Consider the following 57671-nt stretch of genomic DNA (forward strand, 5'->3'; position numbering starts at 1 on the left):
CAGTGCCGAACGCCTCCAGTCCGCCCAACCACGACCGGTCATAGCCACCTCCAGCGGCGCCTCGCCATCGATGGCGCCATCGGTGGCGGTGGCGGTGGCGACCAACCAGCAAGTCGCGCCCGGCCACGCGCCGGTCCGGTCGTCGCCGCCGATCATGGTTGGTAGTGACGCTTTCGGTGGCCCGGCGCAGCGGCGTCATGATTTATCGTGATAAAGCGGCCTTTAGCCCCGACCGGGTAAGCCGGCAGGCCGCTGAATGCCGCTCGCGGATGGCAGCGTCTCACTATTCGATGGCGAGCGCCCACATCGTGGACGATCATCCGAATAGGACGATCGAATTAGGCATATACGCACCGTTTGCCCCGGCAGCTCGCCTATTTATTTCGAGACCTTGGAGACTTGCGCCCACATACGAGCCATAACTCTCCAAGGTCTCGAAAGTTCGCACTGTGGGCGTTGGAACGGAGCGGCGGCGAACGGATTAATGGCACAAAACGGCACTTAGTGTTGCCTGTCGACACGGCTTTGGCGCGATGGGATCCGGGCTAGATCGGGGACGCGAGCGTCGCCGCCGAAAGCGCCGACTCTGACGTCGGGAGTGGCCGCACCGCCGCGACCAGCAAAGCGCCATGCCCGCGAGCGCCATGCCCGCGAGCGCCATGCCCGCGAGCGCCATGCCCGCGAGCGCCATGCGCGTGCCCACCACGACCAGCGAACGCCATCCCCACGACCACCACGACCAGCGAACGCCATCCCCACGACCACCACGACCAGCGAACGCCATCCCCGCGACCACCACGACCAGCAAAGCGCCACGAGCAGCGAACGCCACGAGCAGCAAAGCGCCACGAGCAGCGAACGCCACGAGCAGCAAGCGCCCCGACCCGCGAAGGGTCAGGGAAGCGAACGCCACGAGCAGCAAGCGCCTCGACCCGCGAAGGGTCAGGGAAGCGAACGCCACGAGCAGCAAGCGCCACGACCCGCGAAGGGTCGGGGAAGCGGGCCGGTGCGGAACGCGCGCTGCCTTCAGGGGTGGATGGGCAGGACAGCCCGGGCGGGTGCACGGAGGGTGGGCCGACGCCTGGCTGGACTGCGGCAGCGGGCGCCTTCGAAAATCCCGTAGGGGGGCGGAGGGTTAATGGACTCGGAGGCCGTCCAAGGCGAACGCCAGCACGCGGCTTCGCTGGTCGTCGTCGATGAAAGTCGCGGCGGTCAGGCCGGCCACCATGCGGAGCAAGTCGTCGAAGCTCACGTCGCGGCGGACCTCGCCGGCCTCCTGGGCGCGGGTCAGCAGCGGCTCGCCGGCCTGGTGCATCGTGATGCGGCAGGCCCGGAACATCTCCGACTCCTGGCTCAGCGCCTCCACAATCGCCCGCTTTGTGGCGATATAACCGACAAAGCGTTCCAGCCACGTCACCAAAGCATCCCACGGGGGCAGGTCGGTGGTGGCGGCGGCGGTGCGGCTCAGCTGGTTGACCTCCTCGACGTAGACGGCCTGGAAGAGGTCCTTGCGCGTCGGGAAGTTGCGGTAGAGCGTGCCGATGCCGACGCCCGCCCGTTTCGCGATGTCCTCGAGGGAGGCCTCGGTGCCCTTCTCGCCGAACGCCTCGCGGGCGGCGGCCAGCAAAGCGTCGAAATTGCGCGCGGCGTCGGCCCGCTGGGGGCGACGGACGGCGAGCTCGACCTCGGCCATGGAGATTCTCCTCACTTCTCGCAGGGTTGCGAACCGGAGGTACCCCTCCGCTAATCTGGAGGCATGCCTCGACTTTATCAGACCTCGCCGCGAGTGACCTTCGGTGTACTCGCGGCTGCCGCGGCGGTGTTCGCGCTGATGCAGTCGCTGGTGACGCCGGTGTTGCCGACTATCCAGCACGACCTGCACACGAGCACGACGACGGTCACCTGGGTGCTTACCGCCTGGTTGCTGGCCTCCTCCGTGGCGACGCCCATCATGGGGCGGATCGGCGACATGATCGGCAAGGATCGCACGTTGCTGGTCGCCCTCGCGGCAATCGCGGTCGGCTGCCTTGTCGCCGCGATCGCCCCTAACATCTCGATTCTTATTGTTGCTCGCGTTCTGCAGGGATTCGGTGTCGCTGTCTTCCCGGTCTCGTTCGGGATCATCCGCGACGAGTTCCCGGCGGAGAAGGTGACCTCCGCGGTCGGCATCATGGCCGCGGTCATCGCGACCGGCAGCGGCATGGGCATCGTGCTGGCCGGACCGATCGTGAGCGCGCTCGACTGGCGCTACCTGTTCTGGCTCCCGATGATCGCGACCGTGATCATCCTGGGGCTGGCCTGGCGGCTGATCCCGGCCTCGCCGGTACGCACTCCGGGCAAGATCAACTGGCTGTCCGCGACCCTGCTGTCCGGCTGGCTCGTCGCCCTGCTGCTGCCGCTGAGCGAGGGCAGCGCGTGGGGCTGGGGCGCCCCGAAGACGGTGATCCTCTTCGGCGCCGCCGTGGTGCTGTTCGCAGCGTGGTTCGTCAACGAAATAAAGTCCACCAACCCCCTGATCGACATGCGGATGATGCGCCTGCCCGCGGTCTGGACCACCAACCTGGTCTCACTGCTCTTCGGCGCCGCGATGTTCGGGGTCTTCGCCTTCCTGCCGCAGCTCATGCAGGTGCCGTCGGCTTCCGGGTACGGCTTCGGCGCCACCGTGTCCAAGGCCGGCCTGCTGATGCTCCCGATGATGGCCGCGATGGCCGTGTTCGGGTCGGTCAGCGGACCGCTCACCAAATGGGTCTCCGCCAAGGCGCAACTGCTCCTCGGCGCCGCCCTGGCAACGCTCGGCAGCCTGGCGATCGCGTTCCAGCACGACGCCGAATGGAAGGTCGCCGTCGCCGGCGGAGTCTTCGGCATCGGCCTCGGCCTGGTCTACTCCTCGATGATCAACCTGATCGTGCAGAGCGTCCCGCGGCACCAGACCGGCGTGGCGAGCGGCATGAACACCAACATCCGCACGATCGGCGCCTCCATCGGCACGGCCGTGGTCAGCTCGGTGGTGGCCGCGCACGTGCTGCCGAACGGGCTGCCCGCCGAGTCCGGCTACAGCGAGTCCTTCGTGATCACCGCGCTCGCCGGGGCGGCCGCCTTCGGGCTGGCCCTGCTGGTGCCGGCCGCGAAGCGGCTCCGCAAGACCCCGGAGCCCGAGGTCCTGCCCGAGCTGACCCCGGTAGAGGTCTAAACCGCGTGCGCCACCAACCGGTCGAGGATCGCCCCGGGATCCGACATCAGCGAAAGATGGCCTTCCCCGGGTAACAGATGGGCCTCGGCCCCGGCCACATGAGCCGCCAGCCAGCGCCCGTGCTCGAACGGCACCATCCGGTCCTGATCGCCCTGCCACACGGCGACCGGCACCCGGATGGTGCCGAGCGCGAATCCCCAGTCGGCCACGAACGCGAGGTCGTCCTCCCGCCAGCCGGCCACCCCCGCCGACACGGAGTACCGCGACGAGGCCGCCAGCCAGTCCGCGAAACCGCCGGTCAGGACCTTCACATCCACCCCGGACAACAGGCTCCCGTACGCCTCGACGATGTGCCCCGGCTGGACATGCGCGAGATCGCCGGCCACCGCGGTCAGAACCTTGTCGAGTTCGGTGACGCCCTGTGCCGCCGCGCCGAACTCGCTCACGTTGTCCGAGTCCATGCCGGCCATCCAGTCCAGGCCGGCCGCGTCGAAGGGAGCGACCCCGGCCACCGACGCGACCCCGAGGCACCGGGCGGGCAGCAGCGCCGCGCAGGCCAGCGCGTGCGGACCGCCGCCGGACCAGCCGAGCGTCACGAAGTGGGCGGCGCCCTCCTCGTCCAGAATCGCGTTCACATCCGCCGCGACGTCGGCGACCCGGCGCCCCGGGTGCGGTGTCGAACCCCCATAGCCGGGCCGGCTGTGCAGGATGACCCGCATGCCGTGCTTGACCGCGGCGTCGACCAGCGGCGGGAACGGGACCGCCCCGGAAGGGGTGCCGTGGTGCACGACCAAGGGAAGCCCGCCGGGCGGCCCCTCGACGAGATATTCCACGGTACGGCCGTCGGCTAACTCGATGCGCTCCACAATCGCAGGGTACAAATCGCGACGGGGAAAAGGGGCCCGCGCCACGCGCGGGCCCCGTCAATCAATTCCGGATGATCGTGAACGTGCTGGTCTGGTTCTCGATGTCCCGGAAGTTGTTGCTGAACTGCAGGTTGGTGAAGGTCGCCGAGCCCACCGCGGGGCCCTGACCCGACTCGGGAAGAGGGTTGGCCCAGATGCCGAAGCCGGACTTGGCGTCGAATTGATCACCGGAGCGGACGGCGCCACTGATCGTGACGTTGGTGAACACGGTGTCGGTCACCGGGTTCTGCGGCGCCCCACCCACGTAGTTCGTCTGGAACATGATTCCGGAGTAGGTCGGGTCGGCGATGTCGACGTTCGACACCCGGATGCCGCGGAACTCCTTCGAGGCGCTGAACATCCAGATCGCCGGGAAGACCTGCGCGCCCCAGAAGTGGCCGCCGGCCCGTACGACCGAAATGTTGTCGAAGGTGGTGGGCGGGCTGGACCCGAAGCCGATGAACGGGTATCCGAAGTCCAGCGAGCTGATCGTGATGCCGCTGTAGGTGAGCATGTCGGCGATGTAGATGTTGCGCGACACGTTGTCGTAGCCGCCGTAGATGGCCAGCCCGGCCGCCCGCCAGGTCAGCGTGGCGCTCAGGTTCTCGAACACGTTGCCGTGATTCGCCTCCCCGGAACCGGAGTCGATGGCCGAGAACAACGCGAAGCTGTCGTCGCCGGTGGTGCGGGCGTCGACGTTGCTGACCAGGTTGTTCGTGCTGCCGTTGGTCATGTTGATGCCGTCCGCGAAGGTGTCGCGGATGCGCGAGTTGGTGAACTTCAGGCCGCTCACGCTGACACCCCAGTAGGCGCAGACGGTGTGCTCGACCCACACGTCGTCGACCGTCATGTTGTCGACGTCGCGCAGTTCACCGAAGACCTTGCCGGGTCCGTCGATGCGGTTGGTGTAGTTGCCGAAGAACGCCAGGTGCCTGAACGACGAGCCGCTCGCGGTCGACTGCACCCCGAAGCCCGCGTCGGTGTTCTCCTGCGACTGCGGGGTCTCGAACCGGGTGTACCAGACGCCCGCGCCGACCACGTCGATGGCCCGGCCGTAGATGTTGAACTTGTTGGACGTGCTGTACGTGCCGGCCGGCAGGTAGACGCCCGTCTTGGTGGTGTCCTGGCGGGCGGTGTCCAGCGCGTTCTGCACGGACTGCTGGTCGAACCCGGTCGGCACGACGTACTTCGACGGGTCCGGGTTGGCGTACTGGACGGCTTGTTCCAGGTTGATGAAGTCGACGGTGATGGTGCCGGAGTTCGAGCCGTCCTTCTGCAGCTTGATCGTGCTGCCGGCCGGGAACGACCCGGTCAGCAGGATGTTCGCCTCGTCGTAGATGTGCCGCGCGCCGGTGCCGGAGTTCTGCGGCGCGGTCTCGTTGCCGTACAGCCAGGCGTACTTGGAAGCCAGCGGCAGCGTCTTGTTCAGCGTCCCGTTGACGTACACGTTGATCGAGCTGGTCGTGCCGTCCGGGATGGAGAACCGGGCGACCACGCTGTTCGAAGCGGCCCGCGAGGTCCACTGGACGAACGCACCGGTCTGGTTCAGGGTGACCGCCTTACGACCGGAGGCCTCACCCGCGAGGTCACCGATCGTACGGTTGGGTCCGACCACCGTCGCACCGCCGCCGACCTGGCCGTCCTCCGCCTCGTACATGTCGTAGGGCATGTTCGCTCCGCGACCCACGAAGAACGGCTTGTCGCTGGTGTTGTTGGCCTGTTTGACCGCCAGCTCGTTGCCGTCGACGGCCACCACGGTCCGCACGGTGTACTTGCCGTTGACCGCCGTCCAGGTGCCAAGGTTGATGGCCGGCGAGGAAGACCCAGGAGCCAAAGTTCCCGTGTACGCCCCGGAGAACGTCCGCACCGTCGTCGAACCGCTCAGGATCGTCACCGTGACCCCGTGCGAGCCCGAGGTCGAGGCGGCCGTGCCCTGGTTCTTGAGAGTCGCGCTGAAGGTGACGGTGTTACCCGCCGCCGGGTTGCCGGGACTCCAGCTCACCGCGGAGGCGACCAGGTCCGAGCTGCTGACCGGGGCCACGACCAGCGCGGCCGGGTTGGTGTAGGAGTTGTTCGCGTCGTTGGTCTCGATGACGTTGTTCGCCTCGTCCACCTTGGCCGACAGCGCGTAGGAGCCCGCGTCGCGCGCCCCGATGTTCGCCGTGACGGTCGTCGTGGCACCCGCGGCCAGAGCGGCCACGGAGGCGGTGCCGACCTTCGTCGTACCCAGGTAGAAGTTGGCGTCGGAGGCGGCGCTGCTGGCCGTGCCCGCGTTGCGCACGGTCGCGGAAAGTGTCACCGCGTCGGTCTCCACCGGCGAGCCCGGCGTGAACGACATGCCGGTGACGGTGAGGTCCGGGTTCGGCGCCGGGTTGCCGATCACCTGCAGTTCGGCCACCTGCCCGCTGGGCGCGCCGGTGTTAGCGGTGAAGGACAGCCGGACGTCGGCGGCGGTCGCGCTGACCGGGATGGTCACCGTGTTGCCGCCGGCCGGGTTGAACGTGTAGGTGGCCGAGCCGACGAGCGTGCTGAACGTGGACGAGCTCTGCTCCCGGCCGAGCACCGCGAAGGTCTGCTGCCGGGTGCCCCACGCGGAGTCCGGGTTGAGCTTGACCACGACGCTCTGCACGCTGGCGTTGGCGCCGAGCTTGACGGTGAGGTTCGCGGGATAGGCGCTGCCCTCCCAGTAGGTGGCGGTGTCGTTGTCGTTGGCGTTGGTGGCCACGAACGTGAAGACGGTGGAGGAAGCCTCGATCGGCTTTCCCACCGCCAGGTTGGTGCCATTACCAGGATTCCCGGTACGCGTCACCGTGTTGGACGCCGCGGATTCGTTCCCGGCAGCGTCTCGGGCCTTGACGTAGTACGAGACCGTCGCGGAGTCGGACTGTGAGTCGGTGTAGGTCAGACCGGTGACGGTGGTCTTCAGCGTGCCGTTGGCGTACACGTTGTAGCCGGTCACACCGACGTTGTCGGTCGAGGCGCCCCAGGCGAGCCGGATCTGCCCGGACGCCGGCTGGGTGTAGGACAGGGTCCCGGGGGTGGTGGGGGCCTGGGTGTCCCCGGATTGCCCGGTGCGGGTCACGGTGTTCGACTGTGCCGAGGTGTTACCGGCCGCATCCCTCGCCCGTACGAAATAAGCGACAGTGGCGGAATCCGGCCGACTGTCCAGATAATTCAGGACATTTCCGGAAACGGATGTGAGGAGTGTGCCGTTGGCGTAAATGTCGTAGGCGGTGACCCCGACATTGTCCGTCGAAGCCGACCACGCCAGCCGGATCTGGCCGGACGCGGGCTGGGTGAAGGCGAGGTTCGACGGTGCCGACGGCGCCGTCGTGTCGCTCGTCCCCGGCCCGTAAACCTCCAATTCGGACAGCTGACCCGCGGCCCACCCGGTGTTCCCGGTGAAATTGAGCCGCACGAAACGGGTGCTGACCGCACTCAGGTTGATGGTGACGGTGTTACCGGAGGCCGGATTGAACGTGTACCCGGCACTGTTGACCAGCGTGCTGAACGGTGTCGTACCGGTCGTACTGCCCTGCACCGAAAGCGTCTCGGTCCGGGTCGCCCACGCGGTCGCGGGCGGCAGTTTCAGCACGAGCTGGTTGATGCTGGTGGTCGAGCCGAGGTCGACCTGAAGCCATTGCGGGAAGGCGTTGTTGCTGCTCTCCCAATACGTGCTGGCGTTGCCGTCGCCGGCGTTCGCGGACGGGTAGACGTCGGTGAAGCTGCTGGCGCTGAACGCCTTGCCGGCAGCCAGGTTGGGCCCGGCGGCGGAGGCGAGGGTCGGGGATGAGAGGACGGCGGCCACGACTCCGGCGGCGGCGATGGCCGCGAGGAGTCGTCTTCTGAGTCTTGGCATTGCGGGAGCGCGCCTTTCTGACGAGAAAGCCCCCTGTTTCCTCCTGCTCTGTAAAGCCCCGGCGCCGGTGGTGGACTCCGGCGCCGGGAGCGTGTTTTTTACAGGCGCAGCCAGACGGCGGTGTCCGGGGGGATGCGGTCACCGTCGAGAGGGCCACTGGCGAGCAGGCAGGTCTGGTGGTCCGGCAGGGGTATCGGGGAGCCGGACATGTTGACGACGCAGGCGAAGTTCTCGCCGCGGGTGAAGGCGAGCACCTCCGGATGCAGTTCCAGCCACGCGAATTCCGGGCTGTTCTCGCGCCGGCGCAGCGCGATCGCCGAGCGGTACAACTCGAGCATCGAGCTCGGGTCACCGGTCTGCGCCTGGGCGGTGCGGTCCTTCCACTCGGCCGGCTGGGGAAGCCAGGGCGTGGCCGTCGAGAACCCGAACGGCTGCTCGTCGCCGCTCCACGGCAGCGGCACCCGGCACCCGTCCCGGCTGTGACCGCGACGGGCGTACATGGGGTCCTGGATCTGATCGGGTGGAATGTTCTCGTTCTCCCAGAGGCCGAGTTCCTCGCCCTGGTAGATGTAGGTCGCGCCGGGCAACGACAGGGACAGCAACGCGGCGGCACGGGCTCGGCGGGTGCCGAGTTCCAGGTCGACCGGGGTGTTGTCGAGGTTGTTGTCGAAGCTGAACGTGGTGTCCGCCCGGCCGTAGCGGGTCACGTGCCGGGTGACGTCGTGATTGGACAGAACCCACGTCGGCGGCGCCCCGACCGCAACGTGCGCGTGCAGCGTCCGGTCCACGCATTCGCGCATCAGCACCGGATCCCACGCGCAGCCCAGGAAATCGAAGTTGAACGCCGCGTGCAGCTCGTCCGGCCGCAGATAGTTCGCGAACCGCTCGACCTCCGGCATCCAGACTTCCCCGATAAGAGCCCGGTCTCCCCCGTACGCCTCGGCGACGCGCCGCCAAGCCCGGTACACGTCGTGCACCCCGTCCAGGTCGTGGAACGGGTGCTTTTCCGCGCTCACCTCGGGCAGCGACGGGTCCTTCATGAGCAGCGCGGCCGAGTCGATCCGGATGCCGTCCACCCCGCGGTCGAACCAGAACCGCAGGATGCTCTCGAACTCGGCTCGTACCACCGGGTGATCCCAGTTCAGATCGGGCTGCTCGGGAGTGAACAGGTGCAGGTACCAGTCGCCGTCCGGTGCCCGGGTCCAGGTGGTACCGCCGAACTCCCCTCGCCAGTCCGTCGGCATCTCGTCACCGTGCTCGCCGCGTCCGGGCCGGAACCAGAAGTAGTCCCGCTCCGGTGCCTCCGGATCGGCGATCGCGGCCTTGAACCACGGATGTTCGCTGGAGATGTGGTTCGGCACGATGTCGACGATCATGCGGATGCCGGCCGCGTGCGCCTCCTCGATCAGCGCCTCGGCCTCGGCGAGCGAGCCGAACACCGGGTCGATGTCGCGGAAGTCGGCCACGTCGTAGCCGGCGTCCGCCATCGGCGACGGGTACCAGGGGCTCATCCAGATCGCGTCGACCCCGAGCTCGCGCAGGTGCCCCAGGCGGGCGCGGATACCGTCGATGTCCCCGACGCCGTCGCCGTCGGAATCGGCGAAACTTCGCGGGTACACCTGATAGATCACCGCGCTACGCCACCACGGACCATTGTCTGTTGTGGACACAAGCACCTGCTTTCTGCATGGTTACATGGACGAACGAGCGTTCGTTCGCCGTGGGGATGTGTTCGGTTGGCCGGGCGCCGGCCTACGCCGGCGGCGCCGCGTCGCGCCGCCCGGCGCTCAGCCCTTGAGGCTGCCCGTGGTGAGGCCTGACATGATGTTGCGCTGGAAGATCAGGAAGATGACCACCGTGGGGATGGCGGCGATCACCGACGCGGCGACCACGATGTTCTGCGGGGTGCCGCCGGCGAAGGCGTAGATGCCGACGCTGAGCGTGCGCGTCTCCGGTGACGGCATCACCAGCTTCGGCCAGAGGAAGTCCTTCCAGACGTAGGTCACCGCGAAGATCGAGACGACGCCGAGGATCGGCCGGGACATCGGCAGGATGATCGACCACAGGATGCGCAGCGGCGACGCCCCGTCCACCATGGCCGCCGAGATCAGATCCTCCGGGATCGAGTCGAAGAACCGCTTCAGCAGGAAGATGTTGAACGCGTTGGCGACCAGCGGCAGCCAGATCGCCCACGGCGAGTCCAGCAGGCTGACGTGCACGAACGGCAGGTCGATCGCGGTCACGTACTGCGGGACGATCAGCACCATCGCCGGGATCATCAGCGTCGCGAGCATCAGGCCCAGGATCAGGTTGCCGAACATCGGGCGGAGCTTCGAGAGCGCGTACGCCGCGGCGGTGTCGAACACGAGCTGGAAGAAGACGGCGCCGGCCGCGTAGTAGAAGGTGTTGAACATCAGCTTCGCGAGGGCCAGATTGTTCCAGGCGTCGACGTAGTTCTGCGTCTGCGGGTCCTTCGGCCACAGCGTCGGCGGGGTCTGCGCGATCTCCAGGCCCGACTTGAACGCGCCGGTGACCATCCAGTACAGCGGCCCGAGGAAGACCAGGGTGAACCCGAGCACGACGACGGTCAGCACGGCCCAATAGATCACCCTGCCGCGCCCGCGCCGGAGCTGGGCATGCGAGATGAGGGTCCGGGTTTCCATCGGCTAGTCCTTCTTGGTGGTCAGCCGCACGTAGACGGCGGAGAACGCGGCCAGCACGATAAGCATGATCACGCCGAGCGCGGCGGCCCCGTTGAGGTCGTTCTGGAAGAAGCCGTGCTGGTAGATCAGGTAGGCGACGGAGGTTGCCGAGTCCTGCGTGCCGGCGCCGTTGGCGAGGATCAGCGGCTCGATGAACAGCTGCATGGTGGCGACGATCTGCAGCATCGCGAGCAGGGCCAGGATCAGCCGGGTCTGCGGGATCGTCACGTTCGTGATCCGCCGCCAGATTCCGGCGCCGTCGAGCTCGGCCGCCTCGTACAGCTCGCCGGGAATGTTCTGTAATGCCGCGAGATAGATGAGCACCGCGCCGCCCATGTTCATCCAGGTCGAGGCGATCACCATGGCCGGGATCGTCATGCCCGGCGACTGCATCCACTCCGAGGTGGGCAGGTGCAGGAACTTGAGGACGGCGTTGAACAGGCCGGCCTCGCTCGGGTCGTACGCGTAGTACTTGAACAGGAACAGCGCCGAGGCCGGCGGCAGCATCACCGGCAGGTACACCAGGACCCGCAGGTAGCCCTTCGCGTGGCGGAACTCGTTGAGCAGGATCGCCACGAAGAACGGCACCGCGTAGCCGACGATCAGCGCGAGGACCGTGAAGTAGAAGGTGTTCTTCCACGCGGTCCAGAAGCTGGGGTCGTGCACGATGCGGATGTAGTTGTCCCAGCCCACCCAGGTGGTCACGCCGCGACGGGTGCGCTGGAAGCTCATCACGATGCCGCGGATCATCGGGAACCAGGAGAAGAGGGCGAAACAGAAGACCGCCCCGGCGAGGAACGCGTAGCCGGTGAGGTTGTCCTGCAGTCGTCGGCTCCGCTTGCCGCGCGTCTTTTCCGGCGCGGCGTTTGTTCCCTTGATTTTGTTGAGCGAGTCGGGCGCGATGATCGCCAAGGAGGGCTCCCTTTGCTTCGGTGCGGGAGCCTCGCGGCTCCCGCACCCGTTACTCAGCTACCGGCGGCCAGCAACTGGTTGACCTTGGTGTCCGCGGTCTTCAGCAGCTCGTCGATGTTCGCGTCCGGCTTGGTCAGCACGCCGGACATCGCGCCGTCGAGCACCGCGTAGATGGCCTGCGCGTTCTTCGGCTCACCCCGGATCGGGATCGGGTTGTTCTCGAAGAGCGCGTAGTTCGAGGTGTCCACGTTCGCGTTGGCCTTGCGCAGGTCGAGCTCCTGCTTCTGCGCGGCGCTGCCGTTGGCGAACAGCAGCGGCTGCGGCAGGCCGACCGGGTAGTTCTGCGGCTTGGCCCGCACGTAGTCGAACTGGCCCTTGCCCGGGGTCAGCTTCTCGTACGCGATCCACTTCAGACCTGCCTTGACCTGGTCCTCGGTGAGACCCTTCTTGAAGAAGTAGCCCTCGCCGCCGCCGAGCGTGCCCTTCGCCGCGCCGTCCTGGCCGGGCAGCGGGCCCATCGCCCAGTCCTCGTACTTGCCCTGGAACTGGCTGACGATCGCCTGCGTGGTGTCCGGCGCGCCGATGAACATGCCGACCTTGCCGGCCGCCGCGTTGGTCAGCAGGTCACCCCACTGCAGCAGCTGACGGGTGCCCATGCTGTTGTCGCCGTACCGCATGTCCTTGAGGTTCTGCAGGACCTGCTTGCCCATCGGGTTGTTGAAGTCGGCCTTCTTGCCGTCCTCGCTCAGCACCCCGCCGCCCAGCGAATACATCTCGGCGGTGAAGTGCCAGCCGCCGGTGTTGCCGGCGCTGTAGTCCGCGTAGCCCGCGACGCCCGGGGCCGCCGTGGCGATCTTCTTGGCCGCGTCCCGCACCTCGGGCCAGGTCTTCGGCGGGTTGTTGACGTCGAGCCCGGCCTTCTGGAACAGGGTCTTGTTGTAGACAAGACCCATCGAGTAGTTCTTCACCGGTACGGCGTAGACCTTGCCGGCGTCGGTGAACACCTCTTTGAGCGCCGGGTCGACGCTGTCCCACGTCGGGATGGTGTCCTTGTTCAGGTACTGCGTGATGTCCATCGCCTGGCCCGAGTCCAGCACCTGCTGGAGGTCGGTCATGTAACCGTAGAAGACGTCGGTCATCGTGCCGCCGGCGAGCCGCGCCGTGAAGTCCGGCGGGTTGTTGCACTGCTCGCCGACGCTGACGCTCTTGATGGTGATGTCGGGGTTGTCCTTCTCGAACGCGGCGACGTCCGCGTTCCAGTTCTGCAGCAGCTCCTTCTGCGCGCCGACCGGCTGACAGTCGACGGTGATCGTGGTCTTGCCGGCGGCGTCCTTCCCCGAGTCGTCGCCCTTCGTCGAGCATGCCGCGAGGCTGAGCCCCAGGCCGGTCACGAGCGCTAAGGCCGCAACCTTCCGGTACTGCGGTACGGACATCTGTCCATCCCTTCGGGAACGGGTGTATCCATGGCTCTCGCTGATCTTCGGTGTGGTCACTCTGCTTTGTGGACCCGCGCGGAGTGAGTGACGTCACTGTAACGATGGGGACCCGTCACAGCAAGAGTTGAATCACGTCGTGAAAAGACGCGACTGAACGTTGCTCGTTTTTGGGCACACAAAAAGGGCGGACCGTTGTGGTCCGCCCTTCCGGGTGTGTCTAGCGCTTCGCGGGGGCGGTCGAGCCGCGCACCACCAGCTCCGGCTCGAAGAGCAGCTCGTCCGGGTCGACGCCGCTGCCCTCGATCTGGTTGACCAGCAGATCCACGGCCGCCTGGCCCATCATCTCGATCGGCTGGCGGACCGTGGTCAGCGGCGGATCGGTGCACGTCATCAGCACCGAGTCGTCGTAGCCCACGATGGACACGTCGTCCGGCACGTCCAGGCCGAGCCGCCGGGCCGCCCGGATCGAACCGAGCGCCAGCACGTCGCTCGCGCAGATCATGCCGGTGACGCCGCGCTCGATCAGCTTGCCGGCCGCGAGCCGCGCGCTCTCCATCGAGAAGTTGGTCCGCTCCACGAACCATTTGTCACCCTCGGGCCCGGCGATACGGGCCAGGGCGCTCAGCTTGCGCCGCGACGGCATGTGGTCCTCCGGACCCATCACCATGCCGATCTTCTCGTGCCCCAGCGAAACCAGGTGCCCGTACGCCTGCTCCACCGCCACGGCGTCGTCGGTGCTGATGTGCGGGAAGCCCAGGTCGTCCACGCCCGCGTTGACCATCACGACGGGCATGCCACGGTCGGTCAGCGCCCGATAATGCGAGTGCTCGGCCTCGGCCAGCGCGTACGAGCCGCCGGCGAAGACCACACCGGACACCTGGTGGTCGAGCAGCATCTCGATGTAGTCGCGCTCCGGCACGCCGCCGATCGTGCGCGCGCACAGGGCCGGCGTGAACCCGCGCTGCGCCAGCGACGCGGTGACCACCTCGGCCAGCGCCGGGAAGATCGGGTTCTGCAGCTCGGGCAGCACCAGCCCGACGAGCCGCCCGCGCTCCCCGCGCAGTTTCGTCGGCCGCTCGTAGCCCAGCACATCGAGCGCGGTCAGCACCGACGCGCGAGTGGACTCGGAGACGCCCGCGCGCCCGTTGAGCACCCGGCTGACCGTCGCCTCGCTGACGCCCGCTTTCTTGGCCACTTCGGCCAGACGCTTAGTCACGCGCAGATCCTACGACAGACCGTTGCAAAATCTGAACAGCGATTTGCGAGGACCACGACCGTCTTTGCAGATACCGCCGGTTGGCGCTTCCAAAATCCGGTAGGCGGCGCGTCGGCGACCAGGCATGCTCCCTGGACATGACACTCCCTGGCTCGGCCGCGTCGGAGGGCTGGCGCACCCTGCCGCCGGACGAGGTGCTGCGTGCCCTGCTCACCGCCCCCGACCTGCCGGCCGCCTTGGAGCGGCTGGGCGCGGCCCCGCGCGCGTTGTCCCGCTTGGACGAGTGGATGCGCGGCTACCACCGCCGCCCGCCGACCGTGACCGGCCTGGCCGCCACCGTCGTGGACTCGATGCACCGCGACGGGCGGGTACGCGAGAGCGCCGTGGCCGCCATGATCGCCCACGGGTCGCGGGCCACGGTTCCGTTCGTCGTGCTGCGCTCCGGCGACTGGGTGCCGCAGATCCGGATCCGCGCCCGCCGCGGCCTGGCCACGTTGCTGGCGTCCGACCCGGCCGGCTATCTCCCGGCCGCGCTGCCGATCGCGGCGTACCTCGAGCGGCGCTACCACGGCGGCTGGGCGATGGACCACATCCGGGCGGTGGCCCGCGCGTCGTTCGAGGTGGTGGCGCCCGAGTTGCTGCGCGCCCGCGGCGGGGTGGCGCGCCGCCTGGCGTACGAGTCGGGCACCTGGACGTATGAGGACCAGGTCCGGTTCGCCCTGCGCGAGAAGGACATGCTGGTCCGGATGCGGGCCGCCGATGCGGCGTGCGCGGAGGCGGAAAGCCGTGCCGACACGGACACGCTGCGGGTGCTGGCCGGATCGCGGTACACGACGGTGCACGTGTCGGCGGCGATCGCGCTGGTCCGGCTGGGGACGGATGTGCCGGCCGCGCTGGACGACCGGTCGCCGTTGGTACGGGCGTACGCGCGCACCAGATTTTCCGATCCGGTGGCGCACTATCGCGCGGTGGTGGCGTCGGCGCCTACGCCGGGAGGGGTGGCCGGCCTGGGCGAGACCGGCCGCTACGCCGACGAGCCGTTGCTGACGCCCCTGCTGACCCATCCCGACCCGGCCATCCGCGCGGCGGCGCTGACCGCGTTGGCGGCCCTGGACGTCGTGCCGGAGGCCGCGTTCACGCTGCTGCTCGATCCCGCCGCTGGGGTCGCCAGAACCGCGGCGACGGTCCTACGGCCGTACCGGAAACGCCTCCCGCACGCCATCGAGGCCGAGATCGCGGACAGCCCGCACCGGCAGGTGCGCCGCCTGGCCGCTACTTGACGGCGAGGATGTCGATGGTCTCGATCGTCGGGTCCTCGGCGAGCAGGTCGGGGCCTACCTCGCCGAGGGCCGCGGGGATCCGGCCGCCCAGGTGTGCGACCCGCGCGTCCTCGGCGACGAAAGTGTCGAAAATGCCGTACCGGTCGTCGTCGATCTTGAAGGCGTACCAGGTGACGGTGCCTTCCTCGGCCACCGCCAGGTCGCGGCCGGCCTGCAGGAAGGCTGCCAGTTCGGCGCCCTTGCCGGGCTTTGCGCGCAGTTGAGCGAGCACTCCGTAGCGCACGTCCATGTCCATCACCTTTCCGTGGGCTCACCATGAGCGGCACCGTTCTTACCCGTGCGCGCGGTCGCGAATCCTGCGCCGTTGTGTGATCAGCCGCGTGGTCGTTCGGCGTCGTCCCGGATGCCGGCGGCGCTCACCTCACTTGGGGCCTCGGCGCCGCTGGGAGCCTCGCTCACCTGGCTCGGGGCGGCCTCCCTGCTCTCTGACGCCGGAGTGATCGTCTCGGCTGCCGCCGCCTCGGCCGGTGCCTGGACCTGGGTCCCGGGCAGCAGCATCGCGGCCACCAGGCCGCCCACGCCGATCACCGCGAGCACGATCAGGGCGAGCGCGTACGACCGTTGCGGCGTCACCGTGAGCTGGGCGACGAGGATCGTGCCGGCCACCGCGGCGCCGAACGACGAGCCGAGGTTGGAGACGCTGCGGGAAAGGCCGGAGATCTCGCCCTGGAGGTGGTCCGGGAAGCTCGACTGCACCACGTTCACCGACGGCGTGAGCATCGCACCGATGCCCAGCCCGATCAGGAAGAGCCCGGGCAGGAACGCCCAGACCCCCTTGGAGAGCCCGACCAGGACGAGGAAAAGCACGATCCCGGCGATCGTGAGCAGGAAACCCTCCATGATCAGGGTGCGCTGGGCGTGCTTGCGTGCGAGGCGGCCGGCGGCGAGCGACGACAGCAGCAGGCCGACCGTCGAGGCGGTCAGGATCAGACCGGTCTGGATCGAGTTGTAGCCGCGGATGACCTGCAGGAACGCGGACACGACGAACGAGATGCCCATCAGCACGAGCCATTGGATGTTCTGCGTGACCAGGCCCAGGTTGGAGGTGCGGTTACGGAACAGCGACATCTCCAGCAACGGTTCCCGGCCCTTACGCTCCCGGGAGCGCACCCAGAGAATGAACAGCGCGAGGACGGCGATGCCGGCGAGGACCAGTCCGGTGAACAGCCAGACGTTGTCGTCGGCGGCCAGGATGCCCAGCACGACCAGCACCAGCCCGACCGCGGACAGCACCGCTCCGACGCCGTCGAAGGGGCTGTTCGGCTCGGCCGGCCGCGGGTCCCGGACGGCACGGCGGCTCAGCACCAGGATCACCACGATGACCAGCACCTGGAAGATGAACGCGGCCCGCCAGCTGATCGCCGTGGCGATGACCCCGCCGATCAGCGGGCCGGTGGCCGCGCCGACCCCGCCCATCCCGTTGATCGCGCCGAACGCCTTGGCCCGGCGGCTCACGTCGGTGAACAGCATCGTGGTGAGGATGTAGACGGGCGGGATCAGCAGCGCGGTCCCGACGCCCTCGAAGATCGAGTTGCCGACGATGAGCAGCGGCAGCCCGGGCGCGAACGCGCTGAGCAGCGCGCCGATGCCGTACACGGCGAGGCCCAGGTTGAGGCAACGCTTGCGGCCCCAGCGATCGGTCAGCTTGCCCGCCGGGATCATCAACGCCGCCATGACCAGCAGGAACAGCGTGATCGAGAGCTGCACGCCCTGGACCGTCGTGTTCAGGTCCTTGCTGATGTCGTTGATCATCACGTTCATGTTGGAGCCGGCGAAGCTGCAGATGAACTGGGCGAGCGCGAGCGGTACGAGCACCCGTCGCAGGGCACTCGCCGTGGTTCCGGACGAGGCAGTCATCTGGTCACCCTCTCGTCCCGGCCGTCGTGTGACCTCATCCGCCGCGGGCGACTGGCCGCACGAGAGCGGGCCGGCTGGGACAATGGCGGGTATGGCTCGGAGCAAGATGAAGATCAAGGCGGACGTCGCCTGCCCGTGCGGGCGCGGCCTCGGCTACGGCGAGTGCTGTGGACCGGCTCATCAGGGCGAACCGCCCGCCACCGCGGAGGCGCTGATGCGGTCGCGGTACTCGGCGTTCGCGCTGGATGACGTGGCGTACGTGCTCAGCTCCTGGCACCCGAGCACCCGGCCGGCCGCCGTCGAACCCGACTCGGGGCTCAAATGGGTCGGACTGGACATCATCGAGTCCAGCGGCGGGGGCCTGTTCGACGACGAGGGCGTGGTCGAGTTCCGGGCGCACTACCGCGATCACGGCAAGCGCGGTGACATGGTCGAGCGCAGCCGGTTCGTGCGGCACGACGGTCAGTGGATGTATTGGGGACCGATCCTTACCAATGGGTCGCTCGCCAACATCTGACCAGGTGTGATCTCCTCAGGGGGTACACCTGAGGAGGAACACCGTGCCCGGAGAGCAACGCCGCATCGAGGACGGCATCGTCCGAGACTTCAAAGTCAATCTCTCGTACGGGAAATACCTGCACCTGGACGAGATCCTCGACGCGCAGCACCCGGTGAGCCGGCCCGAGCATCACGACGAGCTGCTGTTCATCGTGCAGCACCAGACCACCGAGCTGTGGTTCAAGCTGGTGCTGCACGAGCTGCAGTCGGTGCAGCGGCTGCTCGCCAAGGACGAGCTGCGCCCGGCGCTCAAGGGACTGGCCCGGGTCAAGCACATCCAGCGGACCCTCACCGAGCAGTGGTCGGTGCTGGCCACCCTCACCCCGAGCGAGTACGCGGAGTTCCGCAGCTTCCTCGGCACCTCGTCGGGGTTCCAGTCGTACCAGTACCGGGCGGTCGAGTTCGCGCTCGGCAACAAGAGCCGCGAGATGCTGTCGATCTTCGATGACGACCCGGCGGCCGAGGAGATGCTGACCGAGGCGTTGAACGCGCCCAGCGTCTACGACGAGTTCCTGCGGTACCTCGCGCGCCACGGCCACGACGTGCCGGTCGAGCTGCTCCGGCGCGACGTCACCCTGCCGTACGAGTTCAACCCCGGCCTGGTACCAGTTTTCCAGGGCATCTATGGCGATCCGGAGCGCTTCTGGGAGGCGTACGAGGCCTGTGAGGAACTTGTTGATCTGGAGGAGAATTTCCAGTTCTGGCGGTTCCGGCACATGAAGACGGTGGAACGGATCATCGGCTTCAAGCGAGGCACCGGCGGGTCGAGCGGCGTCCCGTTCCTGCGCAAGGCCCTGGAGCAGACCTTCTTCCCCGAGTTGTACGCCGTCCGCACCGAGATCGGAGCCGTTCGTTGACGCTCGACCCGTACGCCTGGGACGCCGCCGACCCCCTGGCGGGCTACCGCGACCAGTTCATCACCCCGGACGACGCCGACGTCATCTCCTACCTGGACGGTAACTCGCTGGGCCGGCCCCTCAAGCGGACCGCCGAGCTGATGGACGAGTTCATCCGCGAGACGTGGGCGGGCCGGCTGATCCGGGGCTGGACCGACGAGTGGATGGAGTGGCCGCTGACGCTCGGTGACCGGCTGGGATCGGTCGCGCTGGGCGCGGCGGGCGGGCAGACGGTGGTCGCCGACTCGACGACCGTGCTGATCTACAAGCTGGCCCGCGCGGCGGTGGATGCTCGGCCGGGTCGCAACCGGGTCGTGCTCGACACCGACAACTTCCCGACCGACCGGTACGTGCTGGAAGGCATCGCCGCCTCGCAAGGGCTCGAGCTGGTGTGGGTGCGCACCGATCCCGGCGAGGGCATCCACCCGTCGCAGGTGGAGTCGGTCGTCGACGAACGCACCGCACTCGTGTTGTTCAGCCATGTGGCCTACCGGTCCGGCTGGCTCGCCGACGTCCCGGAGATCACCCGGATCGCGCATTCCGTCGGGGCGCTGGCCATGTGGGATCTGTGCCATTCGGTCGGGTCGGTGCCGATCAGCCTCGACGAGTGGGGCGTCGATCTCGCGGTCGGCTGCACGTACAAGTATCTGAACGGCGGTCCCGGGTCGCCCGCGTTCGCGTATCTGGCCGGCCACCTGCAGGATTCGGTGCGGCAGCCGATCTGGGGCTGGATGGGGCATCGGGCGTCGTTCGAGATGGGCCCCGGTTACGAACCGGCGCCCGGGGCACGCGCGCTGATCAGCGGCACTCCCCCGATCCTCGCGATGGTGCCGCTGCACGCCAACCTCGACATGCTCGCCGAGGCCGGGATCCTTGCGGTTCGCGATAAATCCCAGAAAATCACCTCGTACGCGATCGCGCTGGCCGACGAATGGCTGAAGCCGCTGGGGGTCGAGGTCGTCAGCCCGCCGGATCCGTCGCGGCGCGGCGGTCACGTGACGTTGCGGAGGCCGGGGTTCGCCGAGATCCTCGAGCCGCTGTGGGCGAAAGGGGTGATCCCCGACTACCGGCAGCCGGACGGTTTACGGATCGGGCCGGCCCCGCTGAGCACCAGCTTCGACGAGGTGCACCGTGGCCTCGCCGTCCTGCGCGACCTGCTCGGATGACCTTTCTGCTGGCGTCTTCGGTGTGGTGGGACGGCCGCTTCCTGGCCGGGTCGGCGTTGCGGTTGTCGGGCGGGCTGGCGACCCCGGTCCCGGTGGGCTCGATCCCGCAGGGCGCGAGGCGGCGGGTTTTCCCGGGGACGCTGCTGCCCGGGCTGCGGGACGCGCACGTCCACTCCGGACTGGTGGATCTGGGGGTGCTGCGGGCCGGTGGCATCGGCGCGGTGTGGGACTTGGGCAGCGTCCCGGAGCGGGTGGCCGAGCTGGCCGGACGGGCGGGCGGCGCGAAACTTCCCCGGATTCGTTATGCGGGGCCGTTTCTGACCGCTCCCGGGGGCTATCCGAGTGACCGTGGGTGGGCCGCTGTGGGGAGTTGGCGCGCGGTCCAGTCCGCCGGTGACGCTGTCGACGCCGTCGGGGAGGCCAGGGCGGCCGGGGCCACGCTTATCAAGGTCACCGCGCATGCCGGTGGGCCGCGATTACCCCTTAGCACGCTGACCGTGATCGTCGAGGCGGCGCACAATGCCGGGCTGCCCGTCGTGGTGCATGCGGAGGGGGCGGGGACGGTCGTCGAGGCGTACGAAAGCGGCGCCGACATCTTGGCCCACACGCCCTGGACCGAACCGCTGGATCCCGGGCTGGTGCGGGCCTGCGCGCAGCGGATGCGCTGGATCAGTACGCTCGACATCCACGGCTGGGGCGTGCCGACGCCGGAGCAGAACACGGCGATCGGGAATCTGCGGCGCTTTCTCGAGTACGGGGGCAGCGTGCGCTACGGCACCGACCTCGGCAACGGCCCGCTGCCGCCGTCAGTCAATCCGCGCGAGATCCGGGCACTACAGTCCGCGGGCCTGACCCCGGACGAGATCCTGACGACGATGACCGACGACGGCGTGACCTGGATCCCCGGCGGCCTGGACGTGGAGCCGACGAGGTTCGCCGACGTGCTCGCGACAGCCCGCGTCCTCGACGACGACGTGCGCCCGCGCCCGGGAGCAGGCGAGCCATCATGATCGCGGTGACCCGTGACCCGTGACCAGTGACCGGCGACCGGCGACCAGCGACCGGCGACCAGCGACCAGCGACCAGCGACCGGCGACCGGCGACCGGCGACCGGCGACCCGTAACCCGTGACCCGTAACTCGCGACCCGCACCCCGCGACCGCGCGGTGGGGAGATGACGCAGGACTGGGCGGACTGGCCCGGTCGGCTCGCCGGCCACTTCTCGCCCGGGTCAGCCCGGACACTCCGCGTCCCACGATGTGGTCGCAGCGACTCACAATCCGGACTTCTTCGCGACCTTGGAGAGTTGCGCCCACATACGAGCCATAACTCTCCAAGGTCTACGTCAGCCCAAGAAAAGCGGCTGAACAAAAGCCATGCAACGGGACATAATTACACTCCACAATGGACGCCGATCCCACGGAGTGGACCCGATTCCACGATGTGGCCGCGGATCCCGGACAACGGACCGGCGTCCCACACCTTGGACGGTCACGCCCACGACCAGCGCACGGGCGACCACGAAACCGGCGATGGGGCCACTGCGCACCCGAATGCGGCCTGGCCGCCGACCGGATCGACCTGGCCTACCGCCATGCCCCCGATCTGGCCCACGCTGCGGCGTTACCGCCACGATTGGCGCTGGCTCAAGCTCGGCTCCAGGTCGACGCCCTCCGCCCGGGCCACGTTGGTGGAAAGGAGTTTCGGGTGTGCCGGGGCGTCGTCGCGTTCGGTGTGGGCCGCGGCGACGACACACGAACCCGGCCCGGGAGCAACCGCCCATTCAGGACACAGCCGGCACAACCCCCTGCCCGGGATCGACTGCATGCATACGCGCCTCGGCTAGATCGAAGTACATCCCGGCCAGAACGAGCGCGCCACTCTCCTCTGCCGCCCGAACAACCGGATATGTCCGTAAATTGTGGAGCTGCTGCATCACATTAGCGCGCTCACAACGTGCCTCATCATCGGGACAATCGACCACCGTACCGGACAACAGCAGCCACCTCCCCAACTCCGAATCGGGCCGATACCCACCGTCGCGCAACGCCCGCACGGCCCCACACCCGGAATGCCCACACACCGTGATGGTGCGGATGTGGAGCACCTCCACCGCGTACTCGATCGCCGCCCCCACCGAAGAATCACCGGCCCCGTACGGCGGGACGATGTTGCCGATGTTGCGGAGGCAGAACAGGTCGCCCGGACCGCTCGTGGTGATCAGGTTCGGCACCATGCGAGAGTCGGCGCAAGTGATGAACAGCTGCTCAGGCCGCTGCCCGTCGCGCGCCAACCCGGCGAGATGCGGCCGGACCAGCGGCGCCACGCTGCGCTCGAACTCGCGGATCCCCACCTCCATCGCGTCCCGCCGCTGCCGGTCGACGCTCTGCCACTGCGACCAGGAACCGAACCGGCGCGGCGTGGTCTTGCCCGCACCGAGCCGGCCGCTGGTCGCCCGCGCGAACCAACCCCCGTGCATCTCACGCACCGTGACGGTCCCGCCGCTTCTCCCGTACGCCTCCCGCCAGTCCTCAATGATCTGAAAGGCGCCGTGGTCGAGATAGTCGAGGTGCAGCTCGACCGCCACGGTTTCGCCCGGCGGGATCGCGTTCAGAACCCGCGCGAGTCGCCCGGATCCGACGAACGCGAGCGTGCCGCTGATCGACACCGTCCACTCGCCGGGCGCCACCGCCACGGCCCGGATCTCGCAGCGCGCCACCCGCCACAGCATCAGCACCAACGCCACGGCGAGGCCGAGCGCGACCCCGGTGAGCAGGTCGAACGCCACCACCCCGAGCGCGGTGACCAGGTAGGTGGGTAGTTCGCGGTGGCGTACGTAGGTGCGGATCTGAGCGAGACTGATCAACCGGAGCCCGACCACGACGAGGACCGCGGCCAGCACCGCCATCGGAATCGTCTCCAGCAGGCCGGCCCCGAGCAGCACGAACACCGCGACCCACACGCCGTGCAGCATCGCCGACATGCGGGTGCGCGCGCCCGCCGCCACATTCGTCGAGCTGCGCACGATCACGCCGGTCACCGGGAGGCCGCCGAGCAGGCCGGAGACCGAGTTCGCGGCGCCCTGGGCGATGAGCTCGCGGTTGAGGTCGGCGCGCGGCCCGTCGTGCATCCGGTCGACGGCGACAGCGGAAAGCAGCGACTCCACGCTGGCGACCAGCGCGATCGTGAGCACGGCGACGGTGATCTCGGCGATCGGCGCGTCCGGCCATTGCGGGAGGGTGAGCTCCAGATCGTCCGGTAGCCGGACCCGTGCCACGTCGGCACCGAGCGCGGCGGCCAGCGCCGTCGTCACGACAACCGCGACCAGCGCGGCCGGCAGCAGCGACGCCGACCGATGCCACCAGCGAACCGGGCTCGCCTGCGCCGGCATCCGGACGAGCCGTGGCCAGACCAGCAGGACCGCGATGGTGAGCAGGCCGAGCAGGACCGACGCGCCGTGTATGCCGGATATCTGCGCGGGCAGGTCGCGGATGTTGTGCCAGGCCTCGCTCTGCGGCGCACCGCCCAGCACGACGTGGATCTGGCTGAGCGCGATGACCAGCCCGATGCCGGCCAGCATCCCGTGCACGACAGCGGGCGAGAGGGCGAGGGCCGCGCGGCCGAGGCGGGACGCGCCGAGCAGGATCTGTACGCCACCGGCCAGCGCCACAATCGCGGCGGTGGCGGCGAAACCGTAGTGAGCGATGGTGCCGGCGACGATCACGGTGAGGCCGGCGGCCGGGCCACTGACCTGCAGCGGGGCGCCGCCGAGAGCGCCGGCGACCAGGCCGCCGACCACCGCGGCGATGAGGCCGGACAGCAGCGGCGCCCCGGACGCGGCCGCGATCCCGAGGCTGAGCGGGATCGCGATCAGGAAGACGACGATCGACGCCGGTACGTCATGCCGGAATGCCTTGAACACGGACATTCCGGCAAAGTACCGATTTGTCGGGGCAGGCGCGTGGCGACTGGCGCGCCTCCAGGTAAGCCACAGCGAATTGCCAGGGCGGCTGGAGGGGCTGCGTGGCCCCCACCGCCGCTTAGCTCATGCCTTCCAGAGGTCCTGGTTCGCCTCGTACATCTCGCGCAGGATCGCCGGCACGTCGTAGGTCATCCGCCAGTCCGGGAAGTGCTCCTCGAACCGTGCCGTGCTGGACACCCACCACTGGTGATCGCCGGTGCGGGCCTGGTCGACGTAGTCGGTGCGCGCCTCCAGCCCGGTGATCTCCTCCGCGATCTTGAACGCCTCGATGTGGCTGCAGTTGGAGAACCGCCCGCCGCCCATGTTGTAGACCTCGGCGACCCGCGGCGCGCGGTAGAACGCCTCGAACGCCGAGACCAGGTCGTGCGAGTGGATGGCATCGCGGACCATTTTCCCCTTGTAGCCGTAGATGTGGTAAACGCGCTGCTCCATCACACAGCGCATCACGTACGCCAGGAAGCCGTGCAGTTCGGCGGCGGAGTGACCCGGTCCGGTCAGCGTGCCGCCGCGCATCACCGCGGTGGGCATGTCGAAGTACCGTCCGTACTCCTGGACCATCACGTCGGCGGCGACCTTGCTGGCCCCGAACACCGAGTGCAGCGTCTGGTCGATCGACATGTCCTCGGTGATGCCGCCGAACCACTGGTGGTCGGTCGGCAGCTCGTAACGCGTCTCCTGCTCGATCAGCGGAAGGCGGTTGGGCGTGTCCCCGTACACCTTGTTGGTCGAAGTGAAGATGAACGGCGCGTCCGGGCAGTGCTGGCGGACGGCCTCGAGCATGTTGAGCGTGCCGACCGCGTTCACGTCGAAGTCGGTGAACGGCTCGCGGGCGGCCCAGTCGTGGCTCGGCTGCGCGGCCGCGTGAATGATCAGGGCGACGTCGCGCCCCAGCTTCGCGAACAGCTTGTTGAGCCCATCGCGATCGCGGATGTCCAGGTCATGGTGGGTGTAGCGGTCGCCGACCTCCTTCTTGAGGCGGTCCAGGTTCCACTTGGTGGACCCGTCCGACCCGAAGAAGTAGCCGCGCATGTCGTTGTCGACACCGACGACGTCCATGCCCAGCCCGGCGAAGTGCCGCACCGACTCCGACCCGATCAACCCCGCCGACCCGGTAACCACGACCACACTGCTCATCAAGACCTCCGCAAAAGGTGCCGCAACGGCCCGAGGTTACCGCCCGCGCCGGCCCACCCTTTCCGCACCCGCCGCCCCTGGCACGGTATGGGGACTCAAGCGCGCGACCGGCGCCGCCGGGCCGTTGCCGCGACCCGGACGGCTCATCGCTACCTCCTCGAACCCGCTACCGACCTGTTTCTGCCGGGACTGCATAACTCCAGTGTCGGGCGAATTTCCGTGGATAATCGTGCCGATTCACCAGACGCGAATTGTGCTCACGGTCAACGATGCTGGATCCCGACGGCAGATTTCCGCAGGCGTCGGCGAGACGGCAACGCCGAGATGGCAGGATGTGGCCTGAAAACACCACATACACGAGGGTGGTACGCCCGATTTGCGAGGTCTGGCGTGGCCAAATTCGTGTCTCGAGAATCGAGCGCTTCCATGGATACTAGCAAGAGCATCGCCGACGACCTCGCCGGGGATTCCGTCATCGTCGCGTCGCGCGCGGTCGCCAACATCTGCAACACGGGTGCGTGCCCGACCGTGTACGAGAGCGGCCCGGCATCGGTCGTCGTGCAAGGATTCAAGGTCTCGGCGGACCGCGTGGGCATCGATCTCCCCGATGGGGAGACGCTCGTCGAGATCCCGCGCGAGCTGTTAGCCGAAGCGCTTCGTAACCTGTCCTAATCACCGGCACGTCCGTCGCCGGTGAATTCGAGGAAGGGGGAGGTGACTGATGTCGAATGAACCCTCCCCCGACTTCGTCGGGCCCGACTCCGACGAACCGGTCGGCGAGGCCCTCGCACGGATGCGGAAGGCACGGCGCCTGACCGGTGCCGAGCTGGCCGCCCAGGTCGCGATGAGTCAGCCGAAGATCTCTCGGATCGAACGCGGGCAGGTGCTCGCCGACCCGGCTGACATCGCACTGATCGCCCAGGTCCTCGGTGCCGACGAGGCCACGATCGGTCGGCTGGTCGAGCGCACCGAGCGAGGTCACGACCGTCTGACCGATCTTCGGCCGACCTCGATCGACCTCTCGAACAGCCAGAAAGCGATGATCGAGTGGGAGTCGACGGCCCGCGAGACCCGGTGCTTCGAGTCGGTGGCCATCACTGGTCTTCTCCAGACCGGCGCCTACGCGCGCGCCGTGCTGCGGGGGTTTCAGCGCCTCGCGCAGGGAGGAACTACTCAGCCGTCGCAGGCATTGGTGGCCAAGGCGGTTGCCGAGCGGACACGGCGCCAGGAGATCCTCGCCGACCCCACGAGGTCGTTTCGATTCGTGATGATCGAGTCAGTGTTCCGGAATCGGATCTGCTCGCCGGTCGACATGCTCGGTCAGATAGAGCATCTCCAGGATGTCGTGGAGACGTTTGACAACGTGGTGATCGGCATCGTCCCGGACATGGCACCGTTGCCGATTCCGCCGATGCACGGTTTCGCGCTGCTAGACGACAAGTTGGTCTCCATCGACGCGTTCAACACCGCGATGGTGTCCCGGGGCCGCCGCGACGTACAGCGGTACCGGCAGCTGTTCGACGCGTTCGAAAGCCTGGCCCAGACAGACATCGCGGGCATCCTCACCAGGTACCGCAGGCTCTACATCGACCTGCTCCGCGACCTGGACGACCGCTCGGGGACCTGACGACGGCGTCCGGGGTGATCGGACACACGTTGTTGGTGCCGGGCGTGCGGAGCAGAGTTGAGGGCTGTTGTGTAAGGAGCGAATGGAAGGCGGCACATGGCCCTGCGTCCCGGAGCCCGGGCCTGGGTGGTGTGGGCCGTCGGCCTCGCCGCGTACATCACGGCTGTCCTGAACCGCACGTCGCTCGGCGTCGCCGGGCTGGACGCGCAGTCCCGTTTCCACGTCGGTGCCGGCGCTCTGGCCAGCTTTGCCGTGCTCCAGCTGCTCGTCTACGCCGGCCTGCAGGTTCCGGTCGGGCTGTTGCTGGATCGATTCGGCTCGCTGCGCCTGGTCGTCGCCGGTGGGCTGATCATGGCGAGTGGGCAGGTGCTGCTGGCCGTCGCGGGCGGCGTGGAGACCGCGGTCATCGCCCGCGTGCTGGTCGGTGCCGGCGACGCGATGACGTTCATCAGCGTGCTGCGGCTCGTGCCGCACTGGTTCCCCGGGCGACGCGTGCCCGTCCTGACCCAGCTCACCGCCCTGATGGGGCAGGCCGGCCAGGTGCTCAGCGCGGTTCCGCTGGCCGCGCTGCTCGCGACCCGGGGGTGGACCACCGCTTTCTTCGGCGCCGCCGGCGTCGGGGTGTTCGTGGTGCTGGCGGCGGTGGCCGCGTTGCGCGACACCCCGGAACGCCGGATCTCCCGTGGCCCGGCCGTCACGCTGCGCCAGGTCGCCCGGGACGTGACCGGCGCGTGGCGGCATCCCGGCACCCGGCTCGGCCTGTGGTCGCATTTCACCACCCAGTTCTGCGGTACGGTCTTCGCGCTCATCTGGGGCTTCCCGTTCCTCATCGCCGGTGAGGGGCTGAGCCGTGGCGAGGCGAGCGCGCTGCTCACCGTGTTCGTGCTGGTGGGCATGGCGACCGGCCCGGTGATGGGGATCCTGGTGCAGCGGTATCCGCTGCGCCGGTCCTGGCTGGTGCTGGGCGTGGTCGGCGCGAACGCGGCCGCCTGGGCGCTGGTGATCGCGTGGCCGGGTCACGCGCCGATTCCGGTCCTGGTGCTGCTCGTCGCCGCGCTGGGCGTCGGCGGTCCCGGTTCGGTGATCGGCTTCGACTACGCGCGCACGTTCAACCCGCCGAACCGGCTCGGCACCGCGACCGGCGTCGTCAACGTGGGCGGGTTCTTCGCCTCGCTGGTGACCATCGAGCTGATCGGCCTGATCCTGGACGCGCGCACCGGCGGGCGGGCCGACTACGACATTCACGACTTCAAGATCGCGATGTCCGTCCAATTTCTCGTGATGGCCGTCGGGGTGATCGGCATCCTGCGAAGCCGCAGCCTGGCGCGCCGGCGGATGGCCGAGGAGGGCGTGGTGGTCCGGCCGCTGCGCGAGATCCTCGCGGAACGACGTGTTTTGACCCGGACGCGCGCGGTAAAGGCCAAAACCTGACCCTGTACGCCGCCAACAGTTAGTGGAGGACATGACCGAGCACGCGCCGGAGCGGATCTGGTCCAATATCGACATCCCCAAGACCCTCGCCGGAGTTCTGGCCGCCGTGTCGGCCGCGGTGATCGGTTCCTTCCTCGGAGTAGCGGGCACCCTGGCCGGCGCGGCGATCGCCAGCCTCGTCGGAACCCTCGGCACCGAGTTCTACACGCGAGGCATCGACCGAGGTCGCAAGAAACTCAAATCGACGTTCGTGGCGGCACCCGCCGCGGTGGGCACGCCGCCGGTGCGGGCCGCGCACTCGCCCGCGTCCCAGCTGGAGGCGCCGGGCGTGTATCGGGCCTCGGCCTCGGTGCCCACGCCCGCCGCCCCGCGCCAGTTCCGCTGGGGTCGCGCGGTCGCCGTGGCCGCCGCTTTCTTCGTGCTGGCGGTGGCGTTGCTGACGGTCTTCGAGCTGGTCACGCACCGGTCGATCGCCGACGCGGTGGGCAGCGGCAGCGGCAAGAGCACGACGATCGGCAGCGTCCTGACCGGCCATGACCGCCGGCAGGCGCCCGCGGAATCGCCGACGCCCGCCGACTCCGGCTCGCCGACGCCGTCGCAGTCGACCGACCCGCAGCAGGGCGGCCGGCCGACGACCGAGGCCCCGCCGACGCAGCAGCCGACGACCGAGCCGCCGACCCAGACGACCGAACCCCCGACGCAGGGCCCCACCGGCCAGAGCGGCACGGGCACCGGCCAGGACGGAACGAACAACCAGGGCGGCACCGGCTTCCAGGGCGGCGGCACCGGCCAGGGCGGAAGCACCGGCCAAGGGGGAAGCGCCGTTCAGGGTGGCGCCCGTTTCCAGGGCGGGACGACGCCGGGGCCCGATCAGGAGTAGACACGAGGCATGGACGCCAAGGACATCCTGATCGACGGCTTAGAGCGCCTGCCCCGCAACGTGCACATCGCGGCCCGCCGGCTGACCCCCGAGCAGTTACATTGGGCCCCGGCCCCGGGCGCCAACACGATCGGCTGGCTGATCTGGCACCTCACCCGCATCCAGGACGACCACGTCTCCGAGGTGATGGGCGAGGAGCAGGTGTACGCCACCGGGGACTGGCCGGAGCGCTTCGGCCAGAAAGACCCGACGGACACCGGCTGGGGGCACACCCCCGCGCAGGTTTCCTCGGTACGCCCGGAGAGCGTCGAGGTCCTGGAGGGCTACTACGGCGCGGTGCACGAGCGGACCCTGCGCTACCTCCGCGGCCTGACCGACGACGACCTGGACCGCGTGGTCGACCGGAACTGGGACCCGCCGGTCACCTTGGGCGTCCGCCTGGTCAGCGTCATCGACGACGACGCGCAGCACGCCGGGCAGGCCGCGTACGTGCGCGGCCTGCTCGAGCACTGATGGCCGAGCAGACCGCCAGTCGTACGGCGGTGCTCGTCTGCCAGGGGCGGGCGGTGGCGGACGGCCGGTACGCGGTGGGTCGTTTCGCCGATCCGACCGCGCGGAAGCTGCTGCGGGCGGACGAGCGGGAGCAGGTCCGGCAGGTGGGCGCGGACGAGCCGCCGAAGGAGCTGGGCGGCCGGATGGCGTACGAGATGATCAAAGCGGGTGCGCTGCTCATCGTGGCCCGGACGGTGGCCATCGACGACGCCGTCGTCGCGCACGAGGGGCCGCAGGTGGTGATCCTCGGGGCCGGGCTGGACGGGCGCGCCTGGCGGATGGACGCGCTGGCCGGCGTGCCGGTCTTCGAGGTCGATCAGCCCGCGTCGCAGCGCGACAAACGGGACCGTGCCGAGGCGCTGCCCGCCGGCCGCGCGCCACGTTACGTGCCGGTCGACTTCGGCGAGGACGACCTGGGTGAGGCGCTGGAGGCGGCCGGCCACGACGCGCGGACGCCGACCACCTGGGTGTGGGAGGGCGTGGTGCCGTACCTGACCCGCGACGAGGTCACCGCGACGGTGGCCGGCGTCGCCGAGCGGTCCGCGCCGGGGAGCCGCCTGATCGTGAACTACCAGGCGCCGTCGGTGACCGGGGTGATCGCGCGGCGGCTCATCGGCGGTGCGATGCGGCGCGCGAATCCGTGGGCGGCCGAGCCGTGGCGCTCCGCGTGGAGCGCCTCCGGCATGTCCGGGCTGCTGGCCCGGTACGGCTTCGTGGTGCGCGACGACCACGACCTGCTCGCCACGGCGGTGACGCTGGACGCGCCGACCGGCCCGCGGACCAGTCAGCGCAACGCCCGCGTCGCCGTCGCCGACAAGGCGTGACTCAGGTCGAGGAGGGCTCGGCGAACGGCAGGCGCACCTGGAACCTGGTGTCGCCGGGCTCGGACTCGACGGTGATGTCGCCGCCGTGGCCGTTGACCACGATCCGGCGGGAGATGTCCAGGCCGAGGCCGGTGCCCTCGCCGACCGCCTTCGTGGTGAAGAACGGTTCGAAGACCCGCTTCTTGACCTCCGCCGGAATGCCCGGTCCGGTGTCCTCGATCGCGACGACCAGGTCGTCGTCCTCGCGGTAGGTGTGCACGGTCAGTGTGCCCACGCCGTTCATCGCCTGGACCGCGTTGTCGATCAGGTTCGTCCAGACCTGGTTCAGCTCGGCCGGGTGCGCCGGGATCTGGGGCAGCGAGCGGTCGTACTCCTTGACCACCTTGACCCCGTTACCGATCTTGTGGTTGAGCATGACCAGCGTGCTGTCCAGGCCGGCGTGCACGTCGATCCACTGGTGCGCGGCGCGGTCCATCTGTGAGTACTGCTTCGCGGCGGACACCAGCGACGACACCCGGCCGGTGGCGTCCTCGATGTCGCTCATCAGCTGCTCGGTCTCCAGGGCGTAGCCGAGCCAGTGGGTGGCCTGGTCGAGCAGTTCCGGCGAGCCGACCTTCGCCTCGATGTCGTTGAGGCACGCCACGTCGAGCCCGGCCTGCGCGAACACCGGCGCGATGTCCCAGCTGCCGGTGATGTTGCGCTTGTCCAGCCAGTCGCCCAGCTCGTCCTCCAGGTCGGCGGCCTCCATGGCGGTCATCGGCTTGGCCTTCGCGGCCTTCTCGATGACCTCCTCCTGCAGCTCGACCAGCGCGTCCAGGCGGTCCGGCGGGACGTTGCCGGCGGCCAGCATGCCCAGCTTGTGCCGCATGCCGGCGACCCGCTGGCGGAGCGCGGCGGCGGCCCGGGACGCGGCGGCGGCCGGATTGTTCAGCTCGTGCATGAGTCCGGCGGAGAGCGCGCCCAGCGCGGCGAGGCGCTGCCGCTCGCTGACCGCGGCCTGCCGGTCCCGCATCCCCAGCATCAGGCCCTCGAGCAGGTGGATCGCCATCGGGAACCACTCGCGCATCAGGTGGCCAAAGTCGGCAGCGGAGAGCACGAAGAAGTCGGAGTCGTCCAGCGCCCGCATGGTCGCCGCGTACTTGCGGGGCACGCCGTCGTCGCGCAGGTAGGCGTGGGTCGCGCCCATGTAGACGCCGCGCTGCTCGGTGCGGGTGGTCTGGACATCGTCCTGGCCGACCCGGCGGTACAGCGCGATGGTGCCGCTGAGCAGCACGAAGAACTGTGTCGCCTCGTCGCCCTCACGCAGCACCGTGCCGCCGGCCGGCATGTGCATCGTGCAGCCGCGGGCGGAGATCCACTCGAGCTGCTCGTCGGTCAGCTTCTCGAACAGGAACAGGGTGCGGAGCTCGGCGGGTGTCAACTGGCCGGGTTCGCAGGGAACAAGCTTGACCTCGTCCGTGTCAGCCATGGGTTACTGCGCCTCCAGGTAACGATGGACCAGCGTGACGGCCATCGCGCCCTCGCCGACCGCCGAGGCCACCCGTTTGACCGAGTTGGCCCGGACGTCGCCGGCGGCGAAGATGCCGGGAACACTGCACTCGAGGTAGAACGGATCCCGGTCCCGATCCCATCCCTTCGGGCGTGTTCCGTTCGTCAACAGATCCGGACCCGTGTAGACGAAGCCACGACCGTCCCGGGCGACCGTTTCGCCAAGCCAGTCGGTACGCGGCTCGGCACCGATGAACACGAAGAGGGCACCGCATTCCACGGTCACCTCCCGGTTGTCTTTGTTGTCACAGATCGTAATCGCCTGGAGGTGCCCGTCGCCCACCGCACTGATCACCTCGCAGCGGGTGCGGACCCGGACGTTCTCCGTCCGGTTGAGCTGCTGGATGAGGTAGTACGACATCGACGACTCGAGCGAATCGCCCCGGACGAGCAGGGTGACCGATTTGGCGTACCGGGAGAAGAAGAGCGCGGCCTGACCGGCCGAGTTGGCACCGCCGACGATGTAGACGTCGGCGCCGGCGCAGGCCGGGCCCTCGGTGGCGGCCGAGCCGTAGTAGACGCCGGAGCCGGTCAGCTCCTCGACGCCGCTGGCCGCGAGCGGCCGGTACGCGACGCCGGTGGCGAGCACTATCGAATGCGCCGAAACCTCCCCGCCGTCACCGAACGTGAGCGTGCGGGCCGAGCCGTCCAGCCGCAGGCCGGTCACCTCGCGCGTGTTGAGCACCTCGGCGTCGAACTTGCCGGCCTGGCGACGGGCACGCTCGGTGAGCTGAGCACCGGAGACGCCGTCCGGGAAGCCCAGATAGTTCTCGATGCGCGAGCTCTGCCCGGCCTGCCCGCCCATCGCGCTGCGCTCGACCAGCAGCGTCCTGAGGCCCTCGGACGCGCCGTAGACCGCGGCGCCGAGCCCGGCCGGCCCGCCGCCCACGATGATCAGGTCGTAGAAGTCGCGGACCGGCGCGGTGGCCAGCCCGGCCGCCTCGGCCACCTCGGTGGTGGACGGCTGCGCCATGGCCCGCCCGTCGGCGGTGACCACCAGCGGGATCGACTCGGGGCCCACCCCGGCGGCCTCCAGCAGGCGGCGGCCCTCCGGCTCGTCGGCGGCGAGCCATTTGTACGGCACGAGGTTGCGCGCCAGGAAGTCGCGGATCTGGTACGACGGCTCGCTCCAGCGGTGCCCGACGACGCGGATGTCCTCGAGCTCGCGGTCGCCGGTGGCGTCCCACGCGTCGAGCAGCGCGTCGATCACCGGGTAGAGCTTCTCCTCCGGCGGGTCCCACGGCTTGAGCAGGTAGTGGTCGACGTCGACCACGTTGATGGCCTGGATCGCGGCGTCGGTGTCGGCGTACGCGGTGAGCAGGGCCCGCCGCGCGTTGGGGAACAGGTCCATCGCCTGTTCCAGGAACTCGATGCCGTTCATCTGCGGCATCCGGTAGTCGGCGAGCATGACAGCGACGCGGCCGCCACGCAGCTTGATCTCCTTCAGCGCGTCGAGCGCCTCGGCGGCCGAGGAGGCGCGCAGGATGCGGTACTCCTCGCCGTACTTGCGACGCAGGTCCCGGGCGATCGCCCGGGAGACCGACGGATCGTCGTCGACGGTGAGGATCGCGGGGTGGCCCATGTTGTTACCTCAGCTGTGAGAGTTGGGGTCGGCCAGCAGGTCGGAATACTCCGGGTGACGGTCCAGGAAGCCGATGACGAAGGGGCAGGACGCGACGACAGCGGTCTGGCGATTGCGCGCGTCGGCCAGCGCCGCGGTGGCCAGCCGGCTGGCGAATCCCTGCCCGGCGAAGGGCTGCTCGATCTCGGTGTGCATCAGCTCGACCTGCGTGCCGTGCCGCCGGTAGTGCAGCACGCCGGCCACCTCGCCGCCGATGATCAGCTGATACTGCTGCTGCTCGAAGCTGTCCACGACGAACGCGTCGGACGCGTCCGGCACGCCCACCTGAGCGCTGCCCTCGACCCGAAGTTTACGGCGGGCCCGTTCGTAGAACGAGGTGTGCCCGAGCCGGACCACCTGCGCGGCGGCCGGGATCGGCTCGATGGTGAGCCGGTCGTCGGGCCCGGCGTAGCCCTCGATGATGCCGTCCACCTCGATGGCCAGCCGGCCGCTGCCGAAGAGAACGTCCAGCTCCAGGCGCTCCTGCATGGCGAGCATGAGGGGCCGGTTGAAGGACGAGTGGGCCGCCGCGGCGGTGACGATCAGGCCCTCGACGTTGGGCGAGACGATCGGGCCGCCGGCCGAGAACGAGTACGCCGTGGAGCCCGTCGGTGTGGCCACGATCACAGCGTCGGCCGCGTAGTTGACGAAGTTTTTGCCCTCGACCGAGATGCCGACCGCGGCGAGGCCGTCACCCGGCACACGCACCAGGGCGATGTCGTTGAACGCCGAGACGTCCTTGCCGTCCGGCAGGGTCGTCCGGACCGCCGTCCGCGGTTCGATGGTGAAGTTGTGCTCGTCGATGGCCGACAGGGCCTCGCTGAGGTCGGGCAGATCGACCTCGGCGAGGAAGCCGAGACGGCCCACGTTGACCCCGAGCACCGGCGTCTTGCGGCCCTCGACCAGCCGCATCGTGCGCAGCATCGTGCCGTCGCCGCCGAGGCTGACCAGCAGCCCGGCGCGCTCGATCATCTCTTCCTGCGTCACCGCGATCGCGTCGCACTCGATCCGGTTGATCTCGTCGTGCAGGCCCAGCACGGTCACGTCACGCCGCGCCGCCCAGGTCACGATCGCGTCGATCGCCGCGCCGCAGTCGCGCCGCGGGTGCAGCACCAACCCGACGACCTTGACCATGCCCATGACCGCTACCCCACCAATCTCGCGCACGCACGGAAAGCACCAGCCTCGCACGTCGCGCCGGGTGTCCGCGAGTTCGGGCGACCGAACGCACGTCAATGGTTCCCGGCCGGTTTCACGGCGAAAGGTTGACGACCGAAGCACCAGCTTGACGCGGCCACGTTTCCGGATGATGGCCGAGGTGTGACCAGTGTTACGCGGCGGCGGCGAGTTGACGCAGAGCCGCGTCGCAGTCGGTCGCGATGCGGGTGGCCAAGGCGCGGGTGTCCGGGTCGGTGCCGGCCTTCTGCTCGTCCTGGGCCAGCCGGCGGCTCTGTTCGAGGTAGGTCCGGAGCTGTTCGCCGACTGCCCGGTCGAAGCCCGGGCCGGTGAGAGTCGCGAGCCGGGTCACCTCGTCGGCGGGTATCAGGCCCGGCATGAGCATGCCCTCGTGCGGGTTCGCCGAGGGCAGGCCGGCCCGGTCGTGCAGGGAGTGCAGCGTGGTGAGCCCGGCCGTGGCGGAGGCCTGCACCTCCGCGCTCAGCTTCGTCAGCGCCGGTTCGCCGCTGCGGGCCGGCACCAGCGCCAGCAGTGGCAGGACCTGATCGTTCATGGCGATGTTGATCTCGATCCAGGCCAGGTCGGTGCCGCCGAAGGTGGCGGAGACGGCGACGGAAGCGGCCGGGACCACCTCGGGGGCGGCGGCCGCCCGGTGGGTGCACCCGGCGGTGGCCGGCAGGAGCGCTGTGGCGATGAGCAGCGCCGCGAATTTTGGTCTCACTCGTGGCTCGCTTCGGTTGCCGGAACACGACGATTCGCGCCATGGAGTATGCGCAGTCGAATACCCGCGGATCAACCGGTGGCGAAAAGAAAATGGAATGACTTCGCCGGATAACACAAAATCGCGAAACCGAGGGAATGTTCACGGAACCTCCCGGCCGGCGGGCCGGATTTGTAGGTTCGGTCGCCGTGCGGCTCGCGATCAAAACGGTGGCGGCGGGCAGTCTGCTCGCCGTCGTCCTGTTCTGGCTGGCCGGACGCGACGCCGCTCCGGCCGGCGCCGCGGGGTACGGCCGGCTGGCCGCGCTCGCCTGCACCGACCTCCTGCTGCTGCAGGTGCTGCTGATGGCCCGGATCCCGTGGGTCGAGGCGGCGGTCGGGCAGGACACGCTTTCCCGTTGGCACCGCTGGACCGGGGTGACCTCGTTCCTGCTGCTGCTCGCGCACATCGTGCTCGCCCTCGGCGGGGACCCGGTGGTGCGGGTGTGGCAGTTGCTGTCCGCGTACCCAAGCATGGTTTTGGCTGTGTTTGCCCTGGCCGCGCTGGTGCTGATCATGGCGACCTCGGCGCGGCGGGTGCGGCGCCACATGCGGTACGAGAAGTGGCACCTGCTGCATCTCTACGCCTACCTGGGGATCGGCCTCGCGGTGCCGCACGAGCTCCTGCTGGGCGACGACTTCCGCGGGCCGGCGGCACGGTTCGCGGGCTGGTCGGCCTACGTCGTGGTGGCCGGCGCGGTGCTGGTCTTCCGGCTCGGGATGCCGGTCTGGCGCACGGTGCGGCACCGGCTGGTGGTCGACCGGGTCACCCCGGAGGCGCCGGGTCTGGTCTCGGTCTACCTGACCGGCCGGCAACTGGACCGGCTGCCGGCGCGGGCCGGGCAGTACTTCGTCTGGCGGTTCCTGGACGGGCACGGCGCGCTGCACGGGAACCCGTTCTCGCTGTCCGGCTCGCCGCGCCACGGGGGCCTGCGGATCACCGTGAAAGCCGTGGGGGACGGCAGCGCCCGGGTGGCCGCGCTCCGACCCGGCACCCGGGTGCTGATCGAGGGACCGTACGGGCGGATGACCGCGGCGAACTACGGCGGCGGGCCGGTGACCATGCTCGGCTGCGGGGTCGGCGTGACACCGCTGCTCGCGCTGCTCTGGGACCTGCCGTACGACTACGGGACGGCCACCCTGGTCTATCGCACCCGGCACGCGCACGACGTGGCCTTCGTGGACGAGCTGGAGTGGCTGGCGCATCGCCGGGGCGTACGGCTGGTGCTGCTGGTCGGGCCGCGGGCCGCGCCGGACTCGTGGCTGCCGGCCGGGTACGCCGACTACACCGACGTCGAGGCCCTGCGTGAACTGGCACCGGACATCGCCCGGCACGACGTCTACGTCTGCGGCCCGGACGCGTGGGCCGCGGCCGTGCTGCGGTCCGTGGGCGAGACCGGGGTGGCGCCCGGCCGGCTGCACCGGGAGAGCTTCGCCTGGTAACCGGAATTTGCTTAAGAAGGTCTTAAGGAACGGCGCGATAACGGTTTTTCCCGGCCCATTTTCCGCGCGCTTATGGGTCTTTGGGCTCAAGACCCGTGCCGTTCTTCTCACTACCGTTCTGCCGCGTACTCGATCTTCTTGCCAATGGAGAGATCCCGATGAGATCCCGTTCCCTGTCCCTCCATCGCGCGCCACGATCACGGCGCCTGACGATGGCCGGCGTCGGCGTCGCACTGGCCGGTATCGCCGGCTGGTTCGTCTTCGGCAATCTGCTGTCGGCCGGTGCCGACGAGATTTCCCTTTCCAAGGGCAAGCCGGTGACCGCCTCGTCGGTCGAGCAACGCGCCTTCCCGGCCGAGGCCGTGGTCGACGGCGACGACAAGACCCGCTGGTCCAGCGCCTTCGCCGATCCGCAGTGGATCCAGATCGACCTCGGCGCCTCGTCGGCCATCGACCGGGTGGTGCTGAACTGGGAACGGTCGTCGGCCAAGGCGTTCCAGATCCAGGTGTCGCCGGACGCGAAGACCTGGAACACGGTGTACCAGACCAGCACCGGCACCGGCGGCGTCGAGACCCACACCATGAACGCCACCGGCCGCTACGTGCGGATGTACGGCACCGCCCGTAACTCGCAGTACGGGTTCTCGCTGTTCGAGTTCCAGGTGTTCGGCAAGGCGGGCAGCGGCCCGGCCAGCTCGCCCAGCACGCAGCCCAGCTCCGGGTCCTCGTCCAGCGCGCCGGCGGGCACCCCGTCGAGCGCGCCGGCGAGCACCTCGACCGGCGCCCCGGCCACCACGCCGGCCGGCGCGCCGCCGACCTCCGGCAGCGGCAGCAGCGGCGGGGCCGGATGGATCATGGCGCCCAACCCGGTGACCAACGTCAAGCCGTCCCACGAGGTCCCGCCCAACAAGGGTGGATTCCACGAGTTCCAGGCGAACTGCTCGGTCAGCCGGACCAACCTCGGCGACGACCCGATCGTCTTCCCGGGGATGCCAGGCGCGTCGCACCTGCACACGTTCATGGGCAACACCACCACGAACGCGAACAGCACCGTCGAGTCGCTCTCGAAGGGGCAGACCACGTGCAAGGCCAAGGGTGACCTGTCCGCCTACTGGACGCCCACGCTTCTCAACGGCGACACCCCGGTCAACCAGGAGGGTCTGCAGACCATCTACTACAAGAGCGGCGTCAACGACTACCGGAGCGTCCAGCCGTTCCCGAAGGGCCTGCGGTTCGTCGTCGGCAACGCGAAGAACACCGACGCGGACAAGTTCCTCGCCGCCACCGAAGAAGGCTTCGAGTGCGGCGACAGCTACAAGAACAAGAACATTCCGCAGACCTGCTCGAGTGAGCGCAGCGTCAAGCTCAACATCCGATACCAGGCGCCGAGCTGCTGGGACGGCAAGCACCTGGACTCGCCGAACCACCAGGACCACATGGCCTACCCGATCGACACCCACACCGCCGCCGGGATGGTCTGCCCGGACGACCACCCGGTCGCGGTGCCGAAACTGGAGTTCAAGATGGCGTGGCCGGTCAACGGCGACATGTCGAAGGTGCACTTCTCGAGTGGCGCCGGCCCGACGTTCCACTACGACTTCTTCAACGCCTGGGACGACAAGACCCTCGCCGCGATGATCAAGGGCTGCATCAACGCGGCCCGGCAGTGCGACGCTCAGGGTCACGACGGCCGGGATGACCAGCAGCCCGCCCCGTACGTGCTGAACAAGGACTACCTCCTGCCGTAAGTGTTGCCGGGCACGAGGGGTGGGGCGGCTTCGCGGGCCGCTCCGCCCCTCGTCGTATTGTCGACCCTTCCGGCCAAGCACAGCTTCCGGCCAGCGCGAATGAGGAGTGCCCGTGACCGACGGCATGTCGCCGGACACCTCGCCGGGTCACCAGCCGCCCAGCCGCCGGCGAGGTCAATGGCCGAAGATCGCCGTGGTGGCGGCCGGCATCGCGGTCGCCACCGTTGCCGTGCCTCCCCTGATCACCCCGCACCACGATCCGCACCCGACGGCCTCGTCACCGGCCCGGCAGCCGGTCGCGATCGCCCCCTCGGTGCCGAGCGCGGCGCCGTCGGCCGCGGTCAGCTCCGCGGCCCGATTCACGCCGATCACGATCGAGGCGGAGGACCCGCGCAACACTTTGTCCGGTGGCGCCGCGACTACCACCTGCGGCACTTGCCGGGGCGGCGGCCGAGTCCGCTACATCTGCCTCACCTGCCGGGTGACCGTCCGCACCACGGTGCCGGTCGCCGGCCGGCGGACCGTGACCGTCGCGTACGAGACCGACGGCGACCGGTCACTCAAGGTGAGCGTCAACGGCGCCCCGGCACGCACCTGGCAGGTGCGCGGCTCCGCCTGGACGACGCCGCATTCCTTTCGCTTCACCGCCGACCTGCCGGCCGGGCCGCTGCGACTGTCGCTCTACAACGACGAGTCGCCGGCTCCCGACGTCGACCAGGTCGTCATTTCCTGACTGAATTCCTCATGAAGCCGGTTACCGGTCCAGGTCCGGTTCCGGTAACCTGCGGCTGCGAATCGAGGGGCGGAGCAGTCGGTGGTGGGTGTCGGCCGCGTGGTCGCTGCGGCGGCACTGGCGCGGGCAGCGCTGATCGGCCGTGCTGCGGCCACCTTGACCGCGGCCGCGGCGGGCCTTCTGCTGGTCGACGACCGCTGGCCGGTGGTGGCGGTGATCGCCCTGGTCACGGTGACGACGGGGGCGCAACTCGCCGCTCTTGGCCGATGGCCGGGCCTGGTCACCCGGCGGGCCGCCGCGATCGCCGTCGACTCGATCCTCGTCCTCGCGGTGCTCGCCGTGAGCCGCGGCAGCGTTGCCTATTTCTGCTTCGCCGCCGGCGCCGGGGCGGTGGCGGGGGTCCTCCTCGGGCTGCGCGCGCTGCCGGTGTGGGCCGCGCACGCCGGACTCGGCTTCACGGTCATCGCCGAGGTGCTGCGCCGGACCGAGCCGCCGGTCGACATCGTGGCGTTCGTCGTGGCGTTCCCGATGGCCGGAGCGCTCGCCGGGGTGGGCGCGGCGATGGCCACCACCGCGCTGACCCACCAGCTCGAGCTGTCCGCCCACCTGGTCGCCTCGGCGCAACGTTCGGCGGTCGCCTCCGAGCGCGCGCGGCTGGCCCGGGAACTGCACGACTCGGTGACCAAGACACTGCGCGGCGTCTCGCTGGCCGCGCTCGCGCTGCCGTCGGTGCTGCGCCGCCAGCCCGCGCTGGCCGAGCATCTGGCCGGCACCGTGGTCACTGGCGCGACCGCGGCCGCTCAACAGGCCCGGGAACTGCTGGAGGAGATGCGGTTCGACGTCCGGAATCTGGCCGCCGCCGTCGACGAGCTGTGCCAGGCCTGGAGCGCGTCGACCGGCATACCGATTCGAGTCTCGGCGGCCGCCGTCGAGGTTCCGGACCAGGTGTCCTACGAGCTGATCCGGATCCTGCGGGAGGCGCTCACCAACGTCGCCCGGCACGGGCAAGCCCGGCGGGTCAGCGTCGAGCTGGCGCCGCGGCCGCACGGTCTGCTGCTCGAGATCGCCGACGACGGCGTGGGTTTCGCCGTGCCGGCCGACCTGTCCGGGCTGCAGTCGGCCGGCCACTTCGGCATCGTGGGCATGAACGAGCGGGCCCGGACGGCCGGTGGCGTCCTGCGGATCGCCTCGGCACCGGGCTCCGGCACCAGGATCACGGTCCACCTGCCGCTGGGCGAGCCGGGCACGTCGGTCCGGGGTCACCGGCGCTCGATCGGAGCGCGATGATCGACGTTCTGGTGGTCGACGACAACCCGATCATGCGGGCCGCCCTGCAGGGCATCCTGGCCGCCGACGAACGGCTCCGGGTCGTGGCGGAGGCGGCGAACGGCCAGGAAGCTCTGGCGTTGGCCCGGCGGCTGCGTCCGGCGATCACGTTGCTCGATTACCGGATGCCGATCGCCGACGGGTTGTCGGTGGTCAGCGCGCTCGGCCAGCATTCCGCGGTGCTGGTGCTGACCAGTTCGGACGATCCGCAGGTCATCGCCGACATGCTGCACCGGGGCGCGCGGGGATACCTGGTGCACGGCGAGTTCCAGCCGAACGATCTGATCCGTGCCGTGCACGAGGTCGTCGGCGGCCGCGGCTGGCTGTCGCCGATCGCCGCGTCGGTGGCCGTGTCGATGGCCCGCGAGCAGGTGCCACGCAAACAAGGCGATCCCGCGTACGGCGGCCTCACCGATCGTGAGCTGGAGGTGGTGAACCTGCTCTGTCAGGGCCTGTCCAACGCCGCGATCGCGGAGCAGCTCTGGGTCACCGAGAAGACGGTGAAGAACCATCTGAACCACATCTTCGCCAAGCTCGGCGTCCGCAGCCGCACCGAGGCCGTCGTTCGCTGGACCGCGCAACGGTCCTGACGCAACCGAGTTTCCAGATAATGGCCGGGTTGTGATCACTGTTACGCGCCGGAAGAACGGACGCCCCGCGCACGCTTGTGAATGTCGTGCTCGAGTCTCCCCCCATCGCCGAAGATCTCTCCGACGTCGACTCCCCCACACCGGAACCCACCACCAAGCGCAGCCTGATCCTGCTGCTCGGATTCCTGTCCGCGCTGGGTCCGCTGACGATCGACATGTACCTGCCGTCGCTGCCCACCATCGCCACCGACATGCACGCGGCGGCCGCCGCCGTCCAGCTCACCCTGACCGGCACGCTGGTCGGCCTGGGCGTGGGTCAGCTCCTGGTCGGGCCGCTGTCCGACGCGCTGGGCCGCCGCCTCCCGCTGCTGGCCGGCGTGGGTGTTCACGTGCTCGCGTCGGTGCTCTGCGTGCTCGCCCCGAACCTGGCGATCCTCGGCACGCTGCGATTACTCCAGGGCTTAGGCGCGGCCGCGGCCTCGGTGGTGGCGATGGCCGTGGTGCGCGACCTGTTCTCCGGGCTCGCCGCCGCGAAGCTGTTGTCCCGGCTGATGCTGGTGGTCGGCGTCGCGCCCATCCTCGCCCCGACGATCGGCGGGCTGGTCCTGAACTGGACCTCCTGGCGCGGCGTCTTCGTGGTGCTGACCGTCGTCGGGGCCGCGATCATGACGGCGACCGCGCTGCTGCTGCCGGAGACCCTGCCGGCCGGCCTGCGGCGCAACGGCGGACTGGTGGGCACCCTGCGCGATTACGGCCGGCTGCTCACCGACCGGGTCTATGTCGGGCTGACGCTGGTGGTCGGCTTCGCGATGGCGGCCCTCTTGGCGTACGTAAGCGGGTCGTCTTTTGTGTTCCAGGACGAATACCACATGAGCGAACAGCAGTTTGCGTACGTCTTCGCGGGCGGCGCCGTCGGTCTCATCGCGGCGACCCAGCTCAATGTGCGGTTGCTGCGCCGCTTCACCCCGCAGCGCATCCTCATCGTCGCGTTGCTGGCCGGCCTGGCCGCCGGGGTGGTGCTGCTGGTCGACGCGCGGACCGGCTTCGGCGGACTGGTCGGCGTGCTGATCCCGCTGTGGGCCGCGCTGGCCACTGTCGGTCTCGCGATGCCCAACGCGCCGGCCCTGGCTCTGTCCCGGCACGGCGACGCGGCCGGTACCGCGGCGGCCCTGCTCGGCGCCGTCCAGTTCGGCGTCGGAGCGCTCGCGGCGCCGCTGGTGGGAGCTCTCGGCGTGGGCGCCGTGGCGATGGCCGCCGTGGTGCTGCTCGGGATGGTCGCCGCGAACCTGACACTCTGGCTCGTGGTGCGTCCGTAAACCCCTTGCGAGCTGTGAGAAGCATCCCGCGACCGATCCGGGAAGGGCGTGGAAGATGATCGGATGGACGGCAGGAAGAAGGCCATGGCGTCCATCGGAACCGTCGTGGTCGTCATCATCGGCGTGGTCGGCGCGATGATCGCCCGGCGCAGCGCCGCGGACGGCGAACCGGCCGCGCGGCCACCAAGCCCGCCCGGGTGGGTGGGTACGTGGGCGGCGGCGGTCCAGCCGGGCACCGAGGGCTTCCGGCAGCAGACGCTGCGGCAGATCGTGCACACCAGCATCGGCGGCACGGCGGCCCGGGTGCGCATCTCCAACCAGTACGGGACGAGCCCGCTCACGATCGCGGACGTCCGGGTCGCGGTGGCCGCCGGGGGTGGACGGATCACGGCCGGCACCGATCACGCGCTGACCTTCGGCGGCGCCGCCACCGCGACCGTGCAGCCCGGGCGATCACTGCTCAGCGACCCGGTCAGCCTCGCCGTCCCGGCCCGCGGCGACCTGGCGGTGAGCCTCTATCTGCCGGACGCCGCCGCGCACGCGACCGAACACAGCGTCGCCACCCGCACCAACTACGTCGCGGCCGGCGACCAGAGCGGTGCCGCCTCGATGCGCGCTGCGCAGACCCGTAACTCGTACTACTTCCTGGCCGGGGTCGATGTGATGAACTCGCGGGCGACCGGCGCGGTGGTCACGTTCGGCGCCTCGATCACCGACGGGACCGCTTCCACGTACGACGCCGATCGCCGCTGGCCGGATCTGCTGTCGCAACGGCTGGCGGCGTCCGGGCGTACGGTCGGGGTCCTCAATGCCGGGATCAGCGGGAATCAGTTGTTGCAGGACGGCCAGGGCGAAAGCGCGCTGAAACGGTTCGACCGGGACGTTCTGCAGCAGACCGGCGTCCGATGGGTGATCTTCTCGGACGACCCGATCAACGACCTGAGCGGGCCGAACGCGCCGCCGGCGTCCGAGCTGATCAACGCGATGTCGCAGCTGATCGCCCGCGCGCACGCCGCCGGGATCAAGTTCTACTGCTCGACGCTGACCCCGTTTCAGGGTTCGAGCGGCTGGTCGCCGAAGGGCGAGCAAGGGCGGGACGCGGTGAACGCGTTCATCCGGAGCGCGGCCAGTGGCTGCGACGGCGTCATCGACCAGGACACCGCCACGCACGACCCGGCCGCACCCACTCGGTACCGGCCGGCCGTCGACTCGGGTGATCATCTGCACCCGAACGACCGCGGCATGCAGGACATCGCGGACGCCGTCCCCCTCAACCTTTTCGGCTGAGTGCATGCTCACGGATTGACGCGAGACGCTCGTGGCAAAAGACTTCGCACATGCGCGACAGTTCTCGCCGGTGGGCGTGGCTCGGTGTCCTGGTCATCGGACTGATCCTGTACGTCATCGTGCTGCGGACCCTGATCCACACGCAGAACCCCAACTTCGTGCCGTCGCTGATCCTCCTCGGCGCTGCGGTCGTCCCGATGTCGTTCCTGACCTTCACCCGGGCGCGTACCGGGCGCTGGCAGGTTCCGACGTCCGCGCTGGTCATCGCCGCGTTCTTCGGCGGCGTGATCGGGACCGTGGTCGCCGGCACGCTCGAGTACAACACCCTGCGCGGGCTGGGCATGCTGCCGATGATCCTGGTCGCGCTCATCGAGGAGTCGGCGAAGCTGATCGTCCCGGTGATCCTGCTGCTGACGATCATGTATAGGCACGAGCGCCGGCTGCCCTCCGACGGCCTGATCATCGGGGTCGCGTCCGGCATGGGCTTCGCCGCGCTCGAGACGATGGGGTACGCGTTCACGGCGCTGATCTCGTCGAACGGCAACATCGGCGCGGTCGAGGAGACGCTGTTCCTGCGCGGGCTCACGTCGCCGGCCGGGCACACCGCGTGGACCGGCCTGACCGCCGGGGCGCTGTGGGCGTTCATCGCCAGCCCGACCGGCAAGAAGTTCGCCGAGTTCGTGGCCACCTTCGCCGGCGCGGTCGCCCTGCACACGCTGTGGGACACGTACGCCGGGCTGGTCGCCTTCATCATTCTCGCGGTGATCAGCCTGGGCTGGCTGTTCCTGGCGCTGCGCCGGTACCGCGCGTTCGCCGACCACGACCTCTCGCTGAAGCGACCACTGACCGTCTAGACCGCGCCTGTATTGCCATTGCTCAGGCGGCGGCGGACGCGGCGGCGACCTCCTCGGCGCTCGGCGTCAGCTGCGGCGAGAAGAACACCGTGGCCAGGTTCACCACGGCCAGGATGCCGGCGACCAGCAGTCCGCGATGGAAGCCGGCGACCGAGGCCGCCTGCTGTGACGCCCCGTGGGTGACCGCATCGTTGAGGTGGCTGACCGACAAGGTGGTCACGACGGCCAACCCCAGCGCCCCGCCCACCTGGAAAGCGGCATTCACCACGCCCGAGACGGCACCGGCCTCGTGGTGGACGACGTCGGCGACGGCGGCGATCTGAGCGGGCACGCCGACCCAGATGATGCCGAATCCGAAGATGACGAGGCCGGGGAGTATTCCGCCGGCGTAACTACCCTGCGCGTCTACCTGGGCGAGCAGGAAGAGCCCGGCGGCGCTGAGGATCGTGCCGATCAGCTGCATCGTCCGGGTGCCGATCTTGGCGACGAGGTTGCTCGCGACGACGGCTCCCACGATCGCGGCGATTCCCATCGGCAGGAAGTGCAGTCCCGCCTTCAGCGGCGAATCGCCTCGGGCCTGCTGCAGGAAGATGGCGGTCTGGAAGAACATCGACAAGAAGGCCGCGCCGTTGAGAGCCAGCGAGATGCTGGAGACGCTCAGCGCGCGGGAGCGGAACAGCCGCAACGGCACCAGCGGCGCTTGCGAGCGCGCTTCCCACGCCACGAACGCGATCAGCAGGACGACGCCGGCGACGAGGCTGCCGGCCACCTGCGCCGAACTCCAGCCGTCGGACTCGGCGCGGACCACACCGAAGACGACGAGCAGCAGGCCGGCGGTGCTCAGTGCGGCACCTGGGAGATCGAAGACGCGGGACTGTTCGCGATCCGGCCGGACCCGGTGCAGGACGGCCGGAATGACGGCGACCAGGCCGATGACGACCGGCACGTTGACGAAGAAGACCCAGCGCCAGCTCAGGGCGTCGACGAGGAGGCCACCGGCGACGACGCCGAGAGTCCCGCCCAGCCCGGCGAGGCCACCCCAGACGCCCATCGCGATGTTGCGCTCCTTGCCGTGCGCGAACGTGACCGTGAGAATCGCGAGTGCCGCGGGCGACAGCATCGCGGCGCCCAGTCCTTGTCCCGCCCGCGCGGCGATCAGCACGCCGGAGTCGCCCGCGAGACCGGCGACCAGTGAGGTCCCGCCGAACAACACGAGCCCGATGAGGAAGATCCGGCGGGCGCCCAACAGGTCGGAGGCGCGCCCGCCGAGCAGCAGAAAGCCGCCGAAGAGCAAGGTGTACGCCGAGATCACCCACTGCAAGCCGGCGACCGAGAAGTGCAGATCGGGCTGGATGCTGGGTAGCGCGACATTCACGATCGTTACGTCGAGCACCACGATGAATTGGGCGAGCGCCAGCACGACGAGAGCGGGCCAGAGGTTGCGTCGCATTGCATGCCTCGTAAAGTTGTTTGCGGTATACGCTGTATGTATACGCTGTATATCGGCAGAGTGTACGTAGTAGACTCGGGCGGTGGGCAACGTGAGCCGGAGCACTGCGGGGCGCCCGGGACTCGACCCGGACGTGATCGTGAAAAGCGCCTTGGCCATCGCCGACACCGAGGGCATCGACGCGGTGACCATCCGGCGTCTGGCTCAGGAGCACCAGGTCACACCGATGGCGCTCTACCGGCATTTCAAGGACAAGGACGACCTGCTGCAAGCGCTCGCCGACCGGTTACTGGCCGACATCGTCGTGCCCGACGCGGACGACCGGCCGTGGCACGAGCAGATGCGCTCGACTCTCACCGCCCTGATCGCCGCGCTTCGCCCGCACCCCGACGTGGCTCACCTCACGGTGCCCCGGCTCCTCACCTCGGCCCCGGGCCTCGCCCTGGCGGAGCGCTGCCTCGTCCTGCTGGTCAGCGGCGGGTTCGACATCGATCGGGCGGCCGAGGTCGCCCGGTCGACGCTCTTCTCGCTGGTCGCGCTGGTCGCCGCCGAACCCCGGCTGGATCCACGGACCGAGAAGGACGATCGCGACGATGCCATCGCCGCCCGGCGGGCGGCGCTCGCCACCCTCCCGGTCAGCCGTTATCCGAACGTGGTCGCCGCCGCCGGCACGCTGTCGTACTGCGAGGACGCGGACCACTACTACCAGATCGGGCTCGACCTGACGGTGGCGGCAATGATCCGCACAAGCCCCGGCCGCTAGTGGCGGACGGCGACGGCCAGGAAGTAGTCGTCCGGGTCGTCGTAGCGGGTCAGCGACCAGCCGGCCGCCTCCAGCAGCGGCTTGAGGAGATGGTCGTTCAGCGGCTCGTCGGGGCGCACCGTCCGGCCGTGCCGGGCCGCCAGCGCGGCGCGACCGGCCGGGTGGAACAGCACCAGCCGGGCGCCGGAACGGGCCACCCGGCCCAGCTCTATCAGCCCGCTCAGCGGGTCGGGCAGGTGCTGGATCAGGCCGGCCGTGAAGACCACGTCGGCCGCCGCCGCGGCCAGCGGCAGCCGCCGGGCGTCACCGAGCACCAGGTCGGCGGCCGTGTGCCGGCCCCTCCTACCGGCCTCGGCCAGCATGCCGGGGGTCAGGTCGAGGCCGATGACCCGGCCGGTCGGTCCGGTCGCGGCGACCAGCGTGGGCAGGGCGCGGCCGGTGCCGCAGCCGATGTCGAGCGCGACGTCGCCGGGCTGTGGTTCGGCGGCGGCGACCGCTTTCGCGTACGCCGGCAGGTCGTTGCCGAACCGCTCGTCCCAGCCCTGCGCCCGGATGTCGAAGAACGCCCGGCTCTCCGACAGATACCACTGCTCGGGAGACGCCAGGCGCGGATGCACGTGCCGGATCACCGGCCACTGCGGATCGTGGTGGTCGATCACCACCTGGGCCCGCCGCTCGCCCTCGCCACTGCCGAGGCGACCGCGCGGGCCGCTGCGTAAATAGACGATCACCCGGTCGGCGGCCGGTTCCAGCACGTTCAGCGCCGAGTCGTACCGGCCGCTCATGTCGCCGGTCAGGCCCAGCACGGCGTCGACGCTCCAGGCGCGGGCGGAGGCCGGGAAGGCGGCGGCGAGCCGGGCGGCGAACGCGGCGGCGGCGCCGTTCTCACCACCGTCGATGATCACGGTGAGCGGAGCGCGAGGAGTCAGCACCTCGGCGAGAAACGAGGTGACCTCCGTTATGCGTTCCACGCCACACAGCATGCCGTCCGGCCCCCATTTGTTGCAACGCTTCCGCATCTGCAAGGCGGATCACCATTCTCAGCTGGCATTTGCGGCCATAGTCTGATGCCGTGATGACGTACCGCATGGGTGAGGCGGCCGACCTGTTGGGGGTCAGCGTCGACACCGTCCGGCGCTGGATCGACGCCGGGCGGCTCGCCGCCGAACGCGACGAGCACGGGCACCGCACCATCGGGGGCGCCGACCTGGCCGGGTTCGCCCGGTCGCTGTCCGACGACCCCGACCCCGGCACGCGCCGCTCGTCGGCGCGGAACCGGCTGCGCGGCATCGTCACCGCCATCACGAAGGACGCGGTGATGGCTCAGGTCGACATCCAGGCCGGGCCGTTTCGCGTGGTGTCGCTGATGAGCAGCGAGGCAGTCGAGGAATTGGGACTGGAAGTGGGATCCACGGCAACCGCCGTGATCAAGTCGACCACGGTCGTGGTGGAGCGAGGGGACGACGCATGAGAAAGCTCTTGCTGGGCGTGGCGATGGCCGCCGTGCTGACGGTGGCCGCCTGCGGAGACGGGGACACGAACGACGCACCGGCTGGCAGCACCGCGGCCGCTTCGAGTACGGCGGTCACCGGCAAGCTCACGGTTCTCGCGGCGGCCTCGCTGACCGAGACGTTCAACCAGATCGGCAAGGACTTCGAGACGGCCAATCCCGGCGTGGACGTCACCTTCTCGTACGGGGGAAGCTCGGGTCTTGCCCAGCAGATCAATTCGGGTGCGCCGGCCGACGTGTTCGCGGCCGCCAGCCCGGCGACCATGAAGACCGTGACCGACGCCGGGAACGCGAACGGCGAACCGGTGACGTTCGTGAAGAACCAGCTGGTCATCGCGGTGCCGAAGGCCAATCCGAAGAACATCAAGGGGCTCTCCGACCTGGCGATCCCGGCCATCAAGGTGGCGCTCTGCGCCGAGCAGGTGCCCTGCGGCGCGGCCGCCAAGACCGCGCTGGCCTCGGCCAACGTCAAGATCACGCCGGTCACCCAGGAGCAGGACGTGAAGGCGGCCCTGTCGAAGGTCCAGCTCGGTGAGGTGGACGCGGCCCTGGTCTACCGGACCGACGCGAACGCGGCGAAGAACAATGTCGACGCCATCGAGTTCCCGGAGTCGGCCAGCGCGATCAACAACTACCCGATCGTCACGCTGAAGGACGCGCCCAACCCGGCCGCCGCCACCGCGTTCGTCACCTATGTACAGAGCGAGCCCGCGATGAAGGTGCTCACCGACGCAGGGTTCCAGAAGCCCTGAACGGATCGTTCCGCAAGGTTCCGCCGGTCCTGGCGATCCCCGCGCTCGCCGGGCTGGCGTTCCTTGTCCTCCCCCTGGCCGGGCTCCTGATCCGGGCGCCGTGGAAAACGTTGCCGCAGCGGCTGACCGAGCCCGGCATCCTGACCGCGCTGCGGCTGTCGCTGGAGACCGCGACGATCGCCACCGGCGTGTGCCTGGTGCTCGGCGTCCCGCTGGCCTGGATGCTGGCCCGGGTCGAGTTCCCGGCCCGCCGGTTCGTGCGCGCGCTGGTCACCGTGCCGCTGGTGCTGCCGCCGGTGGTCGGCGGTGTGGCGCTGCTGCTGGTGTTCGGCCGTCGTGGGCTGGTCGGCGAGTGGCTGGACTCGGCGTTCGGGGTGACGCTGCCGTTCACCACCGCGGGCGTGGTGGTCGCCGAGGCGTTCGTCGCGATGCCGTTCCTGGTGATCGCCGTCGAAGGCGCGTTACGCGGTTCGGACGCGCGGTACGAGGAGGCCGCGGCGACGCTGGGCGCCGGCCGGTGGACGACGTTTCGCCGGGTCACGTTGCCGCTGATCGCCCCCGGGGTGGCGGCCGGCGCGGTGCTGTGCTGGGCGCGGGCGCTCGGCGAGTTCGGCGCCACCATCACGTTCGCGGGGAACTTCCCGGGGCGTACCCAGACCATGCCGCTCGCCGTCTACCTGGCGCTGGAGCAGGATGTGGATGCCGCGATCGTGCTGAGTCTGCTGCTGCTCGTGGTGTCGGTGGTGATTTTGGCGGCGTTGCGCGACAAGTGGGTGGCGGCGTGAGTCTGGACGCGCGGATCGTCGTACGGCGGGCCGGGTTCACGCTCGACCTGGAACTGAGCGCTGCGCCCGGCGAGGTGGTGGCGCTGCTCGGGCCGAACGGGGCGGGCAAGACGACCGCCCTGCGCGCGCTGGCCGGGCTGGTCGGGATGGCCGACGGGCACATCGCGCTGGACGGGGTGCGGCTCGACCGGACCCCGCCGGAGCACCGCCGGATCGGCGTCGTCTTCCAGGACTACCTGCTGTTCCCGCATTTGAACGCGCTGGACAACGTCGCGTTCGGGCCGCGGTGCCGGCATGTGCCGCGCAAACAGGCCCGGGAACAGGCCCGCGAATGGCTCGATCGGGTCGGTCTGGCCGAGCACGTACGGAAAAAGCCTCGTCAGCTCTCCGGCGGGCAGGCCCAGCGGGTGGCGTTGGCACGGGCGCTCGCGGCCGAGCCGAAACTGCTGCTGCTGGACGAGCCGCTGGCCGCTCTGGACGCGCGGACGCGGCTGGACACCCGGGCGCAGCTGCGGGGGCACCTGTCGTCGTTCCCGGGCGCGACGGTGCTGGTCACGCACGACCCGCTGGACGCGCTGATGCTCGCCGACCGGCTGATCATCGTCGAGGACGGCCGGATCGTGCAGATCGGCGACGCCGCGACGATCACCGCCCAGCCGCGCACCGACTACGTGGCCCGGCTGGTCGGCCTGAACCTGTACCGCGGGCACGCCGACGGCACCGATGTGGCGCTGACCAGCGACTTCAGCATCGTCACCGCCACACCGCAGCAGGGTGACGTGTTCGTCGCGTTCCGGCCGTCCGCGGTCGCGCTGTACCCCACCCGGCCGGACGGCAGCCCGCGCAACACCTGGCCGGCCCGGGTGACGATGGTGTCCCGGCACGGCGACGCGCTGCGCATCGAGCTGGACGGGCCGATCGCGGTGGCCGCGGACGTCACGCCGGCCGCCGCGGTGCAGCTCGACCTGGCACCCGGCCGGGAGGTGTGGGCCGGCCTCAAAGCGACCGAAACCACCACCTACCCCGCCGGATAGTTGTTGCGACTACCGTTTGTTGCATGGAAGAGCTCGAACTTGCTGACTACCGCGCCGCCGTCGCCCGGATGTATCTGGAGGACACCGACCTCAAGGACTTCCGCTCCCGACGCGACGAGCTGTTCCGCAGCCACCCCCAGTCGGCGATCGCGGCGGCGGAGCGGGCCGGATTCACCGGCCTGAACTACTTCCCGCCGAACGACGACGCCATCGCCGTGGTGCCGATCCGGCCCGCCGATGGCGAGATCGACATCGACACCGGCGGCGAGGACGGCGTGGTGCACTACCGCCGGGTGGGCATCCTGGAGACGCCCTTCGGCGAGCTGACGCTGTTCTGGATCGCGGCGTACGGCGGCGGGTTGTTCCTGCCGGTGCGCGACGGCACCAGCGGCAAGGGGTCGTTCGGCGGCGGCCGCTATCTGACCGACACCGTCAAGGGCACCCACGGGCGCGGCGTGGTGCCGCTCGCCGACAACCGGGTACGCCTCGACTTCAACTACCTTTACAACCCGTCTTGCGCGTACGACGAGGCGTGGCTCTGCCCGTTGGCACCCTCGGAGAATTGGTTGTCCGCTCCCATCGAGGCCGGCGAACTGCTCTACCACTGAGTCCCAGCAGCGCCGCCGTGACGGCCAGCAACGCGGCGCCGGCCAGGAAGCCGGGGACCGCGCCGAGTGCTCCGGCGAGCGCGGCGCCGCCGGCGTTGCCCGCGTTGTTGGCGACGTTGACCCAGGTGCCCGCCTCGGTGCGTTGGTCCGGGTCGACGAGGTCGTCCGCGGCGACGTAGGCGACCACGAACAGCGGCGCGATCGCCGTGCCCGTCACCGCCAGCACGGCACCGAGCGCGATCAGGCCGGGTGCGGCGGCCGCCGCGATCAGCCCGGTGGCGAGTACGGCCAGCAGCAGGGCGAGCTGCCGGAAGCGGTCGCGGCGGTGCCGGCGGCGGGCCCACAACAGGCCGCCGGCCACGCTGCCCAGGCCGACGGCGGCTTCCAGGGCGCCCGCGGCAGCGGGATGGCCGTGCTGCTGGGCGGTGATCGCCATGCAGGTGAAGGCCATGCTCGTGCCGGTGCCGGCCACCAGGATCACGGCCAGCAGGGCGCGTAAGCCGGCGAAGCGCAGCGGCCCGGGATCGAAGAAGCGACGGCCGCCGTTGGATTCGGGGCCGCCGGCCGGCGGCCGGGCGTCGGCGGGGAGAGCCGCCACCATGCCGAGCGTGCCGGCCACCAGCAGAGCCGCCGTCACGAGCAGCGCCCAGCGCGCCGGCCCGACGGCGATCAGCAGGCCCGCCAGCAACGGACCGGCCAGGTACAGCGTCTCCTCGGCGATCGAATCCACGGCGTACGCACGCTGCTTGAGCTCCGCCGAGTCGTGCGTGAGCACCCGCCACAGGGAGCGCATCGCCGCGCCGAGCGGCGGCGCCGCGAGACCGGCCGCGGCGATGAGCGCGACCAGCACGAAGGCGTCGCTGCTCCAGACGGCCAGGGCCAGCGCCAGCGCGCATCCCAGCGCGAGCGGTGGCAGCACCCGGCGCGGGCCGAGCCGGTCGACGAGCCGGGCCTTGGCCGGAAGGGTGATCGAGGCCAGGCCGAACGCGGCGACCGCGAGGCCCGCGGCGGCGTACGAGCCGGTGGCCTGCTGGACGGTGAACAGGGTGGCGAGCGGGAAGAGGCCATAGGCGAGCCGGCCGATCAGCGCGGGCACGAACGTGCGCAGCGCGAACGGCAGCAACAGGACTCTTCCCACGCCGACGGCGCGGGACATGACAGGGACTCCTCAACAGGGAAGAAGGAACTCGACGGCTGAAGTAAGCCGGAGTTCCTAATGCCGCGCCGGGGTCATGCCGAGGACCCTATCGCAACTCGGTGCGTTGATCTAGATCGATCTTGTCCATCGGGGCGATGATCGACGCATGCCTCCATCGGAGGGGGATGCGCGGGCATGTTATGCGGTATCGCCGTCGCCGGCTTACTGGCCGCGACCGGGTTGGCCACGCCGGCTCAGGCCACCACGGACCCGGCGGATCTGGCGCTGCGCTGGGCGCCGATCCACCACCAGGACGTGGACCGGACGGGGATCCACGCGCTCGGCGGCGTCTCCGATTTCATCACCCGGTACGACTTCGACGGCAACCTGAACGGCCGGGACAACTGGGACCACACCGGGCAGGACACGTCGGCCGCGGCGTACTACTCGGTGGTCGAGACTCGCACCCACTACTACCTCATCTACTTCTTCTTCCACCCGCGCGACTGGGTGGACCACCCGTTCTTCGAGGGCGAGCACGAGAACGACGGCGAAGGGGTGCTGGAGATCGTCGAGAAGGACGGCTCCGCGTACGGGACGCTGAAGGCCGCGGTCACCGTGGCGCATTCGAACTTCTACTCCTACGTGCCGGTCGGCAGCGACTGGTCCGGCGGCGGCGAGACCGTCGACGGCACGCTCCGGACGAAGCTCTACGCCGGGTTCCAGCATCCGGTCACCGCACAGCAGGCGCAGGGGCACGGTCTGAAGGCGTGGCCGCACTACGCGATCCACGGCGACGGGGTCGTCTACTACCCGTCGGCGTCGGCCTCGGATACGCCGGACGGTCCGGACGACCGGGACGTGCGATACCGCCTCATCGACATCTTCGCGCCCGGCGGCCTGTGGGACCAGCGCGCCAACCCGAGCCTGTTCGGGGCGATGGGTGCGTTCGCCGGCGACTATTCGGGCGACTGCGGCGTCGGCACGTGGGCGTGTGAGACCAACGCGGCGAGCCCGCCGTGGGGCTGGGACGACGACAACGACGTGCCGGCTCGCGGTGACCTGGCCACCGACCCGGCCGGGCTCGCCGCCGCGTACTTCACGGTCCCGGAGACGCTGTCCCGGACGTACCTCGTCAACCCGTATGCGAAGGCCGCGGACGACTGACGCTGACCTCGCTCGCCAGGGCCCGCTCGCCGCACTGCTCGCAGACCGGCACCGCGACGAAATCGTGGTCGTGGTGGTGCTCCAGGCGGGTCACCGGCTCGGTGAGAGCCCACTTGTTGCCCCACTTGACCAACGCCCACAGCACCTCGCGAAGCTCCATGCCGGCCTCGGTGAGGTGGTACCCGTCGCCGCGGGTGAGCACGCCGACCTCGACCAGCCGCTTGAGCCGCGCCGCGAGACGGTCCCGCGGGGCGCCGGTGTGGCGGGCGATCTCGTTGAAGTGATGGTTGCCGTACGAGATCTCGCGCACAGCGAGCAGGGACCAGCGGTCCCCGACGAACTCCAGGGCGGCCGCCGCTGAGCAGGCACGACCGGGCAGGGTGGCGGCATCGATGGCAGCACTTGTCACGCGAAGAAGTGTATGCCGGGGTTTGACTTCCAAACCACATTCGCTAACGTACGCCCGTGACCAGCACAGTTGGATTTTCAAACCACACCGGCACGCGCCGTCTCGCGATCGTCACCGTGGTGGCCGCGGTCTTCATGATCAACCTCGACCTGTGGATCGTGAACGTGGCGCTGCCGGCCATGGGGTCCGGGTTCGGCGCGTCCCTGAGCGATCTGAGCTGGGTGCTCAACGCGTACGCGATCACCCTGGCCGCCCTCCTCGTCGTCGCCGGCCGCATCGGCGACCGGATCGGGCAGCGCCCGGTCTTCCTGGCCGGCGTCGTCCTGTTCACGCTGGCGTCGCTGGCCTGCGCGGTCGCGCCGAGTCTCGGGGTTCTCGTCGTCGCCCGGGTGCTGCAGGCGGTCGGCGCGGCCGCCCAGCTCCCCACCTCGCTCGCGCTGCTGATGGCGGCCGTGCCCGCGGAACGCCGTACCGGGGCGACCCGGGGGTGGGCGGCGGTCGGCGGGCTCGCCGCCGCGTCCGGCCCGGTGTTCGGCGGCCTGCTGGTCGAGGTGAACTGGCGCTGGGTGTTCGTGGTGAACCTGCCGATCGGCGTGCTGACGCTGATCGCGGGCCTCGCCACCCTGCCGCGTCCGGCCGCTCGCGAGCAGGGACGGCTGCCCGACGCCATGGGCGCCGTCCTGATCACCGCGGCCGTCGCCGCGCTGAGCGGGGCACTGGTCGAGGCGCCCGACTGGGGCTGGCTGTCGGCCCGCACGCTGGGCCTGGCCGCGCTCGCCGTGGTCGCCGGGGTCTGGTTCTGGCTGCGCTCGGCACGGCACGAGAGCCCGGTGGTCGAGCTGCACCTGCTGCGGCTGCCGCGGTTCGGGGCGGCCGGCCTGGGGACGATCACGTTCAACGTGGCGTTCGCGATCATGCTGTTGTCGTACGTGCTGTGGTGCCAGGACGTGTGGCACTGGAGTGCGCTGCGCACCGGCCTGGCGCTGGTCCCGGGCCCGGCCCTGGTGCCGATCGTGACGGTGCTGACCGCCCGGGTGGTCCGCCGCGTCGGGCACGCGCCGCTGGTGACGGTCGGCGGCGTGCTCTACGCGGCCGGCATGCTCTGGCGGGTGTGGCAGGTCTCGCCGACCCCCGACTACCTCAGCGACATGCTGCCCGCGCTGATCCTGGGCGGCATCGGGGTGGGCCTGGCGATGGGCACCTTGGTCGCGGCCGGCGTGCAGGCGCTGCCGGGGCACCGGGCGGCGACCGGCTCCGCGCTGGTCAACTCGGCCCGCCAGATCTCCGCCTCGATCGGGGTGGCGCTGCTGGTGACGATCGTCGGATCGCGCATCGACGCCGGGTCGATCACCGAGTTCCGCTGGGCGTGGACGCTGGCCGCGGCGCTGAGCATCGGGACCGCCCTCGTCGGCCTGCGCCTGCGAGAGCGGTCCCGATGAACTAGATCACTGCGGGGCGCCGTCCGGGCCGTACGCCTGCAGGAACTTGTCGCGGAACTGGTTCATCTGCCAGACCGGGGCGTTCGGCGCCGGGATCAGGCCGTCCGTCCAGTTCCAGCTGCTGATCTTGTCGAGCACCTTCGGGTCCTTCGCCACGATCGTGATCGGCACGTCGTGCGAGGAGTTCAGCCCGGACACGTTGGCCGCCGGCTCGTGGTCGCCGAGGAAGACCATGACCAGGTTGTCCTTGCCGTACTTCTGGATGAACGAGATCAGCGTGTCCACCGAGTAGGCGATCGACTGGGCGTACGCCTTCTTGGCGCCCAGGTCGTTCGTCTTGTCCTCGCCCTCCTGGGTGTTGAACACCGAGCCGTCGCCGAGCTGGTCCCACGGGATCGTCTTCGGCACCGGGTTCCACGGGGTGTGGCTGGACGTCAGGGTGATCTCGCCGAGCAGCGGGCCACGGTTCGGCTTGCCGTACTCGTTCTCTTCGAAGCGCTGCATGACGAACTGGTCCGGCATCGTCGACCAGCTGTAGCTCGGACCGTGGTAGTTCAGCGTGTGCGAGTCCCACAGCTGGTCGTAGCCGTAGAAGCTTTCCTCCGGCTGCCATTTGTAGGTGACGCCCGGCTCGACGGCGACCGTGCGGTACCCGGCCCGCTTGAACACGCGGGTCAGCGACAGCCGGTTGCTGGAGACCACGCTCTCGTAGCGGTTCTGGTCCGGGATCCACAGGCCGGTCAGCAGCGTCGAGTGCGCGTACCAGCTGCCGCCGCCGAAGGTGGGCGAGTGCAGGAAGCCGGTCTTGGCGGCGAAGCCCTTCGACGCGAGCTTGCCCTCGTCGGTCTTCAGCCCGGCGAGCACCGCGCTGTTGTACGCCGGGTCCTCCAGCGAGCCGCGGCCGTAACTCTCCACGAAGCTGAGGATCACGTCCTTGCCCTGCAGGCCGGTCAGGAGCTGGTTGCCGGGCGTGTTCTTGTACGCGTCGACCGCGGCCTCGCGGGTGAACTGCTTGCGGGCCTGGATGTCCTGCGGGACCTTCAGCACCGTGTCGGTGGCCAGCTGCGCGGCCGCCTGCGACGCCACCGGCACGCCGCCGACGATCTGCACGCCCACGACGGTCAGCACCAGCCACGCACTGCTGAGCGCGAACACGGTGTGGCGGGTCGAATCCGTGTGCTTGACCGTCAGGATGCGCGTCAACCGGCGTACGGCAAGGGTCGTGAAGGTGATGATCGCGACGGTGAGCAGCGTCGCCACCGCGGCCACCCCGAACGCGCCCCAGCCGCCGTACGAGTCCTGCAGGTAGTTGTAGCCGTCCTTGAACAGGATGCCGTCATTGACCGGGTCGAACTCGCGGGCGAGCACGAGGAAGAACCCGATGTCGATCAGCTTGATCATGGTGAGGACGCCGAGGAGGGCCCCGAAGACGGTGGCGACGATCCGTCTCGGCTTCGGGGGAAGCACGAGCAGGACGGCGAGCGCCACCAGACCCTCGATGGGGACGCGGACCAGCGCGTTGACGACCGGGTTACCGGGTGGGAGCCGGGTGATCTGGTCGGGCAGGACGAGCTCCAGAAAGACCAGCAGGCTCGCGAGTGTGGTCACCACTACGCCGCCGACACGGCGCAGGTGTTTCCTTAATGTCACTGAGAGTTCCTAACCGCCGTGACTTGCCTACCACCTCGTACACGGCGGCTGCGCGGATTCGGTTCACTTTTGGCTCACTCGGCGGCCACCGTCACCAC

General features: G+C 69.6%; 50 protein-coding genes (1 of these 50 running past the window's edge). 28 read left to right on the top strand and 22 right to left on the bottom strand.

Features of this window, described 5'->3' with window-relative positions:
- Positions 1-1135: 1135 nt before the first annotated feature.
- Positions 1136-1693, bottom strand: coding sequence for a TetR/AcrR family transcriptional regulator (locus HH310_RS18280; RefSeq protein ID WP_169176790.1), 558 nt, complete (start codon positions 1691-1693; stop codon positions 1136-1138).
- 63 nt (positions 1694-1756) lie between these two features.
- On the opposite strand from HH310_RS18280, the gene HH310_RS18285 reads away from it, so the two are divergent.
- Positions 1757-3190 (top strand): MFS transporter, encoded by a 1434-nt coding sequence (locus HH310_RS18285; RefSeq protein WP_169176791.1) that lies wholly within the window; start codon positions 1757-1759, stop codon positions 3188-3190.
- On the opposite strand, the gene HH310_RS18290 is transcribed toward HH310_RS18285, so the two are convergent.
- The 7 genes from HH310_RS18290 to HH310_RS18320 all read right to left on the bottom strand — a co-directional run bounded on the left by HH310_RS18290 (position 3187) and on the right by HH310_RS18320 (position 14220).
- Entirely contained in the window at positions 3187-4056 is an 870-nt protein-coding gene (locus tag HH310_RS18290) for an alpha/beta fold hydrolase (RefSeq protein ID WP_169176792.1), read from the bottom strand. The two genes, HH310_RS18285 and HH310_RS18290, sit on opposite strands and share 4 nt — an antisense overlap.
- A 61-nt stretch (positions 4057-4117) precedes the next feature.
- On the bottom strand, positions 4118-7954 hold the full coding sequence (locus HH310_RS18295) for a discoidin domain-containing protein (RefSeq protein ID WP_169176793.1): 3837 nt from the start codon (positions 7952-7954) through the stop codon (positions 4118-4120).
- Positions 7955-8052: 98 nt separating this feature from the next.
- Positions 8053-9624, bottom strand: a complete 1572-nt coding sequence (locus HH310_RS18300; RefSeq protein ID WP_169176794.1) for a glycoside hydrolase family 13 protein — start codon at positions 9622-9624, stop codon at positions 8053-8055.
- Between the two features lie 117 nt (positions 9625-9741).
- A complete protein-coding gene (locus HH310_RS18305) occupies positions 9742-10617 on the bottom strand; it encodes a carbohydrate ABC transporter permease (protein WP_169176795.1) in 876 nt (291 codons plus the stop codon).
- Between the two features lie 3 nt (positions 10618-10620).
- The gene (locus HH310_RS18310; RefSeq protein ID WP_312034210.1) at positions 10621-11535 is read right to left on the bottom strand and encodes a sugar ABC transporter permease; all 915 of its coding nucleotides are present in this window, start codon (positions 11533-11535) and stop codon (positions 10621-10623) included.
- Between the two features lie 86 nt (positions 11536-11621).
- On the bottom strand, positions 11622-13001 hold the full coding sequence (locus HH310_RS18315; protein ID WP_169176797.1) for an ABC transporter substrate-binding protein: 1380 nt from the start codon (positions 12999-13001) through the stop codon (positions 11622-11624).
- Positions 13002-13221: 220 nt separating this feature from the next.
- Positions 13222-14220 carry a LacI family DNA-binding transcriptional regulator gene (locus HH310_RS18320; RefSeq protein ID WP_169176798.1) on the bottom strand — a complete coding sequence of 333 codons (999 nt, stop codon included), beginning with the start codon at positions 14218-14220 and terminating at the stop codon, positions 13222-13224.
- 137 nt (positions 14221-14357) lie between these two features.
- Here HH310_RS18320 and HH310_RS18325 point away from each other — a divergent pair, with 137 nt between their 5' ends.
- On the top strand, positions 14358-15500 hold the full coding sequence (locus tag HH310_RS18325) for a hypothetical protein (protein ID WP_169176799.1): 1143 nt from the start codon (positions 14358-14360) through the stop codon (positions 15498-15500).
- On the opposite strand, the gene HH310_RS18330 is transcribed toward HH310_RS18325, so the two are convergent.
- Positions 15493-15789: a putative quinol monooxygenase gene (locus HH310_RS18330; protein WP_169176800.1), complete on the bottom strand. Its 297-nt coding sequence runs from the start codon at positions 15787-15789 to the stop codon at positions 15493-15495. The two genes, HH310_RS18325 and HH310_RS18330, sit on opposite strands and share 8 nt — an antisense overlap.
- A gap of 83 nt (positions 15790-15872) precedes the next feature.
- Entirely contained in the window at positions 15873-17417 is a 1545-nt protein-coding gene (locus HH310_RS18335; protein ID WP_169176801.1) for an MFS transporter, read from the bottom strand.
- 91 nt (positions 17418-17508) lie between these two features.
- Between HH310_RS18335 and HH310_RS18340 the strand changes: the two genes are divergently transcribed.
- From HH310_RS18340 to HH310_RS18355, 4 genes are read left to right on the top strand one after another with little or no spacing between them, the layout of a single operon-like run.
- A complete protein-coding gene (locus HH310_RS18340; RefSeq protein ID WP_169176802.1) occupies positions 17509-17934 on the top strand; it encodes a YchJ family protein in 426 nt (141 codons plus the stop codon).
- Between the two features lie 43 nt (positions 17935-17977).
- A complete protein-coding gene (gene kynA / locus HH310_RS18345; protein ID WP_169176803.1) occupies positions 17978-18832 on the top strand; it encodes a tryptophan 2,3-dioxygenase in 855 nt (284 codons plus the stop codon).
- Entirely contained in the window at positions 18829-20037 is a 1209-nt protein-coding gene (gene kynU, locus HH310_RS18350; RefSeq protein WP_169176804.1) for a kynureninase, read from the top strand. Before kynA ends, kynU begins: the two co-directional genes overlap by 4 nt.
- Positions 20034-21047 (top strand): amidohydrolase, encoded by a 1014-nt coding sequence (locus HH310_RS18355; protein ID WP_169176805.1) that lies wholly within the window; start codon positions 20034-20036, stop codon positions 21045-21047. Before kynU ends, HH310_RS18355 begins: the two co-directional genes overlap by 4 nt.
- A gap of 773 nt (positions 21048-21820) precedes the next feature.
- On the opposite strand, the gene HH310_RS18360 is transcribed toward HH310_RS18355, so the two are convergent.
- Together HH310_RS18360 and HH310_RS18365 are read right to left on the bottom strand one after the other, a co-directional pair.
- Complete coding sequence (locus tag HH310_RS18360) at positions 21821-23965, bottom strand: bifunctional SulP family inorganic anion transporter/carbonic anhydrase (RefSeq protein WP_169176806.1); 2145 nt, start codon at positions 23963-23965, stop codon at positions 21821-21823.
- Positions 23966-24082: 117 nt separating this feature from the next.
- On the bottom strand, positions 24083-25153 hold the full coding sequence (locus tag HH310_RS18365; protein WP_169176807.1) for an NAD-dependent epimerase/dehydratase family protein: 1071 nt from the start codon (positions 25151-25153) through the stop codon (positions 24083-24085).
- Between the two features lie 426 nt (positions 25154-25579).
- Here HH310_RS18365 and HH310_RS18370 point away from each other — a divergent pair, with 426 nt between their 5' ends.
- The 6 genes from HH310_RS18370 to HH310_RS18395 all read left to right on the top strand — a co-directional run bounded on the left by HH310_RS18370 (position 25580) and on the right by HH310_RS18395 (position 30467).
- Positions 25580-25825 (top strand): hypothetical protein, encoded by a 246-nt coding sequence (locus HH310_RS18370; protein WP_211192317.1) that lies wholly within the window; start codon positions 25580-25582, stop codon positions 25823-25825.
- A 49-nt stretch (positions 25826-25874) separates the two neighbouring features.
- A complete protein-coding gene (locus HH310_RS18375) occupies positions 25875-26780 on the top strand; it encodes a helix-turn-helix transcriptional regulator (RefSeq protein ID WP_169176808.1) in 906 nt (301 codons plus the stop codon).
- 96 nt (positions 26781-26876) lie between these two features.
- Positions 26877-28211, top strand: a complete 1335-nt coding sequence (locus tag HH310_RS18380) for a nitrate/nitrite transporter (protein ID WP_169176809.1) — start codon at positions 26877-26879, stop codon at positions 28209-28211.
- A 31-nt stretch (positions 28212-28242) separates the two neighbouring features.
- The gene (locus HH310_RS18385) at positions 28243-29091 is read left to right on the top strand and encodes a hypothetical protein (RefSeq protein WP_169176810.1); all 849 of its coding nucleotides are present in this window, start codon (positions 28243-28245) and stop codon (positions 29089-29091) included.
- Positions 29092-29100: 9 nt separating this feature from the next.
- Positions 29101-29604 (top strand): mycothiol transferase, encoded by a 504-nt coding sequence (locus HH310_RS18390; RefSeq protein WP_169176811.1) that lies wholly within the window; start codon positions 29101-29103, stop codon positions 29602-29604.
- Positions 29604-30467, top strand: a complete 864-nt coding sequence (locus tag HH310_RS18395; protein WP_169176812.1) for a class I SAM-dependent methyltransferase — start codon at positions 29604-29606, stop codon at positions 30465-30467. The genes HH310_RS18390 and HH310_RS18395 overlap by 1 nt, the downstream gene beginning before the upstream one ends.
- A gap of 1 nt (position 30468) precedes the next feature.
- On the opposite strand, the gene HH310_RS18400 is transcribed toward HH310_RS18395, so the two are convergent.
- The 4 genes from HH310_RS18400 to HH310_RS18415 all read right to left on the bottom strand — a co-directional run bounded on the left by HH310_RS18400 (position 30469) and on the right by HH310_RS18415 (position 35533).
- Positions 30469-31935 carry a sensor histidine kinase gene (locus HH310_RS18400; RefSeq protein WP_169176813.1) on the bottom strand — a complete coding sequence of 489 codons (1467 nt, stop codon included), beginning with the start codon at positions 31933-31935 and terminating at the stop codon, positions 30469-30471.
- Between the two features lie 3 nt (positions 31936-31938).
- On the bottom strand, positions 31939-33597 hold the full coding sequence (locus HH310_RS18405) for an FAD-dependent oxidoreductase (protein WP_169176814.1): 1659 nt from the start codon (positions 33595-33597) through the stop codon (positions 31939-31941).
- Between the two features lie 9 nt (positions 33598-33606).
- On the bottom strand, positions 33607-34803 hold the full coding sequence (locus HH310_RS18410; protein WP_312034184.1) for an NAD(+)/NADH kinase: 1197 nt from the start codon (positions 34801-34803) through the stop codon (positions 33607-33609).
- A gap of 163 nt (positions 34804-34966) precedes the next feature.
- Positions 34967-35533 (bottom strand): DUF305 domain-containing protein, encoded by a 567-nt coding sequence (locus HH310_RS18415; RefSeq protein WP_169176815.1) that lies wholly within the window; start codon positions 35531-35533, stop codon positions 34967-34969.
- Positions 35534-35670: 137 nt separating this feature from the next.
- Between HH310_RS18415 and HH310_RS18420 the strand changes: the two genes are divergently transcribed.
- The 8 genes from HH310_RS18420 (at position 35671) to HH310_RS18455 (ending at position 44868) form a co-directional block, all read left to right on the top strand.
- Positions 35671-37014, top strand: a complete 1344-nt coding sequence (locus HH310_RS18420; RefSeq protein ID WP_169176816.1) for a ferredoxin reductase family protein — start codon at positions 35671-35673, stop codon at positions 37012-37014.
- Positions 37015-37172: 158 nt separating this feature from the next.
- Positions 37173-38762 (top strand): DUF1996 domain-containing protein, encoded by a 1590-nt coding sequence (locus HH310_RS18425; RefSeq protein ID WP_248294132.1) that lies wholly within the window; start codon positions 37173-37175, stop codon positions 38760-38762.
- Between the two features lie 112 nt (positions 38763-38874).
- Positions 38875-39495: a hypothetical protein gene (locus tag HH310_RS18430; RefSeq protein ID WP_169176817.1), complete on the top strand. Its 621-nt coding sequence runs from the start codon at positions 38875-38877 to the stop codon at positions 39493-39495.
- Between the two features lie 84 nt (positions 39496-39579).
- The gene (locus HH310_RS45390; RefSeq protein ID WP_169176818.1) at positions 39580-40782 is read left to right on the top strand and encodes an ATP-binding protein; all 1203 of its coding nucleotides are present in this window, start codon (positions 39580-39582) and stop codon (positions 40780-40782) included.
- Positions 40779-41411 (top strand): response regulator transcription factor, encoded by a 633-nt coding sequence (locus tag HH310_RS18440; RefSeq protein WP_169176819.1) that lies wholly within the window; start codon positions 40779-40781, stop codon positions 41409-41411. The genes HH310_RS45390 and HH310_RS18440 overlap by 4 nt, the downstream gene beginning before the upstream one ends.
- A gap of 164 nt (positions 41412-41575) precedes the next feature.
- Positions 41576-42727, top strand: a complete 1152-nt coding sequence (locus HH310_RS18445; RefSeq protein ID WP_248294149.1) for a multidrug effflux MFS transporter — start codon at positions 41576-41578, stop codon at positions 42725-42727.
- A gap of 63 nt (positions 42728-42790) precedes the next feature.
- The gene (locus HH310_RS18450; protein ID WP_211192318.1) at positions 42791-44014 is read left to right on the top strand and encodes an SGNH/GDSL hydrolase family protein; all 1224 of its coding nucleotides are present in this window, start codon (positions 42791-42793) and stop codon (positions 44012-44014) included.
- A 50-nt stretch (positions 44015-44064) separates the two neighbouring features.
- Positions 44065-44868, top strand: a complete 804-nt coding sequence (locus tag HH310_RS18455; RefSeq protein ID WP_169176820.1) for a PrsW family intramembrane metalloprotease — start codon at positions 44065-44067, stop codon at positions 44866-44868.
- Positions 44869-44890: 22 nt separating this feature from the next.
- Here the strand turns inward: HH310_RS18455 and HH310_RS18460 are convergent, their stop codons facing one another.
- Entirely contained in the window at positions 44891-46318 is a 1428-nt protein-coding gene (locus HH310_RS18460) for a DHA2 family efflux MFS transporter permease subunit (RefSeq protein WP_169176821.1), read from the bottom strand.
- A 91-nt stretch (positions 46319-46409) separates the two neighbouring features.
- Between HH310_RS18460 and HH310_RS18465 the strand changes: the two genes are divergently transcribed.
- On the top strand, positions 46410-47081 hold the full coding sequence (locus HH310_RS18465; protein ID WP_211192319.1) for a TetR/AcrR family transcriptional regulator: 672 nt from the start codon (positions 46410-46412) through the stop codon (positions 47079-47081).
- Here HH310_RS18465 and HH310_RS18470 read toward each other — a convergent pair.
- Positions 47078-48052, bottom strand: a complete 975-nt coding sequence (locus tag HH310_RS18470; RefSeq protein ID WP_312034186.1) for a methyltransferase domain-containing protein — start codon at positions 48050-48052, stop codon at positions 47078-47080. The genes HH310_RS18465 and HH310_RS18470 overlap by 4 nt on opposite strands.
- A gap of 104 nt (positions 48053-48156) precedes the next feature.
- On the opposite strand from HH310_RS18470, the gene HH310_RS18475 reads away from it, so the two are divergent.
- The 5 genes from HH310_RS18475 to HH310_RS18495 are packed head-to-tail and all read left to right on the top strand — an operon-like array spanning position 48157 to position 51770.
- Positions 48157-48552, top strand: a complete 396-nt coding sequence (locus tag HH310_RS18475; RefSeq protein ID WP_211192337.1) for a TOBE domain-containing protein — start codon at positions 48157-48159, stop codon at positions 48550-48552.
- Complete coding sequence (gene modA / locus HH310_RS18480) at positions 48549-49343, top strand: molybdate ABC transporter substrate-binding protein (RefSeq protein ID WP_248294133.1); 795 nt, start codon at positions 48549-48551, stop codon at positions 49341-49343. The genes HH310_RS18475 and modA overlap by 4 nt, the downstream gene beginning before the upstream one ends.
- Complete coding sequence (locus HH310_RS18485; protein WP_169176965.1) at positions 49340-50128, top strand: ABC transporter permease; 789 nt, start codon at positions 49340-49342, stop codon at positions 50126-50128. Before modA ends, HH310_RS18485 begins: the two co-directional genes overlap by 4 nt.
- On the top strand, positions 50125-51162 hold the full coding sequence (locus tag HH310_RS18490; protein WP_169176824.1) for an ABC transporter ATP-binding protein: 1038 nt from the start codon (positions 50125-50127) through the stop codon (positions 51160-51162). The genes HH310_RS18485 and HH310_RS18490 overlap by 4 nt, the downstream gene beginning before the upstream one ends.
- A 23-nt stretch (positions 51163-51185) precedes the next feature.
- Entirely contained in the window at positions 51186-51770 is a 585-nt protein-coding gene (locus HH310_RS18495) for a DUF1684 domain-containing protein (RefSeq protein WP_169176825.1), read from the top strand.
- On the opposite strand, the gene HH310_RS18500 is transcribed toward HH310_RS18495, so the two are convergent.
- Positions 51655-52926, bottom strand: coding sequence for an MFS transporter (locus HH310_RS18500; RefSeq protein ID WP_169176826.1), 1272 nt, complete (start codon positions 52924-52926; stop codon positions 51655-51657). The genes HH310_RS18495 and HH310_RS18500 overlap by 116 nt on opposite strands.
- A 177-nt stretch (positions 52927-53103) precedes the next feature.
- Between HH310_RS18500 and HH310_RS18505 the strand changes: the two genes are divergently transcribed.
- Positions 53104-54075, top strand: a complete 972-nt coding sequence (locus tag HH310_RS18505; RefSeq protein WP_169176827.1) for a hypothetical protein — start codon at positions 53104-53106, stop codon at positions 54073-54075.
- Here the strand turns inward: HH310_RS18505 and HH310_RS18510 are convergent.
- Positions 54044-54484, bottom strand: a complete 441-nt coding sequence (locus HH310_RS18510) for a helix-turn-helix domain-containing protein (protein WP_211192320.1) — start codon at positions 54482-54484, stop codon at positions 54044-54046. The two genes, HH310_RS18505 and HH310_RS18510, sit on opposite strands and share 32 nt — an antisense overlap.
- Before the next feature lie 56 nt (positions 54485-54540).
- Here HH310_RS18510 and HH310_RS18515 point away from each other — a divergent pair, with 56 nt between their 5' ends.
- A complete protein-coding gene (locus tag HH310_RS18515; RefSeq protein WP_211192321.1) occupies positions 54541-55923 on the top strand; it encodes a DHA2 family efflux MFS transporter permease subunit in 1383 nt (460 codons plus the stop codon).
- 6 nt (positions 55924-55929) lie between these two features.
- Here HH310_RS18515 and HH310_RS18520 read toward each other — a convergent pair whose 3' ends face one another.
- Positions 55930-57573, bottom strand: coding sequence for a sulfatase-like hydrolase/transferase (locus HH310_RS18520; RefSeq protein WP_169176828.1), 1644 nt, complete (start codon positions 57571-57573; stop codon positions 55930-55932).
- Positions 57574-57647: 74 nt separating this feature from the next.
- Positions 57648-57671, bottom strand: the end of a protein-coding gene (locus HH310_RS18525; RefSeq protein WP_169176829.1) for an NAD(P)-dependent alcohol dehydrogenase. It continues 951 nt past the right edge of the window; 24 of the gene's 975 nt are visible here — the last part of the coding sequence; its start codon lies beyond the right edge, outside the window; the stop codon is at positions 57648-57650.

The organism is Actinoplanes sp. TBRC 11911 (assembly GCF_012933445.1).
Lineage (GTDB): Bacteria > Actinomycetota > Actinomycetes > Mycobacteriales > Micromonosporaceae > Actinoplanes.

What these genes read in the sequence shown, in the direction of transcription:
- HH310_RS18280 (WP_169176790.1), bottom strand. Translation starts at nt 1,693, where the DNA reads ATGGCCGAGGTCGAGCTCGCCGTCCGTCGCCCCCAGCGGGCCGACGCC.
- HH310_RS18285 (WP_169176791.1), top strand. Translation starts at nt 1,757, where the DNA reads ATGCCTCGACTTTATCAGACCTCGCCGCGAGTGACCTTCGGTGTACTC.
- HH310_RS18295 (WP_169176793.1), bottom strand. Translation starts at nt 7,954, where the DNA reads ATGCCAAGACTCAGAAGACGACTCCTCGCGGCCATCGCCGCCGCCGGA.
- HH310_RS18305 (WP_169176795.1), bottom strand. Translation starts at nt 10,617, where the DNA reads ATGGAAACCCGGACCCTCATCTCGCATGCCCAGCTCCGGCGCGGGCGC.
- HH310_RS18315 (WP_169176797.1), bottom strand. Translation starts at nt 13,001, where the DNA reads ATGTCCGTACCGCAGTACCGGAAGGTTGCGGCCTTAGCGCTCGTGACC.
- HH310_RS18325 (WP_169176799.1), top strand. Translation starts at nt 14,358, where the DNA reads ATGACACTCCCTGGCTCGGCCGCGTCGGAGGGCTGGCGCACCCTGCCG.
- HH310_RS18330 (WP_169176800.1), bottom strand. Translation starts at nt 15,789, where the DNA reads ATGGACGTGCGCTACGGAGTGCTCGCTCAACTGCGCGCAAAGCCCGGC.
- HH310_RS18335 (WP_169176801.1), bottom strand. Translation starts at nt 17,417, where the DNA reads ATGACTGCCTCGTCCGGAACCACGGCGAGTGCCCTGCGACGGGTGCTC.
- HH310_RS18340 (WP_169176802.1), top strand. Translation starts at nt 17,509, where the DNA reads ATGGCTCGGAGCAAGATGAAGATCAAGGCGGACGTCGCCTGCCCGTGC.
- HH310_RS18355 (WP_169176805.1), top strand. Translation starts at nt 20,034, where the DNA reads ATGACCTTTCTGCTGGCGTCTTCGGTGTGGTGGGACGGCCGCTTCCTG.
- HH310_RS18360 (WP_169176806.1), bottom strand. Translation starts at nt 23,965, where the DNA reads ATGTCCGTGTTCAAGGCATTCCGGCATGACGTACCGGCGTCGATCGTC.
- HH310_RS18365 (WP_169176807.1), bottom strand. Translation starts at nt 25,153, where the DNA reads ATGAGCAGTGTGGTCGTGGTTACCGGGTCGGCGGGGTTGATCGGGTCG.
- HH310_RS18370 (WP_211192317.1), top strand. Translation starts at nt 25,580, where the DNA reads ATGGATACTAGCAAGAGCATCGCCGACGACCTCGCCGGGGATTCCGTC.
- HH310_RS18375 (WP_169176808.1), top strand. Translation starts at nt 25,875, where the DNA reads ATGTCGAATGAACCCTCCCCCGACTTCGTCGGGCCCGACTCCGACGAA.
- HH310_RS18380 (WP_169176809.1), top strand. Translation starts at nt 26,877, where the DNA reads ATGGCCCTGCGTCCCGGAGCCCGGGCCTGGGTGGTGTGGGCCGTCGGC.
- HH310_RS18385 (WP_169176810.1), top strand. Translation starts at nt 28,243, where the DNA reads ATGACCGAGCACGCGCCGGAGCGGATCTGGTCCAATATCGACATCCCC.
- HH310_RS18390 (WP_169176811.1), top strand. Translation starts at nt 29,101, where the DNA reads ATGGACGCCAAGGACATCCTGATCGACGGCTTAGAGCGCCTGCCCCGC.
- HH310_RS18395 (WP_169176812.1), top strand. Translation starts at nt 29,604, where the DNA reads ATGGCCGAGCAGACCGCCAGTCGTACGGCGGTGCTCGTCTGCCAGGGG.
- HH310_RS18400 (WP_169176813.1), bottom strand. Translation starts at nt 31,935, where the DNA reads ATGGCTGACACGGACGAGGTCAAGCTTGTTCCCTGCGAACCCGGCCAG.
- HH310_RS18405 (WP_169176814.1), bottom strand. Translation starts at nt 33,597, where the DNA reads ATGGGCCACCCCGCGATCCTCACCGTCGACGACGATCCGTCGGTCTCC.
- HH310_RS18420 (WP_169176816.1), top strand. Translation starts at nt 35,671, where the DNA reads ATGTTCACGGAACCTCCCGGCCGGCGGGCCGGATTTGTAGGTTCGGTC.
- HH310_RS18425 (WP_248294132.1), top strand. Translation starts at nt 37,173, where the DNA reads ATGAGATCCCGTTCCCTGTCCCTCCATCGCGCGCCACGATCACGGCGC.
- HH310_RS18440 (WP_169176819.1), top strand. Translation starts at nt 40,779, where the DNA reads ATGATCGACGTTCTGGTGGTCGACGACAACCCGATCATGCGGGCCGCC.
- HH310_RS18450 (WP_211192318.1), top strand. Translation starts at nt 42,791, where the DNA reads ATGGACGGCAGGAAGAAGGCCATGGCGTCCATCGGAACCGTCGTGGTC.
- HH310_RS18455 (WP_169176820.1), top strand. Translation starts at nt 44,065, where the DNA reads ATGCGCGACAGTTCTCGCCGGTGGGCGTGGCTCGGTGTCCTGGTCATC.
- HH310_RS18460 (WP_169176821.1), bottom strand. Translation starts at nt 46,318, where the DNA reads ATGCGACGCAACCTCTGGCCCGCTCTCGTCGTGCTGGCGCTCGCCCAA.
- HH310_RS18475 (WP_211192337.1), top strand. Translation starts at nt 48,157, where the DNA reads ATGACGTACCGCATGGGTGAGGCGGCCGACCTGTTGGGGGTCAGCGTC.
- modA (WP_248294133.1), top strand. Translation starts at nt 48,549, where the DNA reads ATGAGAAAGCTCTTGCTGGGCGTGGCGATGGCCGCCGTGCTGACGGTG.
- HH310_RS18495 (WP_169176825.1), top strand. Translation starts at nt 51,186, where the DNA reads ATGGAAGAGCTCGAACTTGCTGACTACCGCGCCGCCGTCGCCCGGATG.
- HH310_RS18500 (WP_169176826.1), bottom strand. Translation starts at nt 52,926, where the DNA reads ATGTCCCGCGCCGTCGGCGTGGGAAGAGTCCTGTTGCTGCCGTTCGCG.
- HH310_RS18505 (WP_169176827.1), top strand. Translation starts at nt 53,104, where the DNA reads ATGTTATGCGGTATCGCCGTCGCCGGCTTACTGGCCGCGACCGGGTTG.